Source organism: Streptomyces longispororuber (genome assembly GCF_014656095.1).
In the GTDB taxonomy this organism is placed as follows: domain Bacteria; phylum Actinomycetota; class Actinomycetes; order Streptomycetales; family Streptomycetaceae; genus Streptomyces; species Streptomyces longispororuber.
Genome location: NZ_BNBT01000031.1, coordinates 1 through 57,671, shown reverse-complemented (window position 1 = coordinate 57,671; position 57,671 = coordinate 1). Strand labels below are relative to the sequence as shown.

9 protein-coding genes (1 of these 9 running past the window's edge) are annotated in these 57,671 nt (G+C 75.3%); 6 read left to right on the top strand and 3 right to left on the bottom strand.

The genetic code is table 11. From position 1 onward, the window contains the following. Positions 1 to 2,108, top strand: partial view of a helix-turn-helix transcriptional regulator gene (locus IE330_RS13020; RefSeq protein ID WP_190136119.1) — the 3' portion only. It extends 751 nt beyond the left edge of the window; 2,108 of the gene's 2,859 nt are visible here — the last part of the coding sequence; its start codon lies beyond the left edge, outside the window; the stop codon is at positions 2,106 to 2,108. Between the two features lie 130 nt (positions 2,109 to 2,238). Here the strand turns inward: IE330_RS13020 and IE330_RS13015 are convergent, their stop codons facing one another. Beyond that, positions 2,239 to 3,081 (bottom strand): P-loop NTPase family protein, encoded by an 843-nt coding sequence (locus IE330_RS13015; RefSeq protein WP_190136118.1) that lies wholly within the window; start codon positions 3,079 to 3,081, stop codon positions 2,239 to 2,241. 597 nt (positions 3,082 to 3,678) lie between these two features. On the opposite strand from IE330_RS13015, the gene IE330_RS13010 reads away from it, so the two are divergent. Then, positions 3,679 to 5,307, top strand: coding sequence for a flavin monoamine oxidase family protein (locus IE330_RS13010; RefSeq protein ID WP_190136117.1), 1,629 nt, complete (start codon positions 3,679 to 3,681; stop codon positions 5,305 to 5,307). 79 nt (positions 5,308 to 5,386) lie between these two features. Here the strand turns inward: IE330_RS13010 and IE330_RS13005 are convergent, their stop codons facing one another. Both IE330_RS13005 and IE330_RS13000 read right to left on the bottom strand, forming a co-directional pair. Beyond that, on the bottom strand, positions 5,387 to 6,220 hold the full coding sequence (locus IE330_RS13005) for an ABC transporter permease (RefSeq protein ID WP_190136116.1): 834 nt from the start codon (positions 6,218 to 6,220) through the stop codon (positions 5,387 to 5,389). Beyond that, positions 6,217 to 7,161 carry an ABC transporter ATP-binding protein gene (locus IE330_RS13000; protein WP_229925597.1) on the bottom strand — a complete coding sequence of 315 codons (945 nt, stop codon included), beginning with the start codon at positions 7,159 to 7,161 and terminating at the stop codon, positions 6,217 to 6,219. Before IE330_RS13000 ends, IE330_RS13005 begins: the two co-directional genes overlap by 4 nt. A gap of 405 nt (positions 7,162 to 7,566) precedes the next feature. Between IE330_RS13000 and IE330_RS12995 the strand changes: the two genes are divergently transcribed. The 4 genes from IE330_RS12995 to IE330_RS12980 all read left to right on the top strand — a co-directional run. Further along, on the top strand, positions 7,567 to 23,136 hold the full coding sequence (locus IE330_RS12995) for a type I polyketide synthase (RefSeq protein WP_229925596.1): 15,570 nt from the start codon (positions 7,567 to 7,569) through the stop codon (positions 23,134 to 23,136). A 222-nt stretch (positions 23,137 to 23,358) separates the two neighbouring features. Then, positions 23,359 to 33,255, top strand: a complete 9,897-nt coding sequence (locus tag IE330_RS39875; RefSeq protein ID WP_444546230.1) for a type I polyketide synthase — start codon at positions 23,359 to 23,361, stop codon at positions 33,253 to 33,255. A 40-nt stretch (positions 33,256 to 33,295) separates the two neighbouring features. Next, complete coding sequence (locus IE330_RS12985) at positions 33,296 to 48,400, top strand: type I polyketide synthase (protein ID WP_190136112.1); 15,105 nt, start codon at positions 33,296 to 33,298, stop codon at positions 48,398 to 48,400. Between the two features lie 208 nt (positions 48,401 to 48,608). Next, positions 48,609 to 57,671, top strand: a 9,063-nt coding sequence (locus IE330_RS12980) for a type I polyketide synthase (protein WP_373314633.1), incomplete at its 3' end; no start/stop codon positions are given.

Below are 57,671 nucleotides of genomic sequence, written 5' to 3'. Positions count from 1 at the left end.
ACGCACCCGCCCAGGACCTGCGGGCGCCGGCGGCGGGCACCGACACACCCCGGCACGGCCCGTCCGGCACGCGGACGCTGCCCGTCGGCGACGCCTACCGGCAGTCCGTACTGAGCTGCCTGCACCGCGGCGAGGACGCCGTCCTGGCCGTCGCCCGCGGCCTGGCGGTCCTCGACGACGCGGCGTCCGACGCCACGCTCGCCGGGCTGCTCGACCTCGACCGCGAGACCGTCGCGCTCAGCCTGCGGACGCTCGAAGCCGCCGGGCTGACCGGCGCCGGATCGTTCCGCCACCCGCTGGCCCGCACGGCCGTGCTCGACGACCTGAGCCGCGCGGACCGCATCGAGCTGCACCGGCGCGCCGCCGAGCTGCTGCGCCGCCACGGCGCCGAACCGCCCGTGGTCGCCCGGCACATCGTCGCCACCGGCGAGGTCACCGGCGCCGACTCCCTCGACGTGCTGTGGGAGACGGCCACCCGCGCCCGGCGCGACGAGGACGTGTCCCTCGCCATCGCCTGCCTCCACCTGGCGGACGAGGCGTGCCCGCGCGGCGAGCGGCGCAGCGAGATCCTGGCCGAGCTGGCCCGCTTCGCCTGGCGGGTGCGCCCCTCCACGCTCGGCCCGCACCTGAACGCGCTGCGCGCCGCCTTCGACGAGGGCTGGCTCGCCGAGGGGGCCGTCCCCGTGCTGCTCTCGGGGCTGCTGTGGCAGGGCCGGTTCGAGGAGGCCGCCGAGGTCGCCCGCAAGGGCCAGGTCACCCACGGCGGGGCGTCCGCCGTGACCGCGTACCTCGCGGCCGGGGCCGTACGCACCACCTACCCGGCGCTGCGCGAGCGCGTCGGGGCCGACAACTGGCCGGCGCCGCAGAGCATCGCGGACGTCCTCGCGGCACGCGGCGGCGACCCGCGCCACCGCGTCGGCGCCGCCCTGAACACGGTCCTCACCCGCGGCGCCGACCCGGGCGCCGCCGACGTGGCCGAGACCGTGCTCCAGGGCACCCGGCTGAGCGACGCCACCCTGGAGGCCCTCACCTCCGCCCTGTCCGTGCTCATCTACTGCGACCGTCTCGGCCGTGCCGCGCACTGGTGCGACGTGCTGCTGCGCGAGGCCACCCGGCTCGGCGGGCCGGGCTGGCAGGCGCCGCTGTCCGCGGTGCGGGCCACCGTCGCCCTGCGTCAGGGCAACGCGCCGGACGCCGTGCGGTACGCGCTCAACGCCCTGTCGTGGATCTCGCCGCAGGGCTGGGGCGTCGGCATCGGCTCGGTCCTCGCCACCCTGGTCTCCGCGCACACCGCGATGGGCCAGTACGAGCAGGCCATGGCGTACCTGGACCACCACGTGCCGGACGGCCTGAAGGAGACCCGCTACGGCCTGGAGCTGCTGCACGCGCGCGGCCAGCTCCACGCGGCCACGGGGCGCGTCCGCCCGGCCCTCGACGACTTCCTCACCTGCGGCGAGCTCATGACGCGCTGGGGCGTCGACCAGCCGGCACTGGTCCCGTGGCGGTCCGCCGCCGCGGAGATGCACCTGCGCACGGGCGGGGAGGCCGAGGCCGACCGGCTCGTCAAGGAGCAGCTCGCCAAGTGCGGCCCCGGCCAGTCCCGCACCCGCGCCCAGACCCTGCGCGTGCTCGCCGAGGTGGCCGGGCTGCGCCGGCACCACCACGCGCTGCACGAGGCGATCGAGGAGCTGGAGAAGTGCGAGGACCGCCTGGAGCTGGTCCGGGCCCTGGGGGCGCTGAGCCGCTCCCACCACGCCCTCGGCGAGCTGGGCCAGGCGCGCATGATGGCCCGGCGGGCCTGGCGCATCGCGCGCGACGCCCGGGCGGAGACGCTGTGCGAGCAACTGCTCCCGTACGGGGACGGGGAGGCGTCCGGCGCCGACCGTCCGGCGCGGGCGGGGGAGGGCTGCCCCGCGGAGGAACTGACCGACGCGGAGCGGCGCGTCGCGTCCCTGGCCTCCTTCGGGCACAGCAACCGCGAGATAGCGCGGAAGCTCTTCATCACGGTCAGTACGGTGGAGCAGCATCTGACGCGGGTCTACCGCAAGCTGAACGTCTCCCGGCGCAAGGACCTGCCGCACGACCTGCTCGCGGACACGGCGTGCTGACCGAGCGGGGCGCTCTGACAACGTTGTGCCGGCCGTCGGCCGGTGCCGTACCGGCCGTCGACGACCGCCTGTGGGGGAAGGCGGTCGTGGGCGGTGCCCCGCGGGGCGACCGCGTGCGGACGAGGTGCCGTCAGCGCGCGGTGGGGAGACAGTCGCAGCGGACCTCGCCGCCGCGGACCGTGACCAGACGGTCCGTCACCCGGCGCGCGACGTCGCGCGAGCGGGTGGAGAACACCACGGTCCCGGTGGACGCCGTGTAGCGGCCCAGGACCCGGCAGAGGATCTTCTCCGACACGCTGTCCACGTCGTCCAGGGGGCGGGACAGCAGGAGGAGCCGCGGTACGTGCAGCAGCGCGCAGCCGAGCGCGGCGCGGGAGCGCTGACCGGGGGTGAGCTCGGCGACGGGCGTGCGCTCGACGGCCCGCAGGTCCAGGGCGTCCGTTAAGTCGGTGGCACGCTCGGCGGCCGTGTCCGCGGGCAGTCCCCGCTGCCGGGCCGCCGCCACCAGGGCGTCGTGGACCGGCGCCTCGGGCAGCGGCATGCCCTCGGGGACGACACCGACGAGGCGCCGCACGGCCTCGGGGTCGGTGCGCGGGTCCACGCCGTACACCGCGACGGAGACCGCGCCGGACGCCCCGGGCGGCCCGGACGCCTTGGACATCCCGGGTGTCCCGGATGTCCCACAACAGCAGTCCGGGGTGCCGTGCTCGGACAGCCGGTCGCCGTCGCCGAGCAGCCGGGCATCGTCGCCGAGCAGCCGGGCATCGTCGCCGAGCAGCCGGGCCAGGAACCGGTCGGCGGAGTCGTCGTCGGAGACGGCGGCCACGCACGCGTTGCGCTCGATCCGCAGCACGCGCTCGTGCCGCCCGCCGCCGCACCCCTCCGGGCCGCCCGCCGTCGGGTGCCGTACCTCCAGGGCCATCGGTTCCAGCCGGGCTCCGCCGGGCGTGGCACCCGGACGGTGATCGTGCACCGCGAACCTTCGGCTGTCCGACCCTGGATGCATGAAGCCTCCTCTGGATAGATTGTTGAACAATGTTGGGAAAACGTGGCGCGGTAACCGCGCCGGGCGCGTGGTGCGGACACCATAGATCATTTCAAGGCGGCTCCTGACTTTCGTACAGTCTTCAGGATCGAAGCCGCGCTACTAAAGTACTCATTGCGTCGCACGCGGCATTTCGTGCCCCGTGAGAACCCGCGTTCGGCTCCGCCGTCCCGCGCCGGGTTCACCCGGCGGCCCCGCCACCGCGCCGCCGGGAGAGGGCACCGGCCGCGCGACCTAGGAGGCGTAAGGGGATGGTGAGGGGTTTCTCCGCCCCCGGACGCCGCCCCGATAATCAAGGGCACCGTCAGACGTGCCGTGTATCGGAGGCGATTCGCGGGCCCGGCCGCCCCGTTCGAGGGGCGGGACACGGGCCGCGCTGATCGCGGACCTTCCTCCTGCTGCCGCAGCCCGGCTCCCCGCGGCCGTCTGGAACGTACGCCGGGCCGGCCGCCATCACGGTCAGAGGAGTATCCGTTGGTTGCCCTCAACGGTAGTTCGCGTCTCGGAACAACAGATTCCATAACCATGCTGGGCCCGGACTTTCCCTTCGCGTACGACGAATGGCTGGCGAGTCCGCACGGTCTCGGGGAAATTCCGGAAGCCGAGTTCGGGACGCCCGTCGCGGTCATCGGCGCGGGGATATCGGGTCTCGTCACCGCGTACGAGCTCATGCGGGCCGGCCTGCGGCCCGTGGTCCACGAGGCGGGCCCCGTCGGCGGCCGTATGCGCTCCGTCGGCTTCGAGGGCGGCGGGGACGCCGTGGCCGAGCTCGGCGCCATGCGCTTCCCCGCCTCGGCGACCGCGCTGCGCCACTACATGGACCTGGTCGGGCTGCGCACCCGCCCGTTCCCCAACCCGCTGACCCCCGCCAGCGGCTCCACCGTCGTCGCCCTGGGCGGCGCCCGGCACTACGCCCGGCACGCCGGCGAACTCCCCGACGTCTACCAGGAAGTCGGCATGGCCTGGGACAAGGCCCTGCAGGAGCACGCCGAGCTGTTCGCCATGGACGACGCGATCCGCCGCCGCGACACCGAGGCCGTCAAGGCCATCTGGAACCCGCTGGTGCGCGCCCTGGACGACGAGTCCTTCTACGGCTTCCTCGCCAGGTCGCCCGCCTTCCAGTCCTTCTCGTACCGGGAGATCTTCGGCCAGGTCGGCTTCGGCGCCGGCGGCTGGGACACCGACTTCCCCAACTCCATGCTGGAGATCCTGCGCGTCGTCTACACCGGCGCCGAGGAGGACCACCGGCTCGTCGTCGGCGGCTCCCAGCAACTGCCGCTCGGCCTCTGGTCGCACGCGCCCGACGAGCTCGCGCACTGGCCCGTCGGTACGTCCCTGGAGTCGCTGCACCGCGGCGGCCCGCGCGGCGGCGTCGCCCGCGTCGAGCGCACCGCCCGCGGCATCGCCGTGCACGAACGGGACGGCACGGTCCACACCTACCCGGCGGCCGTCTTCACCCCGCAGAAGCGCACCCTGGTCACCAACGTGCGCTGCGACCGGGCGCTGCTGCCCACACCGGTGTGGACGGCCGTCGAGCGCAGCCACTACATGGGCTCGTCGAAGCTGTTCGTCCTCGTCGACCGGCCCTTCTGGCGCGACCGCGACCCGCGCACCGGCCGCGAGGTGATGAGCACGACCCTCACCGACCGCATGCCCCGCGGCGTCTACCTCTTCGACGAGGGCCCGGACCGCCCCGGCGTCATGTGCCTGTCGTACACCTGGAACGACGACTCCCTGAAGATGGCCCCGCTGACCCCCGAGGAGCGCCTGGACGGCGTCCTCGACGCCCTCGCCGACATCTACCCCGGCGTCGACATCCGCTCCCGCGTCATCGCGCCGCCCCGCACGGTCACCTGGGAGGCCGAACCCCACTTCCAGGGCGCCTTCAAGGCCAACCTGCCGGGCCACTACCGCTACCAGCGGCGGCTGTTCACCCACTTCATGCAGGACGGCCTCACCCCGGGGCAGCGCGGCTTCTTCCTCGCCGGCGACGACGTCTCCTGGACCGCGGGCTTCGCCGAGGGCGCCGTGACGAGTGGCCTCAACGCCTACTGGGGCGTCCTGCGCCACCTCGGCGGCGCCACCCGGCCGTCGAACCCCGGCCCCGGCGACCTGTTCGCGTCGCTCGCACCCGTGGAACTGCCCGAGGACTGACGGCGGCGGACGGGACACGGGGAAGGGCCCCGGAGCACCGGCTCCGGGGCCCTGCCTCGGTATGTGTCCCGCGTACGGGCTACGCCTGCGCCCGCCGCAGGAACCCGCGGACGCCCACCGCCGCGAACAGCGCGACGGACCCCACCAGCACGATCAGCGTCACCGGCAGCGGCACGTGCTCCACGCTCGGCGACGTCACCGCCCGCATGCCCTCACTGGCGTACGACAGCGGGTTGGCGCCGCAGATCACCTGGAACCAGCGCACCTCGTCGAGCGCCACCAGCGGGAACTGCGTCGAGCCCGTGAACAGCAGCGGCATCAGCACCAGCGTGAACATCACGTCCACCTTGTCGCTGTTGACGGACGTGCCCAGGCACAGGCCGATGGACGCCCCCGCGAGGGCGCCGAGCGCGGCGATCCCGAGCGCCGGCACGGTCCGGCTGATCGGCCACGACAGGTCGAGGAGCACCATGCCGACCGGCGTCATCATCAGCGACGCCACGAAGCCGTACAGCGCGCCGAAGAGGATCTTCTCCACGGCCACCAGGCGCAGCGAGATCGGCGAGAGCAGCCGGTCCTCGATCTCCCGCGTGTACGAGAAGTCGACGACGAGCGGCAGTGCCGTGTTCTGCATACCGCCGAGGAAACCGTTCAGGGCGAGCACGCCGGGCAGCAGCACGGAGCTGTAGTCGCCGTCCACGTACCCCGCGTCGCTCAGCAGCACGCCGAACACGAACAGCGTGAAGAACGGCTGGATGATGGCCTGCCCGATGAACGTCGGGAACTGGCGCAGCGCCACGAAGACGTCGCGCCACAGGATGGCGCCGAAGGTGTGGATCTGCCGGGTCGCCGGCGCCGGGAGTTCCGGGGCCTTCGGGAGTTCCGGGGCCGTCGCGGTGGTCGCGGTCGTCATCGCAGATTCTTTCCGGTGAGGTGGAGGAAAACGTCTTCCAGGGACACCTTTCCGATGCCGACATCCGTGACCTGGTGGTCCCGTTCGGTGAGCGCGGCGAGCGCCGGCTGGAGCGCCCGGACCGGCTCGGCGTCCGTGTAGATGCGGAACCGGCACTCCGGCGCGGGCGGCGACTGCGGGTCGACCTCGTCGACCTGGCGTACGCCCGGCAGGTCCGCGAGCAGCTTCGCCACCGGGGCCGGGCCCTGCGGCGCCTCGACGGCCAGGGTGAGCGTGGAGTGCGCGGGCAGCAGCTTGCCGAGGCCCTCGGGCGTGTCCAGGGCGAGCAGCGTGCCCTTGTCGACGATGCCGACGCGGTCGCAGAGCTTCGCGGCCTCGTCCATGTCGTGGGTGGTGACGACCACCGTCACGCCGCGCCCGGCGAGTTCGGCGACCCGCTCGTGCACGAACAGGCGCGCCTGCGGGTCGAGTCCGGTCGCCGGTTCGTCGAGGAACAGCACGCTGGGCCGGTGGATCAGCGCCCGGGCGATCATCACGCGCTGCACCTGGCCGCCGGACATGTCGTCGACCTTCGACGTGCGGTAGTCGGCCAGCCCCATCTGCTCCAGGAGCTCGTCGGCCCGGTGGCGCCGCTCGGCGCGCGGGACGCCGTGGTACGTGGCGTGGAAGAGGAGGTTCTGCCGCACGGACAGGGAGCGGTCGAGGTTGTTGCGCTGCGGCACCACGGCGAGCACCCGCTTCGCCTCTCTGGGCCGGGCGACGACGTCCACGCCGTCGATCACCACCTCGCCCGAGGTCGGCCGCACCCGGGTGGTCATCATGCCCACCGTCGTGCTCTTCCCCGCGCCGTTGGGGCCGAGCAGGCCGAACACCTCACCCCGGTGCACCTCGAAGCTCAGACCGTCGACCACGCGGCGCGCGTCGGCCGCGTACTGTTTCACCAGATTCTCAACCCGGACAGCGTATTCCACGCCGCCGACCCTAGAGGCGGGCCGCAATCCCGAACACCCCTGTATCTGCCCGGCACCGCATTGCGGTAGGGGTTTCTTAGGGGTAGGGCTTCCGGGGCTCCGCTGTTACCGTGCAACGGTATTGTGGGCAAATTTATCCGAAGGGCGTACGACGTGCGTACGACGTGCGTACGACGTGCGTACGACGTGCGTACGACGTGCGTACGACGTGCGTACCAAGTGCTGCCAGGAAATGCGGAGCGCGCTTCCCGGAACGCCTCGGAAAGTTTTCCCGGAGTACACAGTCAAGGTAATCGCCCGGCGCGCGGCCATCGGAAGCGACGTGCGGCCGGACATTTCTGAAAGCCATCACGGCCGGTGCTACGGAGTGGAACATTGAGCGACTTCGCGGAATTCGCAGCCCATTCTCACCCGGAGGACCGGCCTGACCCGCAGGCGCCTGCCCGCCTTTCGGGGGCCGCGCGGCCGGAGGGTGCGGCGGACGGGGAGCAGCCGCCTGCCGCGGGCCTGCCCGCCGATGCCGCGCCGGCCGGGACGGAGCCCGCCGAAGCCCCGCGGCCCGGTGACTCCCGCACCGAGGACCTGCGCGCCGCCCTGGAGGGCCGCCCGCGCGCGGAGCAGGAGCGGCGGCTGCGCGCCGTGGTCGCCGCGGAGGTCGCGGCGGTCCTCGGCGGCTCCGGCGACGGCCGCCCGGCCGGTGACCTGTCCCGCCCCTTCCTCGACCTGGGGCTCGACTCGCTGACCGCGGTGGAGCTGCACCGCCGCCTCCAGCGCGCCACCGGCCTCAGGCTGCCCGTCACCGCCGTCTTCGACCACCCCAACACCGACGCGCTCGCCCGCCACCTGCGCGCCGAGCTCTTCGGGACCGCCGACGAGGCCCCCGCCTCCGCCGCCCGCCGCGCCGACGACGAGCCCGTCGCCGTCGTCGCCATGAGCTGCCGCCTGCCCGGCGGCGTCGAGACCCCCGAGGACCTGTGGCAGCTCCTCACCGACGAGGTGGACGCCGTCTCCGGCTTCCCCACCGACCGCGGCTGGGACCTGTCGGCCCTGTACGACACCGATCCGGACCGGCCCGGCACCTCGTACGTCCGCGAGGGCGGGTTCCTGCACGACGCGGGCGAGTTCGACGCCGACTTCTTCGGCCTCTCGCCCCGCGAGGCCCTCGCGACGGACCCGCAGCAGCGCCTGCTGCTCGAAGCGTCCTGGGAGGCCCTGGAGCGCGCGGGCATCGACCCGGCCGGCCTGCGTGACTCCGGCACCGGGGTGTTCGTCGGCGCCGAGACCCAGGAGTACGGCCCCCGCCTCGGCGACGCCGGGGACGGCATGGAGGGCTACCTCGTCACCGGCACCGCCGCCAGCGTCGCCTCCGGGCGCATCGCCTACACCCTCGGCCTCCAGGGCCCGACCATGACGGTCGACACCGCCTGCTCCTCGTCGCTGGTCGCGCTGCACCTGGCGGTGCAGGCGCTGCGCCAGGGCGAGTGCGCCCTCGCCCTCGCGGGCGGCGTCGTCGTCATGGCCTCGCCCGGCTCCTTCCTCGCCTTCAGCCGCCAGCGCGGCCTGGCGCCCGACGGCCGCTGCAAGCCCTTCGCGCAGGCCGCCGACGGCACGGCCTGGGGCGAGGGCGTCGGCATGCTGGTCCTGGAGCGCCTGTCCGACGCCCGCCGCAACGGCCACCAGGTCCTGGCCGTCATCCGGGGCTCGGCCGTCAACCAGGACGGCGCGAGCAACGGCCTGACCGCCCCCAACGGGCCCGCCCAGCAGCGCGTCATCCGCGCCGCCCTCGCGGACGCCGGGCTCACGCCCGCCGACGTCGACGCGGTCGAGGCGCACGGCACCGGTACGACCTTGGGCGACCCCATCGAGGCCCAGGCCCTCATCGCCACGTACGGGCAGCGGCGCCCCGAGGGACGGCCGCTGTGGCTGGGCTCGCTGAAGTCCAACGTCGGCCACACCCAGGCCGCCGCCGGTGTCGCGGGCGTCATCAAGATGGTCCAGGCGATGCGCCACGGCACGCTGCCGAAGACCCTGCACATCGACGCGCCGAGCGGCCACGTCGACTGGTCGGCGGGCTCGGTCGAGCTGCTCACCGAGGCGCGGGAGTGGCCCGAGCGGCAGGACGGCGCGCCGCGCCGCGCGGGCGTCTCGTCGTTCGGCATGAGCGGCACCAACGCGCACGTCGTCCTGGAGCAAGCCCCGCCGCCGCCCGCGCCCGACGACCCCGGCACGTCCGGTGGCGCCTCCGGTGAGCTCCGCGCGTCCGGCGAGGCCGCCGCGGAGACCGGCACCGAGGGGGCCGCCGCCTCCGCGGTGGTGCCCGGCCGGGTGCCGCTGGTCCTGTCGGCGAAGACGGACGACGCGCTGCGGGCCCAGGCCGCCCGGCTGCGCGCGCACCTGCTCGCGCACCCCGGCCTCGAACCCGCCGACGTGGCCTGGACCCTGGCGGTCGCCCGGTCGCGGTTCGCGCACCGGGGCGTGGTGCTCGGCCGGGACCGTACGGAGCTCATCGCGGGGCTCGAACGCCTCGCGGACGGCGACCTGACGGCTCCGGGCACGGCCCCCGGCACGGTCACCGGGCGTGCCCTGCCCGGCGCGGCCCGCCCGGTGTTCGTCTTCCCCGGCCAGGGCTCGCAGTGGGCCGGCATGGCCCGCGAACTCCTCGACGACTCCCCGGTGTTCGCCGCGCGGATGGAGGAGTGCGCCGACGCGCTCGGCCCGTTCGTGGACTGGGACCTCTTCGAGGAGCTCGACGGCGAGAACTTCGACCGCGTCGACGTCGTCCAGCCCGTCCTGTTCGCCGTCATGGTGTCCCTCGCCGCCGTCTGGCGCGCGGCCGGCGTCGAGCCCGCCGCCGTGGTCGGGCACAGCCAGGGCGAGATCGCCGCCGCCTGCGTCGCGGGCGCCCTCTCGCTGGAGGACGCCGCCTGGGTGGTGGCGCTGCGCAGCCAGGCCATCGTCGAACTCTCCGGCCGCGGCGGCATGGTCTCGGTCCCGCTGCCCGAGCGGCAGGTCCGCGAGATGACCGCCCAGTGGGGCGACGACCTGTCCGTGGCCGCGGTCAACGGCCCCGCCCACGTCGTCGTCTCCGGCGCCACGGCGGCCCTGGAGGAGCTGGTCGCCCAGTGCGTGGCCCGCGACATCCGCGCCCGTACGATCCCCGTCGACTACGCCTCGCACTCCGCCCACGTCGAGGCCGTCGAGGAGCACCTGGAGCGGGTCCTCGCCCCGGTCGCGCCGCGCACCCCCGACGTGCCGTTGTACTCGACGCTCACGGGGGCCTGGCTGGACGTGCCGATGGATGCCGGGTACTGGTACCGCAACCTCCGCCAGACCGTCCTGTTCGAGCACGCCACGCGCGGGCTGCTCGCCGAGGGACACGGCCTGTTCCTGGAGATGAGCCCGCACCCGGTCCTCACCGTCCCCGTGCAGGCCACCATCGACGCCACCGACAGCCAGGCGGTCACCCTGGGCTCCCTGCGCCGTGACGAGGGCGGCGCCGACCGGCTGCTGGCCTCGCTCGCCGAGGCCCACGCGCACGGTGCCGCCCTCGACTGGGCGGCGCTCCTGCCCGGCCCCCGGCACCTCGTGGACCTGCCGACGTACCCCTTCCAGCGCCGCCACTACTGGCTGGTCGAGCAGCGGCCCTCCGGCGGCCCCCCGCCCGCCGCGGACACCGCCGAAGCCCGCTTCTGGGAGGCCGTCGAGCGCGAGGACGTCGACGAGCTGACGTCCACCCTCGGCGACGGCGTGGCCGAGGACGCGCTCACCGAGGTCCTGCCGGGCCTGTCCGCCTGGCGGCGGCAGCGCAGGGAACGCTCCCTCATCGACAGTTGGCGCTACCGCGCCACCTGGCAGCCGCTGCCCGCGGCCAAGATGCCGGCGGCGCGCCTGTCCGGGCGGTGGCTGGTCGTCGTCCCCGAGGACGCCCCGGACCACCCGTGGGCCACGGGCGCCGTCGACGCCCTCACGGCCGCCGGCGCCGAACCCGTCACCTGGAGCCTCCGCGCGGGCGAGGCGACGCGCGACCTCCTTGCCGAGCGGCTGCGGCAGCTCACGGCGGACGGCGCGGCGGAGCCCGCCGGAGTGGTCTCGCTGCTCGGCCTCGCCACGGCCGCCCTCGACGGGCACCCGGCCGTGCCCGCGGGCCTCGCCGCCACCCTGGCCCTGGTCCAGGCCCTCGGGGACGTCGGTGCCGCCGGTGCCGCCGGGCGCCTGTGGGTCCTCACCCAGGGCGCCGTCTCCACCGGCCGCAGCGACCGCGTCGACCACCCCGCCCAGGCCCATCTGTGGGGCTTCGGCCGGGTCGTCGCCCTCGAACACCCCGACCGCTGGGGCGGCCTCGTCGACCTGCCCGGAACGTACGACCCCCGGGCCGGTGCCCGGCTCGCCGCCGTCCTGGCCGCCGCGTCCGGCACCGCCGACGCCTTCGAGGACCAGCTCGCCGTACGCGGTTCCGGCGTCTTCGTACGCCGCCTCGTCCGCGGCGAGGCGGCCGGTGCCGACCTGCGGCGGCACACCCGGTGGACGCCGCGCGGCACGGTCCTCGTCACCGGCGGCACGGGCGCCCTCGGCGGCCATGTGGCACGCCGGCTCGCCCGCGACGGCGCCGCCCACCTCCTGCTCGTCAGCCGCCGCGGCCCCGACGCGCCGGGCGCGGCCGGACTCCGCGCCGAACTGGAGCAGGCGGGCGCCCGCGTCACCCTCGCGGCCTGCGACGCCGCCGACCGGGACGCCCTCGCCCGGCTCCTGGACGACCTCCCCGCCGACGCCCCCCTGACCGCCGTCGTCCACACGGCGGGCGTCCTGGACGACGGCGTCGTCGACGCCCTCACCCCGGCCCGCCTCGACACCGTCCTGAGCCCCAAGTCCCCGGCCGCCGCCATCCTGCACGAGCTGACCCGCGACCGGGACCTGGACGCGTTCGTGCTCTTCTCGTCCGCGTCCGGCGCGCTCGGCAACGCGGGCCAGGCCAACTACGCCGCCGCCAACGCCTACCTCGACGCGCTCGCCGAACAGCGCCGCGCCGACGGGCTGCCCGCCACCTCCGTCGCCTGGGGCACCTGGGAGGGCGCCGGGCTGGCCGACACCGCCGTACGCGCCGAGCGCACCCGCCGCGACGGCATGCCGCCGATGCCGCCCGAGCCCGCCGTCGCCGCCCTGCGGGACGCGGTCGAGCGCGGCGACGCCACCGTCGTCGTCGCCGCCGTCGCCTGGGACACCTTCCTGCCCGGCTTCGTCGCCGCCCGCCCCAGCAGGCTCTTCGCCGCGCTGCCCGACGCCCGCGAGCGCACCGACACCCCCGCGGACGGCACCCCCGCCCCCTCCGGAGGCCACGCCGCCACCGGCCCGGACTGGATGCGGCGGCTGGCCCCGCTGCCCGCGCCGGAGCGCGCCGCCGCCCTCCTCGCCTTCGTACGGGGCCAGGCCGCCGCCGTCCTCGGCCACTCCGCCGCCGAGGCCGTCGACCCGGGCCGCGCCTTCCGCGAGCTGGGCTTCGACTCCCTCACCGCCGTCGAGCTGCGCAACCGCGTCCAGGCCGCCACCGGCCTGCGCCTGCCCGCCTCGCTCGTCTTCGACTACCCCAACTCCACCGCGCTCGCGGGCTACTTGGCGGGCGAGGTGTTCGGCGCCGGGACGGCCGCCCCCGCGACCGCCGCTCCCGCCCCCGCCGCGCCCGCGTCCGCCGACGACCCGATCGCCATCGTGGCGATGAGCTGCCGCTTCCCCGGTGACGTCCGTTCGCCCGAGGACCTGTGGCGCCTCGTCGCCGAGGGCCGCGACGCCATGGGTGAGTTCCCCGCCGACCGCGGCTGGGACCTCGCCGGGCTGTACGACCCGGACCCCGACCGGGCGGGCAAGAGCTACGTCCGCGAGGGCGGGTTCCTGACGGACGCGGGCGACTTCGACGCCGACTTCTTCGGCATCTCGCCGCGCGAGGCCCTCGCCATGGACCCGCAGCAGCGCCAGCTCATGGAGACCTCCTGGGAGCTGTTCGAGCGCGCGGGCATCGACCCGCCGACGCTCCGCGGCACCCGCGCGGGCGTCTTCGTCGGCTCCAACGGCGACGACTACATCTCCCGCGGGGCCACCGTCCCCCAGGACATCGAGAGCCACGTCCTCACCGGCAACGCCGTCAGCGTCATGTCCGGCCGCCTGTCGTACGCCTTCGGTCTCGAAGGCCCGGCCGTGACCGTCGACACCGCGTGCTCGGCCTCTCTGGTGGCCCTGCACCTGGCGACCCAGGCCCTGCGCCAGGGCGAGTGCGACCTGGCCCTGGCGGGCGGCGTCACGGTGATGGCCTCCCCGGACACCTTCGTCCAGTTCAGCCGCCAGCGCGGTCTGGCCGCCGACGGCCGCTGCAAGGCCTTCGCGGAGGCGGCGGACGGCACGGGCTGGGGCGAGGGCGTGGGCCTGCTGCTCCTTGAGCGGCTGTCGGACGCCCGCCGCAACGGCCACGAGGTCCTGGCGGTCGTACGGGGCTCCGCCGTCAACCAGGACGGTGCCAGCAACGGCCTGACCGCGCCCAACGGCCCGTCCCAGCAGCGCGTCATCCGCGCCGCCCTGGAGAGCGCGGGCCTGTCCGCCGCCGAGGTCGACGCGGTCGAGGCCCACGGCACCGGCACGACCTTGGGTGACCCGATCGAGGCGCAGGCGCTGCTCGCCACGTACGGGCAGGAGCGGCCCGAGGACCGGCCGCTGTGGCTCGGCTCCATCAAGTCGAACATCGGTCATACGCAGGCCGCAGCCGGTGTCGCGGGCGTCATCAAGATGGTGATGGCCATGCGCGAGGGCGTCCTGCCGCAGACCCTGCACGTGGACCGGCCCAGCTCACACGTGGACTGGTCCTACGGCTCCGTCGAACTGCTCACCGAAGCCCGCGAGTGGACCGAGCGGGACGGTACCGCGCCGCGTCGTGCGGGCGTGTCGTCGTTCGGCGTGAGTGGCACCAACGCGCACGTGATCCTGGAGCAAATGCCGCAAGGCGAGCCCGCCGAGGCCGCTTCCGCGGGGGTCGCTCCGGTGACGGCGGTGCCGTGGCTGGTGTCGGCCCGCAGTGCCGAAGCTTTGCGGGGGCAGCTCGACCGGTTGCGTTCGCACGTGGTGGCGCGTCCGGAGCTGGACGCCGTGGATGTGGGCTGGTCGCTGCTGTCGGGTCGGGCTCTGCATGAGCATCGGGCGGTGGTGTTCGGTCGGGAGCGGGAGGAGTTCCTGGCGGGGCTTGCGACTCCGGTGTCCGGGTCGGTGGTCGAGGGCCGGTTGGGTGTGGTGTTCACCGGGCAGGGCAGTCAGCGGCTGGGCATGGGCCGGGAGTTGTACGAGGTCTTCCCGGTGTTCGCGGATGCGCTGGACGAGGTGTGTGCGTACTTCGATGGGTGGATAGAACGTTCGCTCCAGAGCGTGATGTTCGGTACGGATGCGGACCTCCTTGAGCAGACCGGTTACGCCCAGCCCGCGTTGTTCGCCTTCGAGGTGGCCCTGTTCCGGCTGGCGGAGTCGTTCGGTGTGCGGCCGGAGGTTGTGGGTGGGCATTCGATTGGTGAGCTGGCTGCCGCGTACGTGGCGGGACTGTGGTCCCTGGAGGACGCGACGCGACTGGTGGCGGCACGCGGTCGGCTGATGCAGGCGCTGCCCGAGGGTGGCGCGATGCTGGCCGTGCAGGCGGCGGAGGACGAGGTGCTGCCGCTGCTCAGCGACCTTGCCGACCGGGTGGGTGTCGCAGCGGTCAACGGCCCCGCACAGGTGGTGCTCAGCGGTGAGCGTGCCGCTCTCGAAGGCCTGGAGCAGATCCTGCGCGGCCAGGAGCGCAAGGTGCGCTGGCTGAAGGTGTCGCACGCCTTCCACTCGCCGCTGATGGAGCCCGCCCTGGACGAGTTCCGGCGGGTGGCGCGGCAGTTGACGTATCAGGAGCCAACGCTGCCGGTGGTCTCCAACCTCACCGGCGAGCTGGCGGACGCCGATGAGCTGAAGGACCCCGCGTACTGGGTGCGGCACATCCGCGAGGCCGTACGTTTCCACGAGGGTCTTGGCGCGCTGACCGGATTCGGTGTCTCCACGCTGCTGGAACTGGGGCCCGACTCGGTGCTCACCGCGATGGCGCACGACACCGTCGCCGAACCGGCCGCGCAGGCCGGACTGGTGGCCGCCGTGCGCAAGGACCGCCCCGAGGCGGACACGTTCCTGGCGGCTCTGGCTCGGCTTCACGTACGGGGCATCGAGGTGGACTGGGCTCCGCTGTACGCGCCCGTCGAGGCGCGGCGCCGCGTGGACCTGCCCACGTACGCCTTCCAGTGCGACCACTACTGGCTGGACCTGACGGCGTCCGGCACGGCCGGAGCGCGTACGGGCACCGTTGACGTGGACGAGGTGGAGGCGCGGTTCTGGGAGGCCGTGGAGCGGGAGGACCTGGAGTCGCTGAGCGCCGAGCTGGGCGGCGGGGCCGACGGCGGGGCGCTGGGTGAGGTGCTGCCCGTGCTTTCGTCGTGGCGGCGGCAGCGGCGCGAGGCCGGCACGGTCGGGCGGTGGCAGTACCGCGAGGCGTGGAAGCCGCTGACGGGTCTGGCCGCGGCGGCGTTCGACGGCGCCTGGTGGGTGGTTGTACCGGCCGACGAGGACGCGTACCCGTGGGTGGACGCGGCGGTCGCCGGGCTGGAGGAGCGCGGCGCGCGGGTGGTCCGGATTCCGGTGCCGCGTGATGAAGCGGACCGTGAGGAGCTGGCCCGGAGACTGCGCGAACTGGAGTATCCGGGCGGCGAGTTCGCGTCTCCGCTGGGCGTGTTGTCGCTGCTGTCCCTCGACGACTCCGAGGGTTCGGCGCACCCTGCCGTGTCCGTCGGCCTGGAGGGTGTGCTCGCGCTCCTCCAGGCGCTCGGCGATGCCGAGGTGGCGGCACCGCTGTGGGCGGCCACCTGCGGCGCGGTGACCACCGGGCGCTCGGACCGGCTGACCGCGCCGCGGCAGGCGGCCGTGTGGGGCATGGGCCGGGTCGCCGCCCTGGAGCAGCCCCAGCGCTGGGGCGGCCTGATCGACCTGCCCGCGCGGCCGGACGAGCGGGCGCGGCTGCGGCTCGCCGACGCCCTGGGCTCGGCGACGGGCGAGGACCAGGTGGCGGTCCGCGGTTCCGGCGTGTTCGTACGACGGCTCGTACGCCTGTCCGCGGGCGAAGCCGCCACGGGAGCGACGTCCGCGACCGGCCCGGTGACAAGCGGCGGCATGGCGCCGGGCGAGGGGGCGGCGGGGGCGTGGACGCCGAGCGGTACGGTCCTCGTCACCGGCGGCACCGGTGCGCTGGGCGGGCACGTGGCGCGCTGGCTGGCGCGTACGGGCGCCGAGCACCTCGTGCTCACCAGCCGCCGCGGCCCCGACGCGCCCGGCGCGGCCGCACTCCGCGCCGAACTGGAGGAACTCGGCGCCCGCGTGACGGTCGAGGCCTGTGACGTCGCCGACCGCGAGGCGCTGGCACGGGTCCTGGACGCGATCCCGGCGGAGGCCCCGCTGACCGGTGTGTTCCACACGGCGGGCGTCCTGGACGACGGCGTGCTCGACGGCCTGACGCCGGGACGGTTCGCCACCGTCTTCGGGCCGAAGGTCCAAGCGGCCCTGAACCTGCACGAGCTGACCCGCGACCGCGCCGAGCTGACCGCCTTCGTGCTGTTCTCGTCCGTCGCGGGCTCGCTGGGCGTCGGCGGCCAGGGCAACTACGCCGCGGCCAACGCCTTCCTGGACGCCTTCGCCGAGCACCGCAGGTCGCTCGGGCTGCCCGCGCTCTCCCTCGGCTGGGGCCCGTGGGCCGGCGGCGGCATGGCCGCCGACGGGGGAGTGGTGGAACAGCGCGTCCGGGACAGCGGCATGCCCGCGATGGAACCGGACCTGGCCGTCGCCGCGATGGCCGCCGCGCTGGCGGCCACGGCCTCCCCGGGCGGCGCGGCGGCCGTGACGCTCGCCGACGTCGTCTGGGACGCGTACGCCCCGGGCTACGCCACGGCCCGCCCCTGCCACCTGTTCGACCAGCTCACGACCGCCGCGACGGCCACCGCCCCGGGCCGGGGCGAGGGCCCGGCGTCCCCTGGCCCTGACTCCCTCGCGGACCGGCTCGCGGCCCTGCCCGCGGCGGAGCGCGACCGGGTGCTCCTCGACCTCGTGCGGGACCGCGTCGCCACGGTCCTCGGCTACCCCGCCACCAAGACCGTCGACGCCGCCCGCCCCTTCAAGGACCTCGGCTTCGACTCGCTGACCGCGGTTGAGCTCCGCAACCTCCTCGGCGCCGCCAGCGGCCTGCGCCTCCCCACGACCATCGTCTTCGACCACCCGACCCCGGCGGCGCTCGCCACGTACCTGCGCGGCGAACTCCTCGGCCGGGGGCCCGACGAGGGCGCGGCCCCGGTGGCCGCCGCCCCGGGACTGCCCGATGACGGCGACCCGGTCGTGATCGTGGCGATGAGCTGCCGCTTCCCCGGCGACGTCCGCTCGCCCGAGGACCTGTGGCGGCTGCTGAGCGACGGCCGCGACGCCATCGGCGACATGCCGCAGGACCGCGGCTGGAACGTCGACGCGCTCTACCACCCGGACCCCGCACACGCCGGGACCAGCTACGTCCGCGAGGGCGGATTCCTCCACGACATGGCGGAGTTCGACGCCGACTTCTTCGGCATCTCGCCGCGCGAGGCCCTGGCCATGGACCCGCAGCAGCGGCTCCTCCTGGAAACCGCCTGGGAGGCCTTCGAACGGGCCGGCATCGACCCGGTGACGCTGCGCGGCAGCCGCACCGGCGTCTTCTCCGGCACCAACGGCCAGGACTACGAGAACGTCCTCCGCACCGCCCCCAACCAGGGCGAGGGCTACCTCGGCACCGGCAACGCGGCCAGCGTCGTCTCCGGCCGCCTGTCGTACGCCTTCGGCCTGGAAGGCCCGGCGGTCACGGTGGACACGGCGTGCTCGTCGTCGCTCGTGGCCCTGCACCTGGCGGCGCAGGCGCTGCGCCAGGGCGAGTGCGACCTGGCCCTCGCGGGCGGCGTGACCGTGATGTCGACGCCGGACACCTTCGTGGAGTTCAGCCGCCAGCGCGGCCTCGCCACCGACGGCCGTTGCAAGGCGTTCGCGGAGGCGGCGGACGGGACGGGCTGGGGCGAGGGTGTGGGCCTGCTCCTGCTTGAGCGACTGTCCGACGCGCGCCGCAACGGCCACGACGTGCTGGCGGTCGTACGGGGTTCCGCGGTCAACCAGGACGGTGCCAGCAACGGTCTGACCGCGCCCAACGGCCCGTCCCAGCAGCGGGTCATCCGTGCCGCGCTCGCCAACGCCGGGCTCAGGCCCGGTGACGTGGACGCGGTGGAGGCGCACGGTACGGGTACCAAGCTGGGTGACCCGATCGAGGCGCAGGCGCTGCTCGCCACATACGGGCAGGAGCGGTCGGCCGACCGGCCGCTGTGGCTGGGGTCGATCAAGTCGAACATCGGTCATACGCAGGCCGCAGCCGGTGTCGCGGGCGTCATCAAGATGGTGATGGCCATGCGCGAGGGCGTCCTGCCGCAGACCCTGCACGTGGATCGGCCCAGCTCGCACGTGGACTGGTCGGCGGGTGCGGTGGAACTGCTGACGGAAGCCCAGCAGTGGCCGGAACGTGCCGAGGTGCCGCGTCGTGCGGGCGTGTCGTCGTTCGGTGTGAGTGGCACCAACGCGCACGTGATCCTGGAGCAGGTGCCGCTGGACGAGCCCGCCGAGGCCGTTTCCACGGGGGCCGCTCCGGTGACGGCGGTGCCGTGGCTGGTGTCGGCCCGCAGTGGTGAAGCCTTGCGGGGGCAGCTCGACCGGTTGCGCGCGCACGTGGTGGCGCGTCCTGAGCTGGACGCCGTGGATGTGGGCTGGTCGCTGCTGTCGGGGCGGGCTCTGCTTGAGCATCGGGCTGTGGTGTTCGGTCGGGAGCGGGAGGAGTTCCTGGCGGGGCTTGCGACTCCGGTGTCCGGGTCGGTGGTCGAGGGCCGGTTGGGTGTGGTGTTCACCGGGCAGGGCAGTCAGCGGCTGGGGATGGGCCGGGAGTTGTACGAGGCCTTCCCGGTGTTCGCGGACGCGCTGGACGAGGTGTGTGCGTACTTCGATGGGTGGATAGAACGTTCGCTCCAGAGCGTGATGTTCGGTACGGATGAGGGGCTGCTGGAGCAGACCGGGTACGCCCAGCCCGCGTTGTTCGCGATGGAGGTGGCGCTGTTCCGGCTCGCGGAGTCGTTCGGCGTACGCCCGGAGGTTGTCGGCGGGCATTCGATCGGTGAGCTGGCTGCCGCTTACGTGGCCGGGTTGTGGTCGCTTGAGGACGCGACGCGACTGGTGGCCGCGCGGGGCCGGTTGATGCAGGCGTTGCCCGAGGGTGGCGCGATGCTCGCGGCCCAGGCGGCGGAGGCCGAGGTGCTGCCGCTGCTCAGCGACCTTGCCGACCGGGTGGGTGTGGCCGCGGTCAATGGGCCCTCGCAGGTGGTGCTCTCCGGTGAGCGTGCCGCTTTGGAAGGCCTGGAGCAGACGCTGCGGGGCGAGGGGCGCAAGGTGCGGTGGCTGAAGGTGTCGCATGCCTTCCACTCGCCGTTGATGGAGCCCGCGCTGGAGGAGTTCCGGCGGGTGGCGCGGCAGTTGACGTACCAGGAGCCGACACTGCCGGTCGTCTCCAACCTCACCGGTGCGCTGGCAAACGCTGACGAGCTTCGGGACCCCGAGTACTGGGTCCGGCACATCCGTGAGGCCGTGCGTTTCCATGAGGGTCTGGGTGCGCTGACGGGCTTCGGTGTCTCGACTCTGCTGGAGTTGGGCCCGGACGCGGTCCTGACCGCGATGGCCCACGACACCCTCACCGAGCCCGAGGACCAGACCGGTCTGATCGCGGCCGTCCGTAAGGGCCGTTCCGAGGCGGACACGTTCCTGGCGGCGCTCGCGCAGTTGCACGTACGCGGGGTGGAGGTCGACTGGGCGCCGCTGTACGCGCCCGTCGAGGCGCGGCGCCGCGTGGATCTGCCCACGTACGCGTTCCAGCGGCGGCGGTACTGGCCGCGCGCGGGTGCGGGCGCGGCCGGTGATGTGTCGGCGACAGGGCTCGTGTCGGCCGGGCATCCGCTGCTGGGGGCCGCCGTGCCGCTGGCGGGTGGGGACGGGTGCGTGTTCACGGGCCGGTTGTCGCTGGCCACGCATCCGTGGCTGGCGGATCACGCGGTGGCGGGTCGGGTGTTGTTGCCGGGTACGGCGTTCGTGGAGCTGGCGGTGCGGGCCGGTGACGAGGTGGGCTGTGGGGTGTTGGAGGAGCTGACGCTCGCGGCGCCGTTGGTGCTGCCCGAGCGTGGCGCCGTACAGCTCCAGGTCGGCATCGGCGCCGAGGACGCGGACGGGCGGGTCCCGGTCAGCGTGCACTCCCGCGACGAGCAGGACCCCGACGGCGCCTGGACGCGGCACGCGTCCGGGTTCCTGGCCGCCACGGCCGCCGAACAGGAGCCGGAGGGCCTGGTCGAATGGCCGCCGCGGGGAGCCGAGCCGATCGCCGACGCCGCCGAGCTGTACGACCGGCTGGCCGCGGCCGGGTACGGCTACGGGCCGGTGTTCCAGGGGCTGCGGGCCGCCTGGCGGCGCGGCGACGAGGTGTTCGCCGAGGTCGCCCTGGAGGAGGAGCAGGCGGCGGCCGCCGAGGCCTTCGGCCTGCACCCGGCGGTGCTCGACGCCGCACTGCACTCCACCCTGCTGCTCACGGGCGAACGCCAGGGCCTGGGCCTGCCCTTCGCCTGGAACGGGGTGCGGCTCCACCGGGCGGGCGCCTCGGCGGTCCGGGTGCGCCTCGGCAGCGCCGGGGCGGACGCCGTGTCCCTGACGCTCGCGGACCCGACCGGACAGGTCGTGGCCACCGTTGACTCGCTGGTGTCACGCCCCGTCCCGGCCGACCAGCTCAGCGGCGGCAGGACCGGCGACTCCCTGTTCCAGGTGGAGTGGAAGCCACAGGCGCCCACGGCCGCTGCCGTGACCGTACCGGTGGTGTCGTACGCGGACCGGGACCGGTACCCGGACGCCGGGGGCGGCACCCCGGCGGTCGTGGTGTGGCAGGCCGGTGCCAGCGCCGGTGCCGACGGCGCGACGGGCCCGCAGGCCGTGTCCGCGCGGCTGGCCGAGGCGCTGGGCGTGCTCCAGGGCTGGCTGGCCGACGAGCGGTTCGAGGACGCGCGGCTCGCCGTCGTGACGCGCGGCGCCGCCCCCGCCGGGGGCGCCGCCGTGGACCCCGCGGCGGCCGCCGTGTGGGGCCTCGTACGGTCCGCCCAGGTCGAACACCCCGGGCGCTTCCTCCTCGTCGACACCGACGCCGGTACGGGAACCGACACCGGTACGGGAACCGACACCGGCACAGGCGCTGACACCAGCACCGGATCAAGTTCAGGCCCCGGAACCGGAACCGGCGACGACGCGGTCCTCGACGAGGTGCTGCTCGGCGCCGCCGTCGGCTCCGGCGAGCCCGAAGTCGCCCTCCGCGACGGCTCGGTGTGGGTGCCGCGCCTGACCCGCGTCACCACTGGCCCCGATGGCGACACGGCACCCTGGGGCGAGGGAACCGTCCTCGTGACGGGCGCCTTCGGCGGCCTCGGCCGGGTCGTCGTACGGCATCTGGCCGAGCGGCACAGCGTACGGGACCTGCTCCTGGTCTCGCGGCGCGGCCCGGAGGCCGCCGGTGCGGCCGAGCTGCAGGACGAGCTGGCGGCGCTGGGCGTGAAGGCGACCGTGGCCGCGTGCGACGTGGCCGACCGGGACGCCCTGGCCGCGCTCCTCGACGAGCGGGGCCCGGACCTGTCGGCGGTCGTGCACATCGCGGGTGTCCTGGACGACGGCGTCGTCACGTCCCTGACACCGGACCGGCTGGACACGGTCCTGCGCCCCAAGGCGGACGCCGCGCTGCACCTGCACGAGCTGACCGCCGGGCTCGACCTGTCGGCGTTCGTCCTGTTCTCCTCCGCCGCCGGCGTGCTCGGCAGCCCGGGCCAGGGCAATTACGCGGCCGCCAACTGCTTCCTCGACGCCCTCGCGGCAACGCGCCGGGCCCAGGGGCTCCCGGCGACCTCGCTGGCCTGGGGCGTATGGGCGCAGGAGAGCGACATGACGGGCGCCCTCGGCGACGCCGACCTGCGGCGGATGGCTCGCGGCGGCGTGGCCCCGCTCGCCACCGACGAGGGCCTGGCCCTGCTGGACGCGGCCGTCTCCCTGGCCGCGCCCGAGGCGCCCGCCGTCCTCGTCCCGCTGCGCCTGGACGCCGCGGCCCTGCGGGCCGCCGCGGGTCCCGACGGCGTCCAGCCCGTCTTCTCCGAGCTGGTACGCACCCCGGCCCGCAGGGTCGACAGGGCGCTCGCCCGCTCCGGGGAAAAGGCCGGAACGCACGGAAACGGCAGCGGACCCGCACTCGCCGAACAATTGGCGGGACTTTCCGGGACGGAACGGCGGCGGACCCTGCTCGATGCCGTACGCGGTCATGTGGCGGCGGTGCTCGGCCATTCCGGGCCCGAGGCGATCGGCGCCACCCGGGGATTCCTCGAACTCGGCGTCGACTCGCTCACCGCGGTGGAACTCAGGAACCGGCTGAATTCCCTTTCCGGACTGCGCCTTCCTGCGACACTCATCTTCGACTACCCGTCGCCCGCCGCACTCGCCGCGCACCTCGACGAGAGCCTGCCCCGTGACGGCGGGGCGCCCGGCGGGTCCGAAGGGCCGCGGACGGGCGGCGTCGCCGCCGAACTCGCGGGCCTGGAGGCGGCCCTGGCCACGGGCCCGCTGGCGGAGGACGAGCGGGCCGCGGTGCGCGGCAGGCTGCGGGCACTGCTCGGCAGGCTGGACGCCGGCGAGCAGGGCGGCGGCGCGGACGCCCCGGGCATCGCGGAGAAGCTGGAGGACGCCGATGACGACGACATGTTCGACTTCATCGACAACGAACTCGGCGTTTCCTGAAAGTGGTCACCGGTAAGGGGTAGGCGGCACGTGGTCCCCGGGGCTCGTGAACGACGCGCAAGGCCCCGGGGATTCACAGTCGGTGCGTCTGCGATCCGTGTGATCCGTTAATGTCCCGTGCGGGTGATCCACGCCCGATCCCTTTCCGCCCGCGGTAATTCACCAAGGGGCCCATAGGGGGAGGGTAGGGGTTGTTGCCCCCACCTCCCCCCGATGTGATGGGTGCGGCCCTCTGCGTTGAAGGAGTCGCACCGAATGGCGAACGAGCAGAAACTCCGCGAGTACCTCAAGCGAGTCACCGCGGATCTGCATCAGACCCGGCAGCGTCTGCAGGACGCCGAGTCCGTGAGCCGGGAACCCGTCGCCATCGTGGCGATGAGCTGCCGCTACCCCGGCGGCGTCGGCAGCCCGGAAGACCTGTGGCGGCTCGTCGCCGAGGGCGGGGACGCCATCTCCCCCTTCCCCGACGACCGCGGCTGGGACCCGGACCTCCACGACCCGGACCCGAGCCGCCCCGGCAAGAGCTACGCGCGCGAAGGCGGGTTCCTGCACGACGCGGCGGAGTTCGACCCCGCGTTCTTCGGCATCTCCCCGCGCGAGGCCCTCGCCATCGACCCGCAGCAGCGGCTCCTCCTCGAAGCGACGTGGGAGGCGTTCGAGCGGGCGGGCGTCGACCCGCTGTCCGTCCGCGGCTCCCGCACCGGCGTCTTCGTCGGCGTCATGTACGGCGACTACGGCAACCGCATCCTCAGCAACCCCGAAGGCCTGGAGGAGTTCGAGGGCTACCTCGGCAACGGCAGCGCCGGCAGCATCGCCTCCGGCCGCGTCTCGTACACCTTCGGCCTCGAAGGCCCCGCCGTCACCATCGACACGGCGTGCTCGTCGTCGCTGGTCGCGCTGCACCTGGCGGCGCAGGCGCTGCGGCAGGGCGAGTGCTCGCTGGCCCTCGCGGGCGGCGTGACCGTGATGTCGACGCCGGACACCTTCGTGGAGTTCAGCCGCCAGCGGGGCCTGGCCGCCGACGGCCGGTGCAAGGCGTTCGCGGAGGCCGCCGACGGCACCGGCTGGGGCGAGGGCGTGGGCCTGCTCCTCCTTGAGCGCCTTTCGGACGCGCGCCGCAACGGCCACCAGATCCTCGGTGTCGTACGCGGCTCCGCCGTCAACCAGGACGGCGCCAGCAGTGGCCTGACCGCCCCCAACGGCCCCGCCCAGCAGCGCGTCATCCGGGCTGCCCTGGCCAACGCCGGGCTCACGCCCGGTGACGTGGACGCGGTGGAGGCGCACGGCACCGGCACCACGCTGGGCGACCCGATCGAGGCGCAGGCGCTACTGGCGACGTACGGCCAGGAGCGGCCCGAGGACCGGCCGCTGTGGTTGGGGTCGGTGAAGTCCAACCTCGGTCATACGCAGGCCGCAGCCGGTGTCGCCGGTGTCATCAAGATGGTCATGGCCATGCGCCACGGCGTCCTGCCGCGCACCCTGCACGTGGACCGGCCCAACACCCACGTGGACTGGTCGGCGGGCGCGGTGGAACTCCTGACGGAGACACGTGAGTGGGCCGCGCGGGAGGACGCGCCGCGCCGTGCGGGTGTGTCGTCGTTCGGTGTGAGCGGCACCAACGCGCACGTGATCGTGGAACAGGCTCCGGCGCCGGAGCCCGCGGATGCCGTCGAGCCCGTCGCCCCGGCGACGGCGGTGCCGTGGCTGGTGTCGGCGCGCGGCCCCGAAGCCCTGCGGGCGCAGGCCACGCGACTGCGCGAGCACGTCGTGACGCACCCTGAGCCGGACGTGGTGGACGTGGGCTGGTCGCTGCTGTCGGGGCGGGCCCTGCATGAAGACCGGGCGGTGGTGTTCGGCCGGGAGCGGGAGGAGTTCCTGGCCGGGCTGGAGTCCCTGGCGTCCGGCGGCCCGGGTGTGGTGTCCGGGTCGGTGGTCGAGGGCCGGTTGGGTGTCGTATTCACCGGGCAAGGCAGCCAGCGACTCGGGATGGGCCGGGAGCTGTATGAGTCCTTTCCGGTGTTCGCGGATGCGCTGGACGAGGTGTGTGTCCACTTCGACGTCTTGATAGAACGTTCGCTCAAGAGCGTGATGTTCGGTACGGATGAGGGGCTGCTGGAACAGACCGGGTACGCCCAGCCCGCGTTGTTCGCGATGGAAGTGGCCCTGTTCCGGCTGGCGGAGTCCTTCGGTGTACGCCCGGAGGTTGTGGGTGGGCATTCGATTGGCGAGTTGGCTGCTGCGTATGTGGCGGGGTTGTGGTCGCTTGAGGATGCGACGCGGCTGGTGGCCGCGCGTGGGCGGTTGATGCAGGCGTTGCCCGAGGGCGGGGCGATGCTGGCCGTGCAGGCGGCGGAGGCGGAGGTGCTGCCGCTGCTCAGCGACCTGGCCGAGCTGGTGGGTGTCGCCGCGGTCAACGGTCCCGCGCAGGTAGTGCTCTCCGGTGAGCGTGCCGCCCTGGAAGGCCTGGAGCAGACGCTGCGGGGCAAGGGGCGCAAGGTGCGCTGGCTGAAGGTGTCGCATGCCTTCCACTCGCCGTTGATGGAGCCCGCGCTGGAGGAGTTCCGGCGGGTGGCACAGGAGTTGACGTACCAGGAGCCGACGCTGCCGGTGGTCTCCAACCTCACGGGTGCGCTGGCGGACGCTGACGAGCTTCGGGACCCCGAGTACTGGGTCCGGCACATCCGTGAGGCCGTGCGTTTCCACGACGGTTTGGGTGCGCTGACTGGCTTCGGTGTCTCCACGCTGTTGGAGCTGGGCCCGGACGCGGTCCTGACGGCCATGGCCCACGAGGCGCTCACCGAGCCCGCCGCGCAGGCCGGGCTGGTCGCGGCCGTGCGCAAGGACCGCCCCGAGGCGGACACGTTCCTGGGTGCCCTCGCTCAGTTGCACGTACGTGGGGTGGAAGTGGACTGGGCGCCGCTGTACGCGCCCGTCGGGACCCGGCGCCGCGTGGACCTGCCCACGTACGCCTTCCAGCACCAGACCTACTGGCTCAACCCCCTGTCACAGGGCTCCGTTACCGCTGCGGTCGACCCTGTGGACGCGCGGTTCTGGGAGGCCGTCGAGGCCGAGGACATCGAGGCGCTGACGGGTGCGCTGGAGGTCGACGAGGAGGCGCCGTTCCGGTCGGTGCTGCCCGCGCTGACGGCGTGGCGGCGGCAGCGGCACGAGCACAGCGAGCTGGACCGCTGGCGCTACCGGACCGCCTGGAAGCCGCTCGGAGGCAAGGTCGCACCGGGGCGGCTGACCGGCACCTGGCTGGTCGTGGCCGGTGCCGGGGCGCCCGAGGAGCCGTGGGTCGACGCGTCCGTACGGGCTCTGGAACAGGGCGGCGCCCGCGCACGGGTCCTGCGCGTGGGCGCGCGGGACGCCGACCGCGAGACGCTGCGCGAACTGCTGAGCCACGCCCTCGCCGCCCCCGGCGACGACGACGGGCACGGCGCGCCCGTCACCGGCGTGCTGTCCCTGCTGGCCTGCGCCCCCGCGACGGTTGCCGGACCCGCGACGGTTGCTGCCCCTGGATCGGTTGATGTCCCTGCACCGGTGGACTCCCCGGTGCCGACGGCGGGCGCGGCCTCCGGCGGTGTCCCGGCCGGTGTGCTCCTCACGCTGGCACTCGTCCAGGCCCTGGGTGACGCGCAGGTGGCCGCGCCGCTGTGGGTGGCGACACGGGGCGCGGTCTCCGTGGGCGCGTCGGACCCCGCGGCCGACACCGACGGCGCGGCGGTGTGGGGCCTCGGCAGGGTGGCGGCCCTGGAGCACCCCGACCGCTGGGGCGGGCTCGTCGACCTCCCCGGCATGGCCGACGCCCGGGCGGTGTCCCGGCTCGCCCAGGTCCTCGGCGCGTCGGCGGCGGAGGACCAGGTGGCGGTGCGGTCGGCCGGGGTGTTCGCGCGGCGGCTGGAGCGGGCTCCGCTGGATGCGGCGCGGGCGGGGGAGTGGGTGCCTGAGGGCACGGCTCTGGTCACCGGTGGTACGGGTGCCGTCGGTGGGCATGTGGCGCGGTGGCTGGCGGCTCAGGGTGCCCGGCATCTGGTGCTGACGAGCCGTCGTGGCCCGGAGGCGCCCGGGGCTGCCGAGCTCCGTGCCGAGCTGGAGGGCTTGGGGGCCGAGGTGACCATCGCCGCCTGTGACGTGGCGGACCGGGACGCGCTCGCGCGGGTCCTGGCGGCGATCCCGGAGGAGGCGCCGCTGACCGGGGTGTTCCACACGGCGGGTGTCCTGGACGACGGGGTGCTCGACGGCTTGGACGCCGACCGCTGCGCCACCGTCTTCCGGCCGAAGGCCCGAGCCGCCCTCAACCTGCACGAGGCGACGCGCGACAGCGCGCACCTGACCGCGTTCGTGCTGTTCTCCTCCCTCACCGGGACCGTGGGCGCGCCCGGCCAGGGCAACTACGCCGCCGCCAACGCCTTCCTGGACGCCCTCGCCGAACGGCGCCGCGCCGCCGGGCTGCCCGCCGTGTCGCTCGCCTGGGGCCCGTGGGCCGGCAGCGGCATGGCCGCCGACGACGGCGCCGAGGAACGCATGCGCCAGGCCGGACTGCCGGTCATGGACCCGGCGCGCGCCACCGAGGCGCTGCGCCTGGCGCTGCAGCCGGTCCCGGAGGGCGGCGGCGCCGCCGCGCTCGTCGTCGCCGACGTCGTGTGGGAACGGTTCGCCGAGGGCTTCACGGCCGCCCGCCGCAGCACGCTCCTGGACGGCGTGCCGGAGGCGGCCGCGGTCCTCGCCGCACGTTCCACGGGCGGCCGGGACTCCACGGCGCCCGACCTGAGGCAGAAGCTGGCCGGGCTGGCACGCCCGGACGCCGAGCGGGCCCTGCTCGACCTCGTACGGACCCACGCCGCAACGGTGCTCGGGCACGGCGGCACGGAGGCCGTGCCCGCGGACGGCGCCTTCAGGGGGCTCGGGTTCGACTCGCTCACCTCCGTGGAGTTCCGCAACCGCCTGGGAGCGGCGACCGGCCTGACCCTGCCGGCGACGCTCGTCTTCGACCACCCCTCGCCACACGCCGTGGCCGACTACCTCTCCGGCCTGCTCCTGGGCGAGCCCGGCGGCTCCGGCTCCGGCACCGGTGCCGTCACCGACCCCGCCGCCGCGCGGCGGCCGTCGGCCGACGGCACGGACGACGAGCCCATCGCCCTCGTGTCGATGAGCTGCCGCTTCCCCGGCGGCGTCCGCTCGCCCGAGGACCTGTGGCGGCTCGTCGCGGACGGCGTCGACGCCATGGGCGACTTCCCCGCCGGCCGTGGCTGGGACACGCGGACGCTGTACGACCCCGACCCGGCGGCACCCGGCTCCACCTACGCCCGCCAGGGCGGTTTCCTGCCGGACGCCGGGGAGTTCGACGCGGACTTCTTCGGCATCTCGCCGCGCGAGGCCCTCGCCATGGATCCGCAGCAGCGGCTGCTCCTGGAGACCTCCTGGGAGCTGTTCGAGCGCGCGGGCGTCGACCCGGCGTCGCTGCGCTCCACCCGTACCGGCGTCTTCGCGGGCACCAACGGCCAGGACTACCTCGACCTCCTCAAGGACGCGCCCGACGGCGCCGAGGGCTACATTGGCACCGGCAACGCGGCCAGCGTCGTCTCCGGCCGCCTCTCGTACGCCTTCGGGTTCGAGGGGCCCGCCATGACCGTGGACACGGCCTGCTCCTCGGCGCTCGTGGCCCTGCACCTGGCGGCCCAGGCGCTGCGCCGGGGCGAGTGCGACCTGGCGCTCGCGGGCGGCGTCACCGTCATGTCGACGCCCAGCGCGTTCATCGAGTTCAGCCGCCAGCGTGGCCTGGCCGCCGACGGCCGCTGCAAGGCGTTCGCCGAGGCCGCCGACGGCACCGGCTGGGGCGAGGGCGTGGGCCTGCTCCTCCTTGAGCGGCTGTCCGACGCCCGCCGCAACGGCCACGACGTGCTCGCGGTCGTACGGGGCTCCGCCGTCAACCAGGACGGCGCCAGCAACGGCCTCACCGCGCCCAACGGACCCGCACAACAGCGGGTCATCCGCGCCGCCCTCACCGACGCGGGCCTGACCCCAGCCGACGTGGACGCGGTGGAGGCCCACGGCACCGGCACGACCCTGGGCGACCCGATCGAGGCCCAGGCGCTGCTCGCCACGTACGGGCAGGAGCGGCCGGAGGACCGGCCGCTGTGGCTGGGGTCGGTGAAGTCCAACATCGGCCACACGCAGGCGGCGGCCGGTGCCGCCGGTGTCATCAAGATGGTCATGGCCATGCGCGCGGGCGTCCTTCCGCCGACGCTGCACGTCGACCGGCCCACCTCACACGTGGACTGGTCGGCGGGCGCGGTCGAGCTGGTGACGGAGGCCCGGGAGTGGGCCGCGCGGGAGGACGCGCCGCGCCGTGCGGGCGTGTCGTCCTTCGGCATCAGCGGCACCAACGCCCACGTGGTTCTGGAACAGGCCTCGGCACCGGAGCCCGGGGCCGCCGTCGAGCCCGTCGCCCCGGTCACGGCGGTGCCGTGGCTGGTGTCGGCCCGCAGTGCCGAAGCCTTGCGGGGGCAGCTCGACCGGTTGCGCGCGCACGTGGTGGCGCGTCCTGAGCTGGACGCCGTGGATGTGGGCTGGTCGCTGCTGTCGGGGCGGGCTCTGCTTGAGCATCGGGCTGTGGTGTTCGGTCGGGAGCGGGAGGAGTTCCTGGCGGGGCTTGCGACTCCGGTGTCCGGGTCGGTGGTCGAGGGCCGGTTGGGTGTGGTGTTCACCGGGCAGGGCAGTCAGCGGCTGGGGATGGGCCGGGAGTTGTACGAGGCCTTCCCGGTGTTCGCGGACGCGCTGGACGAGGTGTGTGTCCACTTCGACGTCTTGATAGAACGTTCGCTCCAGAGCGTGATGTTCGGTGCGAATGCCGACCTGCTGGAGCAGACCGGTTACGCCCAGCCCGCGTTGTTCGCGATGGAAGTGGCGTTGTTCCGGCTCGCGGAGTCGTTCGGCGTACGCCCGGAGGTTGTGGGTGGGCACTCCATCGGGGAACTGGCCGCCGCTTACGTGGCCGGGTTGTGGTCGCTTGAGGACGCGACGCGGCTGGTGGCCGCGCGCGGTCGGCTGATGCAGGCGCTGCCCGAGGGTGGCGCGATGCTCGCGGTCCAGGCGGCGGAGGCGGAGGTGCTGCCGCTGCTGGACGGTCTGGCGGACCGGGTGGGTGTGGCGGCGGTCAATGGGCCTTCGCAGGTGGTGCTCTCCGGTGAGCGTGCCGCTCTGGAAGGCCTGGAGCAGACGCTGCGGGGCCAGGGACGCAAGGTGCGCTGGCTGAAGGTGTCGCACGCCTTCCACTCACCGCTGATGGACCCGGCCCTGGCCGACTTCCGCAAGGTCGCCGCGGGGCTCACGTACCAGGAGCCGACGCTTCCGGTCGTCTCCAACGTCACGGGACAGTTGGCGGATGCCGCCGAGCTGATGGACCCCGAGTACTGGGTGCGGCACATCCGTGAGGCGGTCCGCTTCCACGACGGCTTGGGCGCGCTGACCGGCTTCGGTGTCACGACGCTGCTGGAGCTGGGCCCGGACGCGGTCCTGACGGCGATGGCCCACGAGGCGCTCACCGAACCGGCCGCGCAGGCCGGGCTGGTCGCGGCCCTCCGCAAGGACCGGTCGGAGGCGGACACGTTCCTGGCGGCCCTCGCGCAGTTGCACGTACGCGGGGTGGGGGTCGACTGGGCTCCCCTGTACGCGCCCGTCGAGGCGCGGCGCCGCGTGGACCTGCCCACGTACGCCTTCCAGCGCAGGACGTTCTGGCCGCAGCCGAAGGACATGGACGCGCGGGGCGCGCAGGGCGGGACGCTGGACGCCGCGTTCTGGGACGTCGTGCGGCGGGAGGACCTGGACGGCCTCGCCGGCGCGCTGGAGCTCGACCCGGACGCCCCGCTGACGTCGGTGCTCCCGGCGCTCGCGTCCTGGCGGCAGCGCCAGCAGGAGCGCCACGAGGTGGACGCCCTGCGCTACCGCGTCACGTGGAAGCCCCTGGCCGCTGCGGCCGAGCCGGGCGCCGGGGAACGCCTCGACGGGACCTGGGCGCTGCTGGTACCGGCCGGAGCGGCCGGGCATCCCTGGTGCGCCGCGGCCGAGGAGGCGCTCGCCGCCACCGGGGCGGACGTCCGGCGCGTCCTCGTCGGGGACGACGCCGCGGACCGTACGGCGCTGACGCGGCTGCTGTGGGACCTCGCCGGGCAGGCGCCGTCCGGGCCGGGGAGCACGGACCTGGCCGGAGTGCTGTCCCTGCTGGCCCTCGACGAGCGCCCGTACCAGGGCGGCCCCGCGCTGACGTGGGGCATGGCCGCCACCCTCGCCCTGACACAGGCCGTCGTCGACGCCGGGGCCGGGGGGCGGCTGTGGGTCGCGACGTCCGGCGCGGTGTCCGTCGGCACCGCCGACCCGCTGCGCGCGACCGCGCAGGCGCAGGTGTGGGGGTTCGGCCGGGTCGCCGGACTGGAACACCCCGACGTCTGGGGCGGCCTGATCGACCTCCCGGAGGCCACGGGCCGAGGGGAGACCGGGGAACACGAGGGATCCAAGGCAGTGGCGGAGGGCTCCGGCGTCGTCCCGGCCCCCGTCCGCGCCCGGCTCACCTCGCTCCTCGCCCGTACCGCCGCCGACGGCTTCGCCGAGGACCAGCTCGCCCTGCGGCCCTCGGGCGTCCTCGTCCGCCGCCTCACGCGCGCCCCGGGCGGCGCCCCGGCCGCCGACGCGCGGTGGCGGCCGCGCGGCACCGTGCTCGTCACCGGCGGTACCGGCGCCCTCGGCGCCCATGTGGCCCGCTGGCTCGCGGGCAACGGCGCCCGGCACCTCGTGCTGACCAGCCGCCGCGGCCCGGACGCTCCGGGAGCCGCCGAACTCCGTGCCGAACTGGAGGAGCTGGGGGCCGAGGTCACCCTCGCCGCCTGCGACGTGGCCGACCGGGACGCGGTCGCCCGGCTGCTCGACACGCTCTCCCAGAACCAGAACCAGAACCAGAACGAGAACGAGAGTGAGAACGGGAACGGGAGCGCGCCGCTGAGCGCCGTCGTGCACGCGGCGGGCGTCGGGCAGGACCTGATGATCGACGCGACCGGTCCTGAGGACTTCGCGGCCGTCGTGACCGCGAAGACCGCGGGCGCGGCCCACCTGGACGAGCTGCTCGGCGACGTACCGCTGGACGCCTTCGTGCTGTTCTCGTCCATCGCCGGGGTGTGGGGCAGCGGCGGCCAGGCCGCCTACGCCGCCGCCAACGCCTACCTCGACGGGCTCGCCGAGCGCCGCAGGGCGCGTGGGCGTGTCGTGACGTCGGTCGCCTGGGGGCCGTGGGCCGGTGCGGGCATGGCCGGGGACGACGAGGCGGCGGCGCACCTGCGCAAGCGGGGCCTGCCCGGCCTGCGGCCCGAGGTGGCCGTGGCCGCCCTGCGCGACGCGCCGGCCGGACCCGACGCGCTGGTCACGGTCGCCGACGTGGACTGGGAGCGGTTCGCCCCGGCCTTCACGGTGCGGCGCCCGAGCCCGCTCCTCGACGAACTGCCGGAGGCCCGTACCGCCCTGGCCCCCGCGTCGGACACCGCCGACGGTGGCGCGGCCTCGGGGGACGCGGCGGCCGCGCTGCGCGACCGGCTCGCCGCGGCCCCGCCCGCCGAGCGGGAGCGGACCGTCCTGGAACTGGTGCGCACGGAGGTCGCTGCCGTCCTCGGACACACCGGCACGGCCGCCGTCCGCGAGGACCGCGCCTTCAAGGAGTTCGGGTTCGACTCGCTGACCGCCGTCGAACTGCGCACCCGCCTGAACGCCGCGACCGGACTGAGCCTGCCCAGCACGCTCGTCTTCGACCACCCGACCCCCGCGGAGCTGGCCCACGAGCTGCTCTCCGCGCTCCTGCCCGACGCCGCCCCCGGTACGGCCCCCGGCCCCGCCGACGGTGCCACGGCGGCGGACCACCTCGCGGACGCCGACGTCCGCAGGGCCCTGGCGGCCGTCCCGGTCGCCCGCATCCGCGAGGCGGGGCTGCTCGACGCCCTCCTGCGCCTCGCCGCACCGGACGCGACGGCGGCCACGGCCGCCGACGTGGCCGACGACGACGGCGCGGACGCCTCGATCGACGCCATGGACGTGGACAACCTGATCCAGATGGCCTTGGACAACAGTGATTCCTGATGCAGCGATTCCTGACGCAGCACGAAATGTGGAGCCGGACATGACGAGGCCTTCGGACACGGTCGTCGATGCGCTGCGCGCGTCTCTGAAGGAGACCGAGCGGCTGCGACGGCAGAACCAGCAGCTCGCGGCGGCTTCCCGGGAGCCGATCGCGATCGTCGGCATGAGCTGCCGCTTCCCCGGCGGCGTCAGCGGCCCCGAGGACCTGTGGCGGCTCGTCGCCGACGGCGCCGACGCCATCGGCGACCTCCCCGACGACCGGGGCTGGGACGTCGACGCCCTCTACGACCCCGACCCGGAGAAGCACGGCACCTTCTACGCCCGCCAGGGCGGGTTCCTGTGCGACGCGGGCGAGTTCGACGCCGCGTTCTTCGGGATCTCGCCGCGCGAGGCCCTGGCCATGGACCCGCAGCAGCGGCTGCTCCTGGAGACCGCGTGGGAGGCGTTCGAGCGCGCCGGGATCGACCCGGCCACGCTCCGCGGCACCCGCGCCGGCGTGTTCGTCGGCTCCGGCTACCAGGGCTACGGCGAAGGCGTCCGGCAGGCCCCCGAAGGCGTCGAGGGCCACCTGCTGACCGGCAACACCACCAGCGTCATGTCGGGCCGCCTCTCCTACGTCCTCGGCCTCCAGGGCCCGGCCGTCACGGTCGACACGGCGTGCTCGTCGTCGCTGGTCGCGCTCCACCTGGCCGCGCAGGCGCTGCGGCAGGGCGAGTGCACCATGGCCCTGGCGGGCGGTGTCACCGTCATGTCCTCGCCGGAGACCTTCGTGGAGTTCAGCCGCCAGCGCGGCCTGGCCACGGACGGCCGCTGCAAGGCGTTCGCCGAGGCCGCCGACGGCACCGGCTGGGGCGAGGGCGCGGGCCTGCTGCTCGTCGAGCGCCTGTCGGACGCGCGCCGCAAGGGCCACCAGGTCCTGGCGGTGATCCGGGGCTCGGCCGTCAACCAGGACGGCGCCAGCAACGGCCTGACCGCCCCCAACGGCCCCTCCCAACGGCGCGTCATCCAGGCAGCCTTGGCGAACGCCGGACTGACCGCCGCAGAGGTGGACGCCGTCGAGGCCCACGGCACCGGCACGACCCTGGGCGACCCCATCGAAGCCCAGGCGCTCATCGCCACGTACGGCAAGGAGCGCCCGGCCGACCGGCCGCTGTGGCTCGGCTCCCTGAAGTCGAACATCGGCCACACGCAGGCGGCGGCCGGTGTCGCCGGTGTCATCAAGATGGTCATGGCGATGCGCGCGGGCGTGTTGCCCAAGACGCTGCACGTGGACGCCCCCACCCCCGAAGTCGACTGGTCGGCCGGGAGCGTGGAGCTGCTGACCGAGGCCCGGGAATGGGCGGAGCGGGACGGCGGCGGGCCGCGCCGCGCGGGCGTCTCGTCCTTCGGCATGAGCGGGACGAACGCCCACGTCATCGTGGAGCAGGCTCCGGCGGCCGACGACCGGGCCCCCGAGGACGGGACCGAGGGCGTGACGCCGCCGCAGGTCGTGACGGGCCTCGTGCCGCTGGCCCTCTCCGCGAAGAGTGAGAGCGCGCTGCGGTCGCAGGCCGCCCGCCTTCACGAACACCTTTCGGCGCGCCCCGAGTTGGGCGTCGGCGACGTGGCCTGGTCGCTGGCGGTGGCGCGGTCGCGGTTCGACCAGCGGGGTGTCGTCCTCGGCCGCGACCGCGAGGAGCTTCTCGCCGGTCTCGAGCGGCTGGCCGAGGGCGACGGCGCGGCACCTGGCGTGGTGACGGGGCGTACGCCGGGTGGTGTGGTGCGTCCGGTGTTCGTGTTCCCGGGGCAGGGGTCGCAGTGGGCCGGGATGGCGGTGCAACTGCTGGATGCCTCCCCGGTGTTCGCGGCTCGGATGCGGGAGTGCGCCGATGCGCTCGGCGCGTTCGTGGACTGGGACCTGTTCGAGGAGCTGGGCGGGGAGCGGTTCGACCGGGTGGATGTGGTCCAGCCGGTGTTGTTCGCGGTGATGGTGTCGTTGGCTGCGGTGTGGCGGGCGGCGGGTGTGGAGCCTGCGGCTGTGGTGGGTCACAGTCAGGGTGAGATTGCCGCGGCTTGCGTCGCGGGCACGCTGTCGTTGCAGGACGCGGCCCGGGTGGTGGCCTTGCGCAGCCTGGCCATTCGCGCGCTGTCGGGCAAGGGCGGCATGGTGTCCGTGCCGCTGCCGGAGAGCGAGGTGCGTGAGCTGGTCTCCGGTTGGGAGGGCCGGATCGAGGTCGCGGCCGTCAACGGCCCGGCCCAGGTGGTGGTCTCGGGTGAGCCGGAGGCCCTGGAGGAACTGGTCGCGCAGTGTGTGGCGCAGGACGTCCGTGCCCGCACGATTCCGGTGGACTATGCCTCGCACTCCTCGTACGTCGAGCAGATCGAGACGCAGATCCTGGACGCGCTGGCGGACGTGTCGCCGCAGCAGGCCGAGGTGCCGCTGTACTCGACGCTGACCGGGGCCTGGCTGGACGTGCCGATGGACGCCGGGTACTGGTATCGCAACCTGCGCCGGACGGTGCTGTTCGAGCACGCCACACGCGGGCTTCTGGCAGAGGGACACGGGCTTTTCGTGGAGATGAGCCCGCACCCGGTGCTCACCGTGCCGGTGCAGGCCACCATCGACGCCACCGACAGCCCCGCCGCCACCCTGGGCTCCCTGCGCCGCGACGAAGGCGGCGCAGACCGGCTGCTCGCCTCACTCGCGGAAGCCCACGCCCACGGCGCCGAGCTGGACTGGAAGGCGTTGTTCCCCGGCGCCCGCACCACCGTGGACCTGCCCACGTACCCCTTCCAGCGCCAGCACTACTGGCTGCACGCGGACCCCGGTGCCGGGGACGTCGGCGCGGCAGGCCTTGACGACGCGGGGCACCCGCTGCTGGGGGCGGCGGTGCCGTTGGCCGACGGTGACGGGCACCTGCTGACCGGGCGGCTGGCGCTGCGTACGCACCCGTGGCTGGCCGACCACGCCGTGGCGGGTGCCGTCCTGCTGCCCGCGACCGCCTTCGTGGAACTCGCGCTGCGCGCCGGCGACCAGGCCGGCTGCGACCTGGTCGAAGAGCTCACGATGGAGACGCCCCTCGTCGTCCCGGAGACGGGCGGCGTACAGCTCCAGCTCACCGTCGGGCACGCCGACGCCTCCGGGCGGCGGACGCTCGCCTTCCACTCGCGGCCCGAGGCCGGGCCCGACGGGACCGGCGCGGAGGCCGAGCCGTGGACCCGCCACGCCACCGGCGTCCTCGCCGTGAGCACGGCGTCCCCCGAGGCCCCCGACCCGGGGTTCGCCACGTGGCCGCCCCGTGACGCGGAGGCGGTCGCCGTCGACGGCCTGTACGAGGAGTTCGCCGCGGCGGACGTCCGGTACGGCCCCGCGTTCCAGGGGCTGCGCGCCGCCTGGCGGCGCGGCGACGAGGTGTTCGCCGAAGTGCGCGTCCCCGAGGAGCGGCGCGACGAGGCGGGCCGGTTCGGGCTGCACCCGGTGCTGCTCGACGCCGCGCTCCAGGCGGCGCACCTGGCGCAGGACCCCTCCGGCGACCCCGGGGCCGAGGCCGGGGACGGCGCGCCGCGGCTGCCGTTCTCGTGGAGCGACGTGGCCCTGTACGCCACCGGGGCCACGACCCTGCGTGTCCGTCTGTCCCGCTCCGGCAGCGGCGGCGACACCGTCTCCGTCCTGCTCGCCGACGACACCGGGGCGCCGGTCGCGCACATCGGATCGCTGGTGTCCCGCACCGTCGACGCCCGGCAGGACCTCGCCGCGCGGCGCACCCGCGTGCCGCACCTCTACCGCGTCACCTGGACACCGCCGCAGGCCGCCGCGCCGGAGGCGACGGCGTCGACGGCGTCGACATGGGCCGTGCTCGGCGCGGACGCGGCGGAGCTGTGCCGCGCCCTGGCCGAGGACGGCGTCGACGCCACCGCGTACGAGGGGCTCGCCGACCTCTCCGCGGCCGTCGCCGACGGCACCGCGCCCGTACCGGACGTCGTCGTCGCGGCCACGGGCTCCCTGGCGCACCCCGCCACGGGCAACGACGCCGACGGCGCCACCGCGCCCGTCGAAGCCGACGCCGTGCACGCCGCCACCCGCGACGCGCTCGCCCTCACCCAGGGCTGGCTGGCCGACGCGCGCCTCGCGGAGGCCCGGCTCATCGTCCTGACGCGCGGGGCCGCCGCCGTCGGCGCCGACGAGCCGGTGCCCGGCCTGGCGCACGCCGCCGTGCTCGGCCTGCTCCGGTCGGCGCAGTCCGAGGAGCCGGGCAGGTTCGTCCTGGTCGACGTGGACGGCGCTCCCGAGTCGCTGCGAGCCCTGCCCACCGCGTACGCGCACGGCGAGCCCGAGTGCGCGATCCGCGCCGGAGCCGTGCTCGTGCCCCGGCTCACCCGCGACGTCGGCGCGCCCGCCGCCACCCCCGCCGCGCCGGACCCGAACGGGACCGCCCTGGTCACCGGCGCCCCCGCAGGCCTCGGCGGCCTGGTCGCGCGGCACCTCGTCACCGCGCACGGCGTCCGGCACCTGCTGTTCCTGGGCCGCCGCGGCCCCGACGCGCCCGGCGCCGCCGAACTCACCGCGCACCTCGCCGAGCTGGGCGCCACCATCGACGTCGTCGCCTGCGACGCCGCCGACCGGGACGCCCTCGCGGCGGCCCTGACCCGCGTACCCGACGCGCACCCGCTGACCGCGGTCGTGCACACGGCGGGCGTCTTCGACGACGGCATCACCGCCTCGCTCAGCCCCGGCCAACTGGACCGCGTCCTGCGGCCCAAGGTCGACGCCGCCCTCAACCTGGGCGCGCTGACCGCCGACGCCGGGCTCGACGCGTTCGTGGTCTTCTCCTCCGTCGCGGGCGTCCTCGGCGGCGCCGGGCAGGGCAACTACGCCGCGGGCAACACCTTCCTCGACGCCTACGCGCAGCACCTGCGCCGCCGGGGCGTGCCCGCCACCTCGCTCGCCTGGGGCCTGTGGGCCGAACGCGGCGGCATGGCCGGGCAGATCACCGCCGACGACCTGGACCGGATGACCCGCTCCGGCGTCGCCCCGCTCGCCACCGAGCAGGGCCTCGGCCTGCTCGACGCCGCCCTCGGCCTGGACGCCGCCGCCCTGGTGCCGGTGCGCCTCGACACCGCCGCGCTGCGCACCGCGCACGGCCACCGCCTGCCGCCGCTGCTCAGCGGCCTCGTCCAGGGCACGGCCCGGCGCGCGCTCACCGGCCGGGACGGCTCCGGCGACGACACGCCCGCCCTGGTGCGGCGCCTGCGCTCACTGCCGTACGACGAGCGGGAACGGGCGCTGCTCGACCACGTGCGCGGCCAGGCCGCCGCCGTCCTCGGCTACGCCTCCGGCGACGACGTCGACGCCGCACGCGCCTTCCGCGACCTGGGCTTCGACTCGCTCACCGCCGTCGAACTGCGCAACCGCCTCAAGGAGACGAGCGGCCTGCGCCTGCCCGCCACCCTCGTCTTCGACTACGCCAACCCGCACGCCCTGGCCCGCCACCTCCTCGCCGAACTCGCCGGTGACGAGGCCCAAGAAGCCCCGGAGGCCGCGCCCGCCACCGGCCACGGCGGCGCCGCCGCCGACGAACCCGTCGCCATCGTCGCGATGAGCTGCCGCTTCCCCGGGGGCGTGGAGAGCCCCGAGGACCTGTGGCGGCTGGTCGGCGCGGGCGCCGACGCCACCTCGGGCCTGCCGGAGGGGCGCGGCTGGGACACCGCGTCCCTCTACGACCCCGACCCCGACCGCCAAGGCACCACGTACTCGCGCGGCGGCGGCTTCCTGCACGAGGCCGGGGAGTTCGACGCGGCCTTCTTCGGCATCTCGCCGCGCGAGGCCCTGGCCATGGACCCGCAGCAGCGGCTGCTCCTGGAAACCGCCTGGGAGGCGTTCGAACGGGCCGGGATCGACCCGGCCGCGCTGCGCGGCAGCACGGGCGGCGTCTTCGTCGGCGCCTCCTCCCAGGGCTACGGCGAGAGCGTGCGCGAAGTCCCCGACGGCCTCGAAGGCCACCTGATGACCGGCAACTCCACCAGCGTCATCTCCGGGCGCCTCGCCTACTCCTTCGGCCTCGAAGGCCCGGCGGTGACGGTGGACACGGCCTGCTCGTCGTCCCTGGTGGCCCTGCACCTGGCGGCGCAGGCCCTGCGCCAGGGCGAGTGCGACCTCGCCCTCGCGGGCGGCGCCACCGTCATGTCGACCCCTGACACCCTCGTCGCGTTCAGCCGCCAGCGCGGCCTCGCCGCCGACGGCCGCTGCAAGCCCTTCGCCGAGGGCGCCGACGGCTTCGGCGTCGGCGAGGGCGTGGGCATGCTCGTCCTGGAGCGCCTGTCCGACGCCCGCCGCAAGGGCCACAAGGTCCTGGCCGTGGTCCGGGGCTCGGCCGTCAACCAGGACGGCGCAAGCAACGGCCTGACCGCACCGAACGGCCCGTCCCAGCAGCGCGTCATCCGCGCGGCCCTCGCCGGCGCGCGCCTCACGCCCGCCGACGTGGACGCGGTGGAGGCGCACGGCACCGGCACGTCCCTGGGCGACCCGATCGAGGCCCAGGCGCTCATCGCCACGTACGGCAGGAACCGGCCCGACGACCGCGAGCCGCTGTGGCTCGGCTCGGTCAAGTCCAACATCGGGCACGCGCAGGCGGCCGCGGGCGTCGCGGGCGTCATCAAGATGGTCATGGCGATGCGGCACGGCGTCCTGCCCAAGACGCTGCACGCCGAGACCCCGACGACCGAGGTCGACTGGTCCGCGGGGGCCGTCGAGCTGTTGACCGAGGCGCGCGAGTGGACCGCGCCGCAGGCGGGCCGGCCGCGACGTGCGGGCGTCTCCTCCTTCGGCATGAGCGGCACCAACGCGCACGTGATCGTGGAGCAGGCGCCGGTGGAGGAAGCACTGCCCGCCGAGGCCGCGGACGGATCCGGGCAGACCACCGCGCCGTCGGTGGTCCCGGGCCTGATCCCGCTGGCCCTCTCGGCGAAGAGCGAGGCCGCGCTGCGCGCACAGGCGGCACGGCTGTGGGAGCGGCTGCTCGCGGACGCGGTCGACGACGGCTCCGACAAGGTCGGGCTGACGGACGTCGGCTGGTCCCTGACGGTCGCCCGGTCCCGCTTCGAACACCGGGGCGTCGTCCTCGGCCGCGACCGTGCGGAACTCCTCGACCGGCTCCAGGGCCTGGCCCAGGGCGACGATACGGCTGCGGCCGGTGGTGTGGTCACCGGGCGTGCGGTGAGTGGTGCCGGTCGCGCGGTGTTCGTGTTCCCGGGGCAGGGGTCGCAGTGGGCCGGGATGGCGGTTCAACTGCTGGACGACTCACCGGTGTTCGCGGGCCGTATGCGGGAGTGTGCGGATGCGTTGAGTGCGTTCGTGGACTGGGATCTGTTCGAGGAGCTGGGCGGGGCCAACTTCGACCGCGTCGACGTGGTTCAGCCGGTGTTGTTCGCGGTGATGGTGTCGTTGGCTGCGGTGTGGCAGGCGGCGGGTGTGCGGCCTGCTGCGGTCGTCGGTCACAGCCAGGGGGAGATCGCCGCGGCCTGCGTCGCGGGCGCGCTGTCGTTGCAGGACGCGGCCCGGGTGGTGGCCTTGCGCAGCCTGGCGATCCGGGAACTGTCGGGCAAGGGCGGCATGGTGTCCGTGCCGCTGCCGGAAAGTGACGTACGTGAGCTGATCGCCGGCTGGGAAGGCCGGATCGAGGTCGCGGCCGTCAACGGCCCGGCCCAGGTGGTCGTGTCCGGCGAGCCGGAGGCGCTGGAGGAACTGGTCGCCCGGTGCACGGCGCAGGACATCCGTGCCCGCACGATCCCCGTCGACTACGCCTCGCACTCCTCGTACGTCGAGCAGATCGAGACGGAGATCCTGGACGCCCTCGCGGACGTCGCCCCGCAACAGGCCGAGGTACCGCTGTACTCGACCCTCACGGGCACCTGGCTGGACGCGGAAACACCCATGGACGCGGGGTACTGGTACCGCAACCTGCGCCGGACCGTCCTGTTCGAGCACGCCACGCGCGGGCTCCTGGCCGAGGGCCACGGCCTTTTCGTGGAGATGAGCCCGCACCCGGTGCTCACCGTGCCCGTGCAGGCCACCGTCGAGGCCGCCGGGCGTGAGGGGGCGGCCGTCGCCCTGGGTTCGCTGCGGCGGGACGAAGGTGGTGCCGAGCGGCTGGCGGCGTCGTTCGCCGAGGCGCACGCGTACGGGGCCGAGCTGGACTGGAGGGCGTTCTACCCCGGCGCCGGAACCGTCGTCGACCTGCCCACGTACGCCTTCCAGCGCCAGCACTACTGGCTGGTCGAGGAGCAGGCGCCGGGGGGCAGGACCGCGCCCGCCGCGGACGAGGTCGAGGCGCGCTTCTGGGAGGCCGTGGAGCGTGAGGACCTCGCGGAGCTGACGGCCGAGCTGGAGATCGCGGAGGACTCCGCGGCCGAACTGGGTGCCGTCCTGCCCGTACTGTCCTCGTGGCGGCGGCAGCGGCGCGAGCGGTCGACCCTCGACGGCTGGCGCTACCGCGTGACCTGGAAGCCGCAGCCGGCCTCCACCCTCTCGTCCACCGGACTCACCGGCCGGTGGCTGGTCGTCCTGCCCGAGAACGCGGAGAACGCGGAGAACACGGAGAACGCGGAGAACGCTGAGAAGCTGGAGAACGCAAAGAGCCCGGAGAACCCGGGCACCCACCCCTGGGTGGACGGCACCGTCGCAGCCCTCACCCGAGCCGGTGCCCAGGTCCACGCACTGCGCCTGGCCGACGGCGAGGCGACGCGCGAGGCCCTGGCCGAACGGCTGCGGGCCCTCGACGGAGCGGCGGAGTTCGCCGGGGTGGTCTCGCTGCTCGGCCTCGACGAGTCCCCCGTGGAGGGGTACGAGGCCGTGTCCGCGGGCCTCGCAGGCACCCTCGCGCTGGTCCAGGCCCTCGGTGACGCCGGGCTCGGCGCGCGCCTGTGGGTGGCGTCCGCCGGAGCCGTCGCCACGGGCCGCGGCGACCGGGCCGTGCGCCCCGTCCAGGCGGAGCTGTGGGGCTTCGGCCGGGTCGCCGCCCTGGAGCACCCGGACCGGTGGGGCGGCCTCGTCGACCTGCCGCCGTCGTACGACACCCGTACGGGCGCGCGCCTCACGGCCGTGCTCGCGGGGCTCGGGGACCTCGGGACCGAGGACCAGGTCGCGGTGCGGGACACGGGCGTCTTCGTGCGCCGCTTCGCGCACGCGCCGCTGCCGGAGGACCGGCGCGAGGAGCCGGAGTGGACACCGCGCGGCACCGCGCTCGTCACCGGCGGCACGGGGGCCGTCGGCGGGCACGTGGCCCGCTGGCTGGCCCGCGAGGGAGTCGAACACCTCGTCCTGACCAGCCGCCGCGGCCCCGACGCGCCGGGCGCCGCCGAACTCACGGCCGAGCTGGAGGAGCTGGGCGCCGAGGTCACCGTCGCGGCGTGCGACGTCAGCGACTGGGACGCGGTCGCCGGGCTCCTCGACCGGCTCGCCGCGGCCGGGCACACCCTGCGCTCCGTCTTCCACGCGGCGGGCACCGGCCAGGACCTGCCGCTGGCCGTCACGACCACGGCGGACGTCGCCGACGTACTGGCGGCGAAGGCCGCGGGCGCGGCCCACCTGGACGCGCTCCTCGACACCGGCTCCCTGGACGCCTTCGTACTGTTCTCCTCCAACGCGGGCGTGTGGGGCAGCGGCAACCAGGCCGCGTACGCGGCCGCCAACGCCCACCTCGACGCCCTCGCCGAACAGCGCCGCGCCCGCGGCCTCACCGCGACCTCCGTCGCCTGGGGCCTGTGGGGCGGCGGCAGCGAGATGGCCGGACAGGAGGCCGAGGAGACGCTGCGGCGCCTCGGTGTGACGGCCATGGCGCCGGAGCGCGCGGTGGCCGCGCTGGCTCAGGCGGTGGCGTACGACGAGACGTTCGTGGCCGTGGCGGACGTGGACTGGGAGCGGTTCGCGCCCGCGTTCACGTCGGTGCGGCCGAGCCCGTTCCTCGGGGACCTGCCCGAGGTGCGGAGCGCCCTCGCCGGGCCCGGGACGCCCCCGGTCACCGCCGGCGCGCAGAGCCGCGTCGCGGGCAGCGAGTGGGCCGAGCGGCTCGCCGCCCTGCCCGCGGCGGAGCGGGAGCGGTCGGCCCTCGAACTGGTACGGGCCCACGCGGCGGCCGTCCTCGGCCACCCGGGTCCCGAGGCCGTGGAGCCGACGCGCGCCTTCCGCGAGCTGGGCTTCGACTCGCTGACGGCCGTCGAGGTCCGCAACCGCCTGGCCACCGCCACCGGCCTGAAGCTGCCCACCACCCTCGTCTTCGACCACCCCACCGCCCGCGACCTCGCCGCCCACCTGTGCCGAGAGGCCCTAGGCGACGAGCCCGGCGCCGCCACGTCGCCCGCCGCCGCGCCCGCGCCCGCCGACGACCCGATCGCCATCGTGTCGATGAGCTGCCGCTACCCCGGCGGTGCCACCAGCCCCGACGCGCTGTGGCGGCTCGTCGCCGACGGCACGGACGCGATCTCGGGCTTCCCCGCCGACCGCGGCTGGGAGAACACCCGGGCGGGCGCCTACCGGGCCGAGGGCGGATTCCTCTACGACGCCGCCGAGTTCGACGCCGCGTTCTTCGGCATCTCGCCGCGCGAGGCCCTGTCCATCGACCCGCAGCAGCGGCTCCTCCTGGAGGCGTCCTGGGAGCTGTTCGAGCGCGCTGGCATCGCCCCCGCCTCCGTACACGGCCACCAGACCGGCGTCTTCATCGGCTCCGGCCACCAGGGCTACGGCGAAGGCGTCCAGGAGCCGCCGGAGGGCGTCGAGGGCTATCTGCTCACCGGCAGCGCCGGAGCGGTGGTCTCGGGCCGCCTGTCGTACGCCTTCGGCCTGGAAGGCCCGGCGGTGACGGTGGACACGGCGTGCTCGTCGTCGCTCGTGGCCCTGCACCTGGCGGCGCAGGCGCTGCGTCAGGGCGAGTGCGACATGGCCCTCGCAGGCGGTGTCACCGTCATGTCGACACCCACCGCCTTCGACGAGTTCAGCAAGCAGCAGGGCCTGGCCGCCGACGGCCGCTGCAAGCCCTTCGCGGACGCGGCCGACGGCACCGGCTGGGGCGAGGGCGTGGGCCTGCTCCTGTTGGAGCGGCTGTCCGACGCCCGCCGCAACGGCCACGACGTCCTTGCGGTCGTACGGGGCTCCGCCGTCAACCAGGACGGTGCCAGCAACGGCCTCACCGCCCCCAACGGCCCCTCCCAGCAGCGGGTCATCCGCGCCGCGCTCGCCAACGCCGGGCTCAGGCCCGGTGACGTGGACGCGGTGGAGGCGCACGGCACGGGCACCACGCTGGGCGACCCGATCGAGGCGCAGGCGCTGCTCGCGACGTACGGGCAGGAGCGGCCCGAGGACCGGCCGCTGTGGCTGGGGTCGGTGAAGTCCAACATCGGCCATACGCAAGCCGCTTCAGGCGTCGCGGGCGTCATCAAGATGGTCATGGCCATGCGCGAAGGGGTCCTGCCGCAGTCCCTGCACGTGGACCGGCCCAGCACCCACGTGGACTGGTCGGCCGGAGCGGTCGAACTGCTCACCGAAGCCCGCGTCTGGACCGCACGGGAGGGCGCGCCGCGCCGCGCGGGTGTCTCCTCCTTCGGCGTCAGCGGTACGAACGCCCACGTGATCGTGGAGCAGGCCACGACGCCCGAGCCGACGCCCGCCGTCGAGCCCGCCGCCCCCGCCACGGCGGTGCCGTGGCTGGTCTCGGCCCGCGGCGCCGACGCCCTCCGGGCCCAGGCCTCGCGACTGCGCGAGCACGTGGCGGCCGACGAACACCTGGACGCCGTCGACGTGGGCTGGTCCCTGCTCTCGGGCCGCTCCCCGCTCGAACACCGGGCGGTGGTCCTCGGCCGGGGCCGGGAGGAGTTCCTGGCCGGGCTGGAGTCCCTGGCGTCCGGCGGCCCGGGTGTGGTGTCCGGGTCGGTGGTCGAGGGCCGCTTGGGTGTCGTCTTCACCGGACAGGGCAGCCAGCGGCTGGGGATGAGCCGGGAGTTGTACGAAACCTTCCCGGTGTTCGCGGATGCGCTGGACGAGGTGTGTGCGTACTTCGATGGGTGGATAGAACGTTCGCTCCAGAGTGTGATGTTCGGTGCGGATGCCGGGCTGCTGGAGCAGACCGGGTTCGCCCAGCCCGCGTTGTTCGCGATGGAGGTGGCGCTGTTCCGGCTCGCGGAGTCGTTCGGCGTACGCCCGGAGGTTGTCGGCGGGCATTCGATTGGCGAGTTGGCTGCTGCGTATGTGGCGGGGTTGTGGTCGCTTGAGGATGCGACGCGGCTGGTCGCGGCTCGCGGTCGGTTGATGCAGGCGTTGCCCGAGGGTGGCGCGATGCTCGCGGTCCAGGCGGCGGAGGACGAGGTGCTGCCGCTGCTCGGCGACCTGGCCGACCGGGTGGGTGTCGCGGCGGTCAACGGGCCCTCGCAGGTGGTGCTCTCCGGTGAGCGTGCCGCTCTGGAAGGCCTGGAGCAGACGCTGCGGGGCGAGGGGCGCAAGGTGCGCTGGCTGAAGGTGTCGCACGCCTTCCACTCGCCGCTGATGGAGCCCGCCCTGGAGGAGTTCCGGCGGGTGGCACGGCAGTTGACGTACCAGGAGCCGACACTGCCGGTCGTCTCCAACCTCACCGGTGCGCTGGCGGACGCTGACGAGCTTCGGGACCCCGAGTACTGGGTCCGGCACATCCGTGAGGCGGTCCGCTTCCATGACGGCCTCGGTGCGCTGGCCGGCTTCGGCGTCTCGACTCTGCTGGAGCTGGGCCCGGACGCGGTCCTGACCGCGATGGCCCACGACACCCTCACCGAGCCCGAGGACCAGACCGGTCTGATCGCGGCCGTGCGCAATGACCGCCCCGAGGCGGACACGTTCCTGAGTGCCCTCGCGCAGTTGCACGTACGCGGCATCGACGTCGACTGGGCGCCGCTGTACGCGCCCGTCGAGGCGCGGCGCCGTGTGGACCTGCCCACGTACGCCTTCCAGCGTGAGCGGTACTGGCTGGAGGCGGCTCCCGTCACCACCGCTCGTACGGGCGTCGCCGCCGACGAGGTGGAGGCGCGGTTCTGGGAGGCCGTGGAGCGGGAGGACCTGGAGTCGCTGAGCGCCGAACTCGGCGGTGACGCGGGGAGCGGGGCGCTGGGTGAGGTGCTGCCGGTGCTCTCGTCCTGGCGCAGGCAGCGGCGCGAGGCGTCCACGCTGGACAGGTGGCGCTACCGGGTGGCCTGGAAGCCGCTGGGGCAGGCGCCCGCCGCCCGCCTCGACGGGGTGTGGCTGCTCGTCGTGCCGGACGGCGGCGCGGACGTCGCCGCCTGGGCGGCGGCCGTCGAGGCCGCGCTCGGCGGGCACGGTGCCGAGGTGCGCACGGTCGTGACGGGTGCCGAGGGCACCGGCCGCGACGAACTCGCCGAGCGGCTGCGCAAGGAGGCGGCGGCCGTCGACGGCACGCTGTCCGGCGTCCTGTCGCTGCTGGCCGCCGACGAGGAGGAGCACGCCGTACGCGGCGGGGTCAGCCGTGGCCTGGCCGCGACGGTCACCCTGGTGCAGGCGTTGCACGCCGCGGACCTGGGTGCCCCGCTGTGGCTGGCAGGGCGGTCCGCGCAGGCCGTCGGCGGCGCCGACCCGGCGCCCCGGCCCGCGCAGGCGGCCCTGTGGGGACTCGGCCGTGTGGTGGCCGTGGAGTACCCGCGGCTGTGGGGCGGTCTGGTCGACCTGCCGGAGATCGCCGACGAGCGGGACCTGGCCGGGCTCGCCGGACTCCTCGCCGGAGCATGGCCCGCCGAGGACCAGGTGGCGGTGCGGTCGGCCGGGGTGTTCGCGCGGCGGCTGGAGCGGGCTCCGCTGGATGCGGCGCGGGCGGGGGAGTGGGTGCCTGAGGGCACGGCTCTGGTCACCGGTGGTACGGGTGCTGTGGGCGGTCATGTGGCGCGGTGGCTGGCGGGTCAGGGTGCCCGGCGTCTGGTGCTGACGAGCCGTCGTGGCCCGGAGGCGCCCGGGGCTGCCGAACTCCGTGCCGAGCTGGAGGGCTTGGGGGCCGAGGTCACCATCGCCGCCTGTGACGTGGCGGACCGGGAGGCGCTCGCGCGGGTCCTGGCGGCGATCCCGGAGGAGGCGCCGCTGACCGGGGTGTTCCACACGGCGGGTGTCCTGGACGACGGGGTGCTCGACGGCCTGGACGCCGAGCGGCTCGCCACCGTCTTCCGCGCGAAGGTGCGGTCCGCGTACCACCTGGACGAGCTGACGTCCGGCCTCGACCTGTCGGCGTTCGTGCTCTTCTCCTCCTTCGCCGGGCTCTCCGGCGGCGTCGGGCAGGGCAGTTACGCCGCCGCCAACGCGGCCCTCGACGCGCTCGCCGAACGGCGCCGGGCCCGCGGCCTGACGGCGACCTCCGTCGCCTGGGGCGCGTGGGCGGGCGGCGGCATGGCCGGGGACGCGGCACGCGGCGGCGCGGTGCCGCCGATGGAGCCGGGGCTCGCGGTCGCCGCGCTGGGGCAGGCCCTCGGCCACGGCCTCACCACCACGGTGATCGCCGACGTCGACTGGGAGCAGTACCTGTCCGGCGGCCCCGCACTCACCCCCAACCCCGTCTTCGCCGACCTGCCCGAAGCCCGTGCCCTGCGGGAGCGCGCGGGCCGCGCGGACGGTGGGGCGGCCGAGGCCGCAGGGCCGGACCTGGCACGGCAGCTCGCCGCGCTGTCCGGGCCGGAGCGGGACCGGTTCCTGGAGGACCTGGTGCGGACGCACGCCGCGACGGTCCTCGGCTACCCCGGGCCCGAGCGCGTCGAGCCCGGCCGGGCCTTCCGGGAGCTCGGCTTCGACTCCCTGACCGCCGTCGAACTCCGCAACGCGCTCGGTACGGCCACCGGCCTCGCCCTGCCGACCACGCTCGTCTTCGACCACCCCACGCCCGTGGCGCTCGCCGACTACCTCAAGGCCGAACTGGCGCCGGAAGCGGGCGAATCGGCGACGCTGCTCAGCCGGCTCGACTCGCTGGAGCTGGGGCTCGCCGAGGCCACGCCGTCGCAGGACGAGCTGGCCACGATCGCCGAACGGCTTCGGGTGCTGCTCGACCGGTGCGGCCCCGGCGCCGGGGGTGAGGAGGGCGGCCAGGTCGTGGACGAGCTGGAGTCCGCCACGGACGACGAGATGTTCGACTTCATCAGCAAGGAGTTCGGGATCTCCTGATGAGCCGCCCCCAGCCGCCCGCACGCCCGGCCTTGGTGGGCCGCTCCCGCCGGGCCCCGGTGGACCGCCCCCGCCCGGCCTGGGTGGGCGGCCCCCTCCCGGCCCCGGCGGGCCCCCGCACCGATCCCCGCTCTGCCGCCCCCGCCGCCCCGGCGGCGGGGGCACCGCACCGCTCTCTCCGACTTGTCTCTAGGAGCTAGGCCAGATGGTGAACGACGACAAAATCCGCCGCCTTCTCAAGCAGGTGACGGCGGATCTGCACACGACTCGTCGGAGAGTGCGCGAACTCGAGTCGAAGGACGCGGAGCCCGTCGCGATCATCGCGATGAGCTGCCGCTTCCCCGGCGGCGCGAGCACCCCCGAGGAGCTGTGGCGGCTGGTCAGGGACGGCGTGGACACCGTGTCCGCGTTCCCGCGCAACCGCGGCTGGGACGTGGCCGGGCTCTACCACCCCGACCCCGACCACCAGGGCACCACGTACACCCGCGAGGGCGGGTTCGTGTACACGGCCGACGAGTTCGACGCGGGCTTCTTCGGCATCTCCCCGCGCGAGGCGCGCGCCATGGACCCGCAGCAGCGGCTCCTCCTGGAGACCGCGTGGGAGGCGATCGAACGGGCCGGCATCGACCCGCTGAGCCTGCGCGGCAGCCGCACCGGCGTGTTCACCGGCACCAACGGCCAGGACTACACCGCCGTCGTCGCCGAGGCAGCCGAGGGCGTCGAGGGCTTCTCCGGCACCGGCAACACCGCGGCCGTCGTCTCCGGCCGCCTGTCCTACACCCTGGGCCTGGAGGGCCCGGCGGTCACCGTCGACACCGCCTGCTCGTCGTCCCTGGTCGCGCTGCACCTGGCCGCGCAGGCGCTGCGCCAGGGCGAGTGCGGCCTCGCCCTCGCGGGCGGCGTGTCGCTGATGACCACGCCCACCGCGTTCGTCGAGTTCAGCCGCCAGCGCGGCATGGCCGAGGACGGCCGCTGCAAGGCCTTCGCCGACGCGGCCGACGGCACCGGCTGGGGCGAGGGCGCCGGCCTGCTGCTCCTGGAACGGCTGTCCGACGCCCGCCGCAACGGGCACGAGGTCCTCGCGGTCGTACGCGGCTCGGCCGTCAACCAGGACGGCGCCAGCAACGGCCTGACCGCCCCCAACGGGTCCGCCCAGCAGCGCGTCATCCGCGCCGCCCTCGCCAACGCCCGCCTGACCGCCGCCGACGTGGACGCCGTCGAGGCCCACGGCACCGGCACGACCCTGGGCGACCCCATCGAGGCCCAGGCCCTGCTCGCCACGTACGGGCAGGGACGCCCCCGCACCCGGCCGCTGTGGCTCGGCTCGGTGAAGTCCAACATCGGGCACACCCAGGCCGCGGCGGGCGCCGCGGGCGTCATGAAGATGGTCATGGCGATGCGCGAGGGCCTGCTGCCGCGGACCCTGCACGTGGACCGGCCCAGCACGCACGTGGACTGGTCCGCCGGGGCCGTCGAGCTGCTGACCGAGGCCCGCGCGTGGCCGGGGCGCGAGGACGCGCCGCGCCGCGCGGGCGTCTCGTCGTTCGGCGTGAGCGGCACCAACGCCCACGTGATCATCGAAGAGGCCCCCGCCGCCGACCCGCAGGGCCCGGCGGAGGAGGGCCCTGCCTCGGACGCCACCTCGGACAGCGCGTCGGCCGCCGACCGGACCGGGGAGGACCGCCAGGACGCGCGGCCCGTCGTCGGCCCCACGGTCTGGCCGCTGTCCGGCCGTACCGCGAAGGCACTGCGGGCCCAGGCCGCCCGGCTGCGCGAACGGCTGCTCGACGACCCCGCCCTCGCCGCCGACGCCGACGGGACCGCCGACCTCGGCTGGTCCCTGGCCACCGGCCGCTCCGCCTTCGAACACCGGGCCGTGCTCATCGGCGAGGACCGCGACCGGCTGCTCACCGCCCTGGAGTCCCTCGCCGCCGACGGGCCCGCCGGCCCCGGCACGGTCACCGGTACCGTCACCGAGGGCCGCCTGGGCGTCGTCTTCACCGGCCAGGGCAGCCAGCGCCCGGGCATGGGCCGCGAACTGTACGAGGCGTTCCCCGTGTTCGCCGAGGCGCTGGACGAGGTGTGCGACCACTTCGACGACTTGATAGAACGTTCGCTCCAGAGCGTGATGTTCGGTACCGACGCCGACCTCCTTGAGCAGACCGGCTACACGCAGCCCGCGCTGTTCGCCATGGAGGTGGCGCTGTTCCGTCTTGCGGAGTCCTTCGGCGTACGGCCGGAGATCGTCGGCGGGCACTCCATCGGTGAGCTGGCTGCCGCCCACGTGGCCGGGCTGTGGTCCCTGGAGGACGCCGCCCGACTCGTCGCCGCCCGCGGCCGGTTGATGCAGGCGCTGCCCCGGGGCGGCGCCATGCTCGCCGTGCAGGCCGCCGAGGCCGACGTCGCCCCGCTCCTGGAGGACGTCGCCGAGTGGGTGGGCCTGGCCGCCGTGAACGGCCCCGCCCAGGTGGTGCTCTCCGGCGACCGCGGCGTCCTGGAGGACCTCGCCGTCCAGCTCCGCGCCGAGGGCCGCAAGACCCGTTGGCTCAAGGTCAGCCACGCCTTCCACTCGCCGCTGATGGCGCCGATGCTCGACGAGTTCCGGCAGGTCGCGCGGACACTGACGTACCAGGACCCGACGCTGCCCGTCGTCTCCAACGTCACCGGGCGGCTCGCCGCCGCGGCCGAGCTGAAGGACCCCGAGTACTGGGTGCGGCACGTGCGCGAGGCCGTCCGCTTCCACGACGGCCTGGGCGCCCTCACCGGCTTCGGCGCCACCACCCTCCTCGAACTGGGCCCGGACGCGATCCTCACCGCGATGGCCCACGACACCCTCACCGACGCCGAGGCCCAGGCCGGACTCGTCCCGGCGCTGCGCCGCGACCGGCCCGAGGCCGACACCTTCCTCACCGCGCTCGCCCGGCTGCACGTGCGCGGCACCACCGTCGACTGGACCCCGCGGTACGCGCCCCTGGCCGCGCGCCGCCGCGTCGACCTGCCCACGTACGCCTTCCAGCACCAGCGGTACTGGCTGGACACGGTCACCCAGGGCGCCCAGGACCGGGCCGCGGGCGGCGCAGGCGGCGACGGCGTCGAGGACCGCTTCTGGGAGGCCGTCGAGCACGAGGACCTCGCGGAGCTCACCGGTGCCCTCGACGTCCCCGCCGACGCCCCGCTGAGCTCGGTGCTCCCCGCCCTCACGGCCTGGCGGCGCCGCAGCCGCGCCGCGTCCACCCTCGACGGGTGGCGCTACCGCGTCACCTGGAATCCCCTGCACCCGCAGCCCGGCGACGCCTCCGCCCCGGCGGGCGCCTGGGCCCTGCTGGTCCCCGCCGGGCACGCCGACCGCGCCGACCAGCCGTGGAGCACCGCCGCCGAACGCGCCCTGGCCGCAGGCGGTGCCCGCGTCACCGTGGTCCGCGTCCCGGCCGCCGCGAGCACCGACCGCGCGGCCCTCACGGAGCTGCTGCGGCAGCACGAGGCGACGCGCTGGGACGGCGCCCTGTCGCTCCTGGCGCTGCCCGGAGCGGAGGAGCCCGAGCCCGGTGCCCCCGACGCGGCGAAGAGGCCCGACGCGGTGGTGACCGCCGACCCGGCGGTGATCCCCGCGCTGCGTACGGCCGTCCTGCTCCAGGCCCTCGGCGACGCGGGCAGCACCGCCACCGTCTGGGCCGCCACCCGGGGCGCGGTCTCCACCACGCCGACGGAAGCCGCCGCCGACCCGGCCCAGGCGGCCGTCTGGGGCCTCGGCCGTGTCGCGGCCCTCGAGTACCCGCAGACCTGGGGCGGCCTCGTCGACCTCCCCGAGGCCGCCGACGCCACCGCCGCCAGCAGCCTCGCCCGGCTCCTCGGCTCCCCGGACGGGGAGGACCAGGCGGCCGTACGCGGGTCCGGCGTGTACGGGCGCCGCCTCGTGCGCGCCCCGCTGGGGGACGCGCCCCGGACGGAGTGGGCCCCGCGCGGCACCGTGCTCGTCACCGGCGGCACCGGCGCGCTCGGCGGGCACGTGGCCCGCTGGCTGGCCCGCGCGGGCGCCGGCCACCTCCTGCTCACCAGCCGCCGCGGGCCCGACGCGCCCGGAGCCGCCGAACTCGCCGCGGAGCTGGAGGAACTGGGCGCCCGCGTCACCGTCGCGGCCTGTGACACCGCCGACCGGGAGGCGCTGGCCCGCCTCCTCGCCACGGTCCCCGGCGACGCGCCGCTCACCGGTGTCTTCCACACCGCGGGCGTGCTCGGCGACGGTGTCGTCGACGGCCTCACCGAGGACCGGATGGCGGCCGTGTTCCGCGCGAAGGTGACCGCGGCCCGCCACCTCGACGAGCTGACGTCCGGCCTCGACCTGTCGGCGTTCGTGCTGTTCGCGTCCTTCGCCGGTGTCGTCGGCGGCTCGGGCCAGGGCACGTACGCCGCCGCCAACGCGGCCCTGGACGCCCTCGCCGAGACCCGGCGCTCCGCGGGGCGCGTGGCGACGTCGATCGCCTGGGGCCCCTGGGGCGGTGGCGGCATGGCCGCCGAAGGCGCCGCGGCCGAGCGCCTGCGCCACGGCGTGATGCCGCCCATGGACCCGGACCTCGCGATCACCGCCCTGCACCAGACCCTCGGCCACGACCAGACCCTCACCGCCGTCGTGGACATCGACTGGGGCCAGTACGCGCCCGGCTTCACCGCGACCCGGCCCAGCCGCCTCTTCACGGACATCCCCGAGGCCCGGGCGGCCCTCGCCCCGCCCACGGACCAGGGCGCCGCCGCGGGCCCCGCCCCCGCGAACGCCTTCGCCGACCGCCTCGCCGCGCTCGCGCCCGAGGACCGCGAGGCCGCCCTCCTGGAGCTGGTACGCCGCCAGGCCGCCGACGTCCTCGGCTACCCGGACGTGGACGACATCCACGTGACCCGCGCCTTCCGCGAGCTGGGCTTCGACTCCCTCACCGCGGTCGAGCTGCGCAACCTGCTCGGCGCGGCCACCGGCCTCACGCTGCCCACCACGCTGGTCTTCGACCACCCCACCCCGGCCGCGCTCACCGCCCACCTGCGCACCGAACTGTTCGGCGACGACACCGCCGACGGCACCGGGGACGGCACGGCGACCGCCCCGCCCGCCCCCGCGACCGGCGCCGCCACCGACGAACCCCTCGCCGTCATCGGCATGAGCTGCCGCTTCCCCGGCGGCGTCACCAGCCCCGAGGACCTGTGGCGCCTGGTCGCCGAGGGCGTCGACGCCATCGACGGCTTCCCCGCCGACCGCGGCTGGGACACCGGCGCGCTCTACCACGCCGACGCCGGGCAGACCGGCACCTCGTACGTCCGTGAAGGCGGGTTCCTGTACGACGCCGGGCAGTTCGACGCCAAGTTCTTCGGCGTCAACCCGCGCGAGGCCCTGGCGATGGACCCGCAGCAGCGCCTCCTCCTGGAGACCGCGTGGGAGGCCTTCGAACGCGCCGGGATCGACCCGGCGGGCCTGGGCGGCAGCCGGATCGGCGTGTTCGCGGGCACCAACGGCCAGGACTACACCGCCGGCATCGACCACGTCCCCGACGAGGTCGAGGGCTACCTCGGCATCGGCAACGCCGCCAGCGTCGCCTCCGGCCGCATCTCCTACACCTTCGGCCTCGAAGGCCCCGCCGTCACCGTCGACACGGCCTGCTCGTCGTCGCTGGTGGCCCTCCACCTGGCCGCGCAGGCCCTGCGGCAGGGCGAGTGCACCATGGCCCTCGCGGGCGGCGTCTCGGTGATGTCGACCCCGGCCACCTTCGTGGAGTTCAGCCGCCAGCGCGGGCTGGCCACGGACGGCCGCTGCAAGGCCTTCGCGGAGGCCGCGGACGGCACCGGCTGGGGCGAGGGCGTGGGCCTGCTGCTCGTCGAGCGCCTCTCCGACGCCCGCCGCAACGGCCACCAGGTCCTGGCGGTGATCCGCGGTTCGGCCGTCAACCAGGACGGCGCCAGCAACGGCCTGACCGCCCCCAACGGCCCCTCGCAACGCCGCGTCATCCGGGCCGCCTTGGCGAACGCCGGGCTGTCCGCCGCCGACGTGGACGCCGTCGAGGCCCACGGCACCGGCACGACCCTGGGCGACCCCATCGAAGCCCAGGCGCTGCTCGCCACGTACGGCAAGGAGCGCCCGGCCGACCGGCCCCTGTGGCTCGGCTCCATCAAGTCCAACATCGGCCACACGCAGGCCGCCGCCGGTGTCGCCGGTGTCATCAAGATGGTCATGGCCATGCGCCACGGTGTCCTGCCCAAGACGCTGCACGTGGACGCCCCGACCTCCGAAGTCGACTGGTCGGCGGGCGCCGTCGAACTCCTCACCGACGGACGGGAGTGGCCCGCGCACGGCGACGGCACCCCCCGCCGCGCGGGCGTCTCGGCCTTCGGCGTCAGCGGGACGAACGCCCACGTCATCGTGGAACAGGCCCCGGCCGACGAGCCCGCGCGCACGGACCGGGCCCCCGACGGCGGCGAGCCGCCCCTGCCCGTGCTGCCGCTGGCGCTGTCGGCCAAGTCCCCCGAGGCGCTGCGGGCCCAGGCCGAGCGCGTGCTGGCCCGGCTGCGCGCCGACGCCGCGCTCGCACCGGCCGACCTCGGCTGGTCGCTGGCCGTGACCCGGTCGCGGTTCGAGCACCGCGGCGTCGCCCTCGGCCGGGACCGCGACGAGCTCCTCGCCGGGCTCCAGGCACTGGCGGCGGGGGCACCCGCCGCCCCGCGGGCCGTGACCGGCCGCGCGCACGGCGGCCCCGTCCGGCCCCTGTACGTCTTCCCGGGCCGGGGCACGCCGTGGACGGCCGCGGTCCGCGAACTCCTCGACACCTCCCCGGTGTTCGCCGCCCGGATGCGGGAGTGCGCCGACGCGCTCGCCGAGTTCGTGGACTGGGACCTCTTCGAGGTGCTGCACGACGCCGCCGGCGAGGCGCCGACCGGTGAGGCCGCTGGGGCGTCGGACGGTGACACCACCGTGGCGTCGAACGACGACACCGCCGAGGCGCCGACCGGTGAGGCCGCGGCGGCGGACGGCGACGCCGCCGGGCGGGCCGACACGGCCCGGCCCGCCCTGTTCGCCGTGTCGGTCTCCCTGGCCGCCCTCTGGCAGGCCACCGGCGTGGCGCCCGCGGCCGTCGCCGGACACGGCGCCGGTGAGGTCGCCGCCGCGTGCGTGGCCGGTGCCCTCTCCCTGCGGGACGCGGCCCGCCTCGTGACCTCGGGCCGGTCCGCCGACGTCGGTGCCGTGCCCGTCACGCCGGTGCCGCGCCCGGACGGCGTACCGCTGTACTCCGCCCTCGCGGGGGAGTGGCTCGACGCCGCGGCCCTCGCGGACGCCGGGCACTGGCAGCGCGCCCTGCGGCACGACGCCCCCTTCGAGGAGGCCTTCGGCGGTCTGTTCGCCGCCGGTCACCGGCTCGTCGTCGAGGTCGGCCCGCACCCGGTGCACCTCGACGCGCTGCGTACCGCCGCCGAGGCCGAGGGCGGCACCACGGCCGTGCTCGCCTCCCCGCCCCACGGCGAGGGCGGCGGCGCGCGCGAGCTGGCGGCCGCCGTCGCCGCGGCCCACGTCCACGGCGTGGAACTGGACTGGCGGGCGCTGTTCCCCGGCGCCGCCACCGTCGACCTGCCCACGTACGCCTTCCAGCACGAGCACTTCTGGCTCGTCGACGGCCGGACGCCCGCGGCGGCGGCGCCCGCGGCGGACGGGACCGACGCCCGCTTCTGGGAGGCCGTCGAGCGCGAGGACCTGGAGGAGCTGGCCGCCGAGCTGGAGGTGACCGGGGAGTCCGCCGCCGAGCTGGGCGCCGTCCTGCCCGTCCTGTCGTCCTGGCGGCGGCAGCGGCGCGAGCGGTCCACCGTCGACAACTGGCGCTACCAGGTCACCTGGAAGCCGCTCACGGGCGGCCTCCCCGCCCCGGCCCTCACCGGCCGCTGGCTGGTCGTCGTCCCCGAGGGGGCCGTGGCGCACCCGTGGACGTCCGGCGTCACCGAGGCGCTGGCCTCCGCCGGAGCCGAGGCCGTCGAACTGCGCGTACCAGCAGGGGAGGTGAGCGCGGAAGCCCTCGCCGGGCGGCTGCGCGAGCACACGGGGGACTCCGGGCTCGCCGGTGTCGTCTCCCTCCTCGCCCTCGACGAGACGCCCCTCGCGGACCACCCGGCCGTCCCCGCCGGGCTCGCGGGCACCGTCGCCCTCGTCCGCGCCCTGGCGGACACCGACACCACCGCACGCCTGTGGGCGGTGTCCCAGGGCGCCGTCACCACCGGCCGCAGCGACCGCCCGGCGGGCGCCGTCCAGGCCCTGCTGTGGGGTCTCGGCCGCGTCGCCGCGCTGGAGCACCCGGACCTGTGGGGCGGCCTCGTCGACCTGCCCGGGACCGTCGACGCGCGGGCCCGCGCCCGCCTCGCCACCGCCCTGACCGGCATCCCCGCCGAGGCGGGCACCGGTGTCGAGGACCAGCTCGCCGTGCGCGGCCCGGGCCTCTTCGGCCGCCGCCTCGTCCACGCCCCCGCGCGGCCGACGGGGGCCGAGGCTCCATGGACGCCGCGCGGTACCGCCCTGATCACCGGCGGCACCGGCGCCCTCGGCGCCCACGTCGCCCGCAGGCTCGCCCGCGAGGGCGCCGAGCACCTGGTGCTCACCGGCCGCCGCGGCCTCGACGCGCCCGGCGCCGCCGAACTCGTCGCGGAGCTGGAGGAGGCGGGGGCCGCGGTCACCGTCGCCGCCTGCGACGTGGCGGACCGGGACGCGCTGCGGCACCTGCTCGACGAGCTGGCCGCCGAAGGCCGCACCCCGCGCGCCGTCTTCCACGCCGCCGGGGTCAGCCCGGCCCTCGCCCTCACCGACACCACCCCGGCGGACCTCGCCGAGGCGCTGGCCGCCAAGGCCGCGGGCGCCGCCCACCTCGACGACCTGCTCGGCGACACCGACCTGGACGCCTTCGTCCTGTTCTCCTCCATCGCCGCCGTCTGGGGCAGCGGCGGGCAGGCAGGCTACGCCGCCGCCAACACCTTCCTCGACGCGCTCGCCGCGCACCGCCGCGCCCGCGGCCTCACCGCGACCTCCGTCGCCTGGGGCGCCTGGGGCGGCAGCGGCATGGCGGCCACCGCCGAGGCCGAGGAGCACCTGCGCCGCCGCGGCGTACGGCTCCTCGACCCGGACCTGGCCGTCGGCGCGCTCGTCCAGGCCCTCGCCGCCGACGAGACGTGCCTGACCGTGGCCGACGTCGACTGGGAGCGGTTCGCGCCCGCGTTCACCGCGGCCCGGCCCAGCGCCCTCCTCGGCGCGCTGCCCGAGCTG

Coding starts and splice junctions, on each gene's coding strand:
- IE330_RS13010 (WP_190136117.1), top strand. CDS start 3,679: ATGCTGGGCCCGGACTTTCCCTTCGCGTACGACGAATGGCTGGCGAGT.
- IE330_RS13005 (WP_190136116.1), bottom strand. CDS start 6,220: ATGACGACCGCGACCACCGCGACGGCCCCGGAACTCCCGAAGGCCCCG.
- IE330_RS12985 (WP_190136112.1), top strand. CDS start 33,296: ATGACGAGGCCTTCGGACACGGTCGTCGATGCGCTGCGCGCGTCTCTG.